This is a genomic window from Roseivivax lentus (assembly GCF_900156805.1).
Classification (GTDB): Bacteria; Pseudomonadota; Alphaproteobacteria; order Rhodobacterales; family Rhodobacteraceae; genus Roseivivax; species Roseivivax lentus.
In genome coordinates this window covers 283,150-338,807 of the sequence record NZ_FTOQ01000001.1, presented here as the reverse complement: position 1 = coordinate 338,807, position 55,658 = coordinate 283,150, and the positions used below count along the sequence as shown (strand labels likewise).

The window sequence follows — 55,658 nt, the reverse complement described above, 5'->3', positions numbered from 1 at the left end:
GGTATAAAGCTTCGACGGGTCCGGATTGGCCCGCAGCTTGGCGCAGAAAGCGGGATCGCGCAGCGTGCGGCTGACCAGCGCCAGCGCCTTCAGATGCTCCACCCCCGCCTCTTCCGGGGCGAACAGGCCGAAGACCACATCCACCGGCTGACGGTCCACCGAATCGAAGTCCATCGGTTTTTCCAGCAGCAGGAAGACACCCTTCACCTCGTCGATGCCCGACAGGCGCGCATGCGGCAGCGCCACGCCGTGGCCGACGCCGGTACAGCCGAGGCTTTCCCGCTCCATCAAGGCCTCGACGACGCGGGGCGCATCGATGCCGTAGACGCTGTCGACGATCTCGGCGAGGTCGTGCATCAGGCGTTTCTTGCTGGAAACGCTGGACATGACCTTCACCGCGTTCGGCTCAAGGAGGGAGACAAATTTCATCTGGAAATGCTTTTCTGCTCTGGCGTCAGCGCATGTTGATCACGAAGAGAGATATCGTGGTTTACGGGTCGATCCAGCCGATATTTCCATCGTCTCGCCGGTAAACAACGTTGACGCCGTCCTTCTTTTCGTTGCGGAAGACCAGAACCGGTGCCCCCGCAAGCTCCATCTGCATCACAGCCTCACCAACGGACAGGGATGGGATCTTGGTCTCCATCTCGGCCACGATAATGGGCTGCAGGGTGTCGGGCTCCGTCGCCTCGTCCCCCTCTTGTCCGGCGAGGATATACGAGGACGCGCCGATGAGTTCAACCGGCGAGGTGCGTTCCTTGTGGTGATCTTTCAACCGTCGCTTGTAGCGGCGCAACTGCTTGTCCATCTTCTCGCTGCAGGCGTCGAAGGCAGCGTAGATCTCGGGCGCGCGGCCCTTCGCCGTCGCGGTCAGGCCGGTCGACAGGTGGACCGTCGCCTCGCAGACAAACTCATGGCCGGACTTGGAAAAGACGATCGTCGCATCGGTCGGGCGTCCGGAATACTTTTCCAGCACGACGTTCAACTCCGTCTCGACATGGGTCTGAAGTGCCGCGCCGATATCGATCTGCTTTCCCGTGATCTGGTAACGCATGAATGGTGTCCTTCTTCTTATTGTGGGCCGAAGCGCATCCGTCGCGACGGGACCAGAAATCCCTGTCGCACGTATCCGTGGCCGAAAGATGACGTCCGCCGTTTCGCGCGCCGTGGCTTGTAGAAGGCCGCCCCCGAACGAAGGCAATGTCGGATGCGGACTGCAAAATCGCGCGGCGTCATATCATCATTTGAGGACATGCCGCGCCCGTCTGTCAAACAAAACCGGACGGGACGATGAAAGCGGCGGATCAGCCGATCCGGAAGCTGTCGCCCAGATAGACGCGGCGCACGTTTTCGTTGCGGACCACCTCGTCCGGGGAGCCGGACATCAGCACCTGCCCGTCATGCAGGATATAGGCGCGGTCGACGATCTCGAGCGTCGCGCGCACGTTATGGTCCGTGATGAGCACGCCGATTCCCCGGGTCTTCAGATCGGCGACGAGGCTGCGGATATCGCCCACGCTGATCGGATCGACCCCGGCGAAGGGCTCGTCCAGCAGGAGGTACTTGGGATCGGCGGCAAGGCAGCGGGCGATCTCCACCCGCCGGCGTTCACCGCCCGAGAGCGCCAGCGCCGGGGCGCGGCGCAGGTGTTCGATGGAAAACTCGCCCAGCAGCTCCTCAAGCCGCTCGCGGCGCCGGGACCGGTCGCTGAGCGAGATCTCGAGGATGGCCGAGATGTTGTCCTCGACCGTGAGCCCACGGAAGATCGACATCTCCTGCGGAAGATACCCGATCCCCAACTGCGCGCGGCGGTACATCGGCAGATAGGTCGCGTCCTGCCCGTCGATCAGCACCTGTCCGCCCTCGGGATTCACCAGCCCGGCGATGGCGTAGAAGGTCGTCGTCTTGCCGGACCCGTTGGGCCCGAGCAGCGCCACCACCTCGCCGCGATTGAGCGTCATCGACACGTCGCGGATCACCACGCGCTTCTTGTAGCTCTTGCGCAGATGCTTGACGTTCAGACCGGCCGCGCCGTCGGTCACGCTCAACGAAGGGCGTGCCATCTTTATTGACCCGTGCCGGAGGCGCTGCCGTCCCCGTCCTCTTGCGGCTGGAAGACCGACCGCACGCGCCCGTCCATCTGCGCCGTGCCGTCCTCGAGATTGACCACCATGCGGTCGGCGGTCAGCGCGTTGGCGCCCTGGGTCAGCAGCACGTTGCCGGTCATGACCACGGTGCCGGCGGCGACGTTGTAATCCGCGCGCTCCGCCTCGGCGGCCTCTTCCCCCGATACCAGCGTGACGCCGCCGGTCGCCTCCAGACGTTCGATCTGGCCCGCGCCCTCGATATAGACCACGCGCACCTGCGCGGCCGCGAGACGCATGTCGCCTTGGCCCACGACCACGTCACCGGAATAGATCGCCGTGCCCGAGGATTGATCGACCGACAGTTGATCCGCGCTCACCTCCACCGGAAGCGAGCTGTCCTGCTGCATGGTACCGAAGGTCACCTCGGCCCCCTGCGCCAGAAGGGCCGCGGGAACGAGGCCCGCCAGAAGGGCCAGGATTCGGGCTTTCACCATGGACACGCACTCACTGTTGTTGGCGCTCGTATATCATCCGAACGCCGTCGGTGAAAAGCAGTTGCACATCGCCCTCCTCGGCATCGGGGCTGTCATCGGCGATGATGCGTAACTTGCCCGCATCGAGCGTGCCCGAAGGCCCGGTCGCCGACACCGCCCCGTCGCTTTCGATCTCGACCCGCGTCATCGCGGAGGTCAGCGCCTCGGTCCGGATGCTGTAGCCGGTGGAGCTGTCGATCTCGACCCCGCCGGTCAGCCGGGCGGTGGCGCCGGCATTGTCCATCTCCGCGGACGGCGCCGAGATCTGCACGCGGCTGCCATCCTCGAAATCGATGGTCGCATCGAAGGTCTCGGCAATCAGGCGATCCACCGCTTCGGGATCGGGGCGGGCCATCTGCGCGCGCATCGTGACCTGGGCGCCGGTATCGGTCATGCCCGAATAGGTGGCGCCCGTGGCCGTTTCGGAAGAGCGCCCTTTCAGGCTTTCGACCGTGGCGAGCGGCAGGTTCCGCGTCGGATCGGTATCGCGGGAGAACAGGAACAGCGTCGACAGCAGGCCCAGCGCGATCACCGGCAGCAGGACCTTCAGCCCTGCCACGACCTGTGAATAGATGCCCGTGCCGCGTGCCATCCGGGATCAGGAATGCGCAAAGATGTCGATTTCGGGCCAGCCCGCAAGGTCGAGCCGCGCGCGCATCGGCAGGAAGGCGAAACAGGCCTCGGCCATCTCGGTGCGGCCCTCGCGGGCCAGCATCTCGTCCATCTTCTCCCGCAGGCGGTGCAAGTGCAGCACGTCGGACGCCGCGTAATCCTGCTGCGCCACGCTGAGCGCGTCGGCGCCCCAATCGGAGCTTTGCTGCTGTTTCGAGATGTCGACGCCCAGATGCTCCTGCAGCAGGTTCTTCAGCCCGTGCCGGTCCGTGTAGGTCCGCACGAGGCGGCTGGCGATCTTGGTGCAATAGACCGGCGCGGCGAGCGCACCGAAGGTGTGATACATCACCGCGATGTCGAAGCGCCCGAAATGGAAGAGCTTCAGGACCTGCGGATCGGTCAGCAACCGTTCGAGATTGGGCGCGCTGGTCTGGCCCTTGGCGATCTGCACCAGATGCGCGTCGCCATCGCCCGAAGACAGCTGCACGACGCAAAGCCGGTCGCGATGCGGATTGAGGCCCATCGTTTCGCAATCGATCGCGACCACCGGCCCGAGATCGAGCGTGTCGGGAAGATCGCCTTGATAGAGATGGTTCGTCATGAAGCCTCCGTCGCGCCGCGGGATATCCGGGCGACATAGAGGTCCGGCGCGCGCTCTGCAACGGGCGCGGCGTCGCTGCGCCGGGCAATCCGGGCCGCGAATCAGTGCAAGTGTGACGGAAATATGGCGGCAATCGGACCAAATTGGACGGCACCTTGGCGCAACGGGGGCACGGACGACCCGGGTTGTAACATTTCGTGAGCACCCTGCGGGAGAAAAAGATCAGCCGCGCGTCGCGGCGTGGCCTCGGGTCGCCGCCGATGGCGAAATCGGCGCCAGAACGGGCTTTGCGCGCGACGAGCCCGGGTCAGGATTGTCCACCGGCCCTGGCGCGGCAGACCGCCGTCTGAGGCGAAATCCCAACACAATCTGCAACTTCCCGCAGATTGTCGCAGAAAGCGAAACAATCGCCGCCCCGGGAGCGGGACATTGTCGATGACGGCCGATCAATCCAGAGCCTGATCCGCCCGCCCTGCGCGACGATACGCCGAGCGGATCGGTCGCGAATCAAACAACCCAAGGTATATTCAACGGGGTCAACTGATCTCGTAAAAAGTGAGTTATTTTGCCACATCCACGCCGTCCTCCTCACGAAGCGCAGCGTCACAATTGACTTAAATTTGCCGTAATAGCATATGCTGAGCGTCGGAAGGCGAACACATTTACGCCGTGTTTGCGGGACGTGCACCTGGGGGCTGGTGTTTCAAAGTTGTTAAGGCGGCCGTAGCCGCAGTTTCGCCGGGTACAGTGTTGTATCCGAACGGTGGACTGTTGCCTCACGTGCCGTGGTGTTCGGGGGTTACCAGTGACCATACATGTCGGTGATGAGTTAATTCGGTCTGATGTCAGCCTAGTCGGCGATCTGCACGCCACCAGCGCGGATCTTCCTGCGGCCTACCGGCTCTACGTGAAGCGCGCCCTCGACGTCGCGCTCGTGCTGATCGCCGCGCTGCCGGCCCTCCTGATGATCCTGCCCATCGCGCTAGTGATCGCCGCAGAGGGCGCCGCGCCCTTCTACGGGCAAAAGCGCGTGGGGCGGAATGGACGCGTCTTCCGGATGTGGAAGCTGCGCTCAATGGTGCCCAATGCCGACGAGATGCTGCATGCCCATCTGGAGCAGAACCCGCAGGCCGCCGCAGAGTGGCGCATGCACCAGAAGCTGCGTGACGATCCGCGGATCACGCCGTTGGGGCGGATCATCCGCAAGACCTCCCTCGACGAGCTGCCGCAGCTATGGAACGTGCTGAAGGGCGACATGTCGCTCGTCGGACCGCGCCCGATGATGCTCGAGCAGCGTGCGATCTACCCGGGCGCGGCCTATTACGCCATGCGTCCCGGCATCACCGGCTTCTGGCAGACCTCCGAGCGCAATGAATCGAGCTTCGTCGAGCGCGCCGCCTATGACGCCGACTACCTGCGCAAGCTGTCGTTCGCGACCGATATCAAGGTGCTTCTGCGCACGGTCCGCGTCGTGATGGTCGGCACCGGCTGCTGAGCCGGACCGACCCCGGCGCGGGGCTTAGCCGCGCCGCGCCTCGGCGGCGGCGCGCAGGCCTTCCATCAATTCCGTCAGCAGCTTGATCGCGAATTCGTCCGTCAGGCGGTCGTTGTCGTCCCAGTGCTTCGAGGTGTTGCCGATGAACACCTCGGGCCCGGGCAGCAGGTGCGGACGGAACGGGTTGAGGCAGAGCCGCGCCATGTTCTGCGACCGCTCACCGCCCGCACGGCCCGCCGCGGCGGACATCAGCGCCACGGGCTTGTCGCGCCAGGGATTGCCCTCGGTCCGGCTGACCCAGTCGAGCGCGTTCTTGAGCGCGCCGGAGATCCCCTTGTTGTATTCGGGGGTGGAGATCACCACCGCATCCGCTGCGGCGATCTGGTCGGAGAGGCGCTGGACCTCCGCCGGGATGCCCTGCCCTTCCTCGATATCGCCGTCATAGACCGGGAAGGCGATGTCGGCGACGGTCTTCTCCGCCGGGCCGAAACGATGCGCGGCTTCGGCGGCGAGCTTTCGGTTGGTGGAGGCCTTGCGCAGGGAGCCGGAGATGGTGAGAAGCTTCAGATCGGACATGGACACACTTTCGTTCGGGCAATTGCGGTTTCCTTTGACCTACAACGCAAACGCGCCGCGGCAAGCCACCGCGGCGCGTTCTGGTCTTGAAGAGGCGCGACCGATCAGGCGGTCGGCAGGATCACGATCTCGACCCGGCGGTTCTGCGCCTTGCCCTCGGGCGTGAGGTTCGACGCCACCGGCTGATCCTCGCCGCGGCCGATGGACTGGACGCGGAAGCTCGGCACGCCGTTGGAGGTCAGGATCGACGCCACCGCCTGCGCGCGGCGCTGCGACAGGTCGAGGTTGTAACCGGCATCGCCGTCGGAATCGGTGTGGCCGATGACCTGCACGGTGGTGTCGGGATATTGCTGCAGGTTCCGGGCCACGGCGATCAGGTCGCCCTGGATGCCCGGGCTGACGGCGGTCGAATCCACCGCGAACAGGATATCCTGCGGCAGCGTCACGATCAGCCGGTCACCGGTGTTCTGGATGTCGATGTTCTGGTTGCCCACCTGCTGGCGCAGCGCGGCTTCCTGCCGGTCGAGCTGGTTGCCGATCACGGCACCGCCCGCAGCACCCAGCGCCGCACCGGTCAGAACCGCCTGCCGCTTCTCGACGGGATCGTCGCCCGCGGTCAGCGCGCCGGCCAGCGCACCGACGCCTGCGCCGACCAATGCGCCGGTCTGCGCCTGGCGGTTGGGGTTGTTCGGGTCGCTCAGCGGCGCGCAGGCGGTCAGCGCGACCAGGCCGGCGGCCGACAGAACGGAAAGGGATTTTGCTCGGATCATTCTTACCTCATCGGTGTTGTCGCGTCCGTAAAGACATGGCGCGTCTTACCCTCTGACACCACTGTTATCCAAAAACATGGGCATTTTTGTCGGCGATCCTCCGCTCATGCCTCGGCGCGGGCGGCCTCCCAGGCCAGGATCGCGCGCTTGACCGGCAGTCCCCAGTGATAGCCGCCGAGCCCGCCGGACTTGCGCAGCGCCCGGTGGCACGGGATCAGGAGCGAGACCGGATTGCGCCCCACGGCGGTGCCCACGGCGCGCACCGCCTTCGGGTGCCCGATGGCGCCGGCGATCTCGGAATAGGTGGTCACATGGCCCGAGGGGACCTGCATCAGCGCCTCCCAGACCTTGATCTGGAACGGCCCGCCGATCAGGTGCAGCGTCACCTCGCCGCCCGTGCCGAAAGCGGCCTCGGCCCAGCGCCGCAGCTTCTCCGGAGCCTCGACGTAACGGGCCCCTGGCCAGCGCGCGGTCATGTCGGCCATGGCGGCATCCTCGCCCGCCTCCGCGGTGAAGGCGATGCCGCAGATGCCCTTGTCGGTGCCCATGACCAGCGCCGGGCCGAACGGGCTGTCGAACAGGCCCCAATGGATGGTCAGGCCCGCGCCGCCCTTGGCGTAGTCGCCCGGGCTCATCGCCTCCCAGCGCAGGAAGAGATCGTGCAGCCGCCCCGAGCCCGACAGCCCCGCGGCCTGCGCCGTCTCGAGCGTCGTGAACCGCTCGCGCAGCAGCGCCTTGGCATGGCCGAGCGTCAGGTATTGCTGGTACCGCTTCGGGCTGACCCCGGCCCAGTCCGAGAAGATGCGCTGGAAATGCGCGGGGCTCATGTTCATCTCGCGCGCCAGATCGTCCAGCCGCGCCTGCGGGCCGAGCGCATCCACCGTCTCGATGGCGCGGCGCATGACCTCGTAATGATAGGCGCTGCGGCCGGGCGGGGGGGACGGTTCGCTCATGGCGGGGCTCCTGTTCTGGCCCGGCCTTGATAGCCGCGCGGCGGGGCCCGGCGCGACCCGATTGTTGCGCATATGGCGCTTGGTGCGATCATGGCCTTCGTGCCATCCTGCGGCATGACATTGCACGAAACACTGGATGAACCGGAATTCTTCGGCACCCCCGAACAGCAGGCCATGGCGCAACGGGCCTGGTCGCTCTGGGCCTTGCTGAAGGACGATCCGCGCTATTCGTCCTATGGCCGGGGCGTGGCGCTCGCCGCAGCCGCGGCCGACAACATCCCTGCCCAGATCGCCTTGGCGCGGATCACCGGCGCGGGTGCATGCGAGCATATCCCGGGCCGCGACCTGCCCGGGCGCCGCGCGGCGCTCGAGGCCGCGGGACTTGCCACCGATGGCTATGTGAGCTGGACCAACACCCCGGCGACCTTCGACCGGGCCCGGCAGCGCCTGACCGCCCGCCCGTTGCCAGCCGACCTGTCGCTCGTTGTCGTGGATGCCGATACGCCGGCGGCGGTCCTGGCCCAGATCGACGCCGTCACCCAGGCCTGCGAGGTGTTCCTGCCCAACGGGGCCTATATGCGCGGCCGGATGGGCCCGGCTATATGCGTGGCGGCCCTCGACGGCGCGGGCCGGGCGGTCGGGGCGGCGGCCTCGGCGGACCCGTTCCACCCGGCATCGGACCATTCCGGCACCTGCTGGTGGGGCATGCTCTCGACCCATCCCGAGCGGCGCGGGGAAGGCATTGCCAGCTATCTCGGCGCCATGGCCCTGATCGAGATGCAGGACCGTTTCGGAATGCGCCGGTTCTTCACCGGGATCCGCCAGGACAATGCCGCTTCGGAGGCGCTGTGCACCGGGTTCGGCTTTGCCGCGCAGGACGAGCATATCCTCGTCGCCATCGATCCGCGGCATTTCGCAGGTGGCCGCGTCTCCAAATAGGTGACTTTCGCGTTGAGCCTGCATCGACCGCTCGCCATAACAGGCCAATGGCCAAGCAGCTCGACTACCACACGATCCGAGAGATCTTCACGCGCTTCCGCGACGCCGAGGCGGAGCCCTTGGGCGAGCTCAACCACGTCAACGCCTATACGCTCGTCGTGGCGGTCGCGCTGTCGGCGCAGGCCACCGATGCGGGCGTGAACAAGGCGACCGCGTCGCTCTTCGAGGTGGCCGACACGCCGCAGAAGATGCTCGATCTCGGCGAGGACGCGTTGATCGAGCATATCAGGACGATCGGGCTTTACCGCAACAAGGCCAAGAACGTCATGAAACTGAGCCGCATCCTCGTCGAGGAATATGGCGGCACCGTGCCCTGTTCCCGCGCCGCGCTGGAAAGCCTGCCCGGGGTGGGCCGCAAGACCGCGAATGTCGTGCTCAACATGTGGTGGCGGCATCCCGCGCAGGCGGTCGACACGCATATCTTCCGGCTGGGCAACCGGTCCGGTATCGCGCCGGGCAAGGATGTCGTCGCCGTGGAACGCGCCATCGAGGACCACATCCCCGTCGACTTCCAACTGCACGCGCATCACTGGATGATCCTGCACGGGCGCTACGTCTGCGTGGCGCGCAAGCCAAAATGCGGCAATTGCCTGATCCGCGATCTCTGCCAATACGAGGACAAGACCGAATGAAGAAGTATCAGGTTGTCGGGATCGGCAACGCCATCGTCGACGTGCTGACCCGCGCGGAAGATGCCTTTCTCGACAATATGGGGATCGAGAAGGGGATCATGCAGCTCGTGGAACGCGAACGGGCCGAAACGCTTTACGGCGCGATGGAAGGCCGCGTTCAGGCCCCCGGGGGCTCGGTCGCGAACACGCTGGCGGGCTTGGGCAATCTGGGTCTGCGCACGGCCTTCATCGGGCGCGTGAAGGATGACGGGCTCGGCCGCTTCTACGCGGGCGAGATGGAGAAGATCGGCACCGATTTCGTGAACGCGCCGGCACCCGACGGCGAATTGCCGACCTCGCGCTCGATGATCTTCGTCTCGCCCGACGGCGAGCGGTCGATGAACACCTATCTTGGCATCTCGGCGGAGCTTGGCCCCGACGACGTGGACGAGGCCGTCGCGGCGGAGGCCGAGGTGGTCTTCCTCGAGGGCTATCTCTTCGACAAGGACAAGGGCAAGGACGCGTTCATCAAGACCGCGCGGGCCTGCCGCGCCGCAGGCGGCCGGGCGGGCATCGCCATTTCCGACCCGTTCTGCGTCGAGCGGCACCGCGACGACTTCCTGTCGCTGATCGAGAACGAGCTGGATTACGTCATCGGCAACGAGGCCGAGATCCGCGCGCTTTACCAGAACGACGATCTGGAGGAGGACCTGAAGGCGGTCTCGGCGATCTGCCCGCTCGTGGTCTGCACCCGCTCGGGTCATGGCTGCTCGATCATGCGCGAGGGTGTGCGCACCGACGTGCCGGTGGAGCATATCACGCCGGTCGATGCCACCGGCGCGGGCGACCAGTTCGCGGCGGGCTTTCTTTACGGCCTGGTGACCGGCACCGACATGCATGTCGCGGGCCGGATGGGCCATACCAGCGCGCGCGAGGTGATCAGCCATATGGGACCGCGCCCGGAAAGGTCGCTGCGGGAATTGTTCAAGGAACACGGCCTGATCTGAACGGGAATTTCGACGCGAAATTCCGCGAAAAATCCTGACGAGGATTTTTCGGCAGGCGCGGCGCATCGGGGCCCGCGCCTGCCGAAACTTCGCAAGTTTCGGCCCTGAAATCCGCGTCGGATTTCAGGGGTCGGTCAATGCGCCTCGGCCCAGTTCGCGCCCTGCCCCGCATCGACCACGAGCGGCACGTCGAGCGTCAGAACCGGATGGGGCGCGGCCTCCATGACCTCGCGGGCCGTGGCGATCAGCTCGTCCACCGCGTCCTCGGCCACCTCGAAGATCAATTCGTCATGCACCTGCAACAGCATCTGCGCGGGCAGGTCCGCGATGGCCGCCGGCATCCGCACCATGGCGCGGCGGATGATGTCGGCGGCGGTGCCCTGGATCGGCGCGTTGATCGCGGCGCGGCGGGCGAAGCCTGCGCGCGGGCCCGAGGCGGAGATCTCGGGCGTGTGGATCACCCGGCCGAACAGCGTCTCCACGCGCTTGTGCTCCTTGGCGAAAGCGGTGGTGTCGTTCATGTAATCCCTGATGCCGGGGAAGCGTTCGAAATAGCGGTCGATGAAGCCCTGCGCCTCGGCCCGCGGGATGCGCAGATTGCGCGCGAGACCAAAGCCGGAGATACCATAGATCACCCCGAAATTGATCGCCTTGGCCTGGCGGCGCACCTCGGGCGTCATCTCGTCGAGCGGCACGTTGAACATCTCGGACGCGGTCGCGGCGTGAATGTCCTGACCGTCGCGGAACGCCTCCTTCAGCGCGTCGATCCCGGCGATATGGGCGAGGATGCGCAGCTCGATCTGTGAATAATCGAGCGACACCAGCACCTTGCCCTCTTCCGCGACGAAAGCCTCGCGGATGCGGCGGCCTTCTTCCGACCGCACGGGGATGTTCTGGAGGTTCGGATCGGTCGAGGCGAGCCGTCCGGTATTGGCCCCCGCGATAGAATAGGAGGTGTGCACGCGGCCCGTCTCGGGGTTGATGTGCTCCTGCAGCGCGTCCGTATAGGTCGATTTCAGCTTCGAGAGCTGCCGCCAGTCGAGCACCCGCGCGGGCAGGTCATGCTCGGTCGCCAGATCCTCGAGCACATCCGCGCCGGTGGCATAGGCCCCGGTCTTGCCCTTCTTGCCGCCTTCGAGCCCCATCTTGTCGAACAGGATCTCGCCGAGCTGCTTGGGCGAGCCCACGTTGAACTTCTCGCCCGCGAGCTCGTGAATCTCTTCCTCCAGCGCGGCCATCTTCTGCGCGAAGGCCCCCGACATCCGCGACAGCGTGTTGCGGTCGACCTTGATGCCTGCGCGTTCCATGTCCGCGAGCACCGGCACCAGCGGGCGCTCGAGCCGTTCATAGACGCGCGTGACGTGATGGCGGTGCAGCTGCGGCTTCAGGAGTTTCCACAGGCGCAGGGTAATGTCCGCATCCTCGGCGGCATATCGCACGGCCTTGTCGATCTCGACCCGGTCGAAGGTGATCTGGCTCTTGCCGGAGCCGATCAGCTCCTTGATCGGGATGGGTTTGTGTCCGAGATAGCGCTCGGACAGCATGTCCATGCCGTGCCCGTGCAGGCCCCCGTGCAGCGCGTAGGACAGCAGCATCGTGTCGTCGATCGGCGCGATGTCGATGCCGTTCCGCGCGAGGATCTTGGCGTCGTATTTCATGTTCTGGCCGATCTTCATCACGGAAGGGTCTTCCAGAAGCGGCTTGAGCAGGGCGAGCGCTTCGCCCGCGTCCATCTGCCCCTCGGTCAGCTCGTCGGAATTGAACAGATCGCCATCCGCGGCACCCCGATGCGCGAGCGGCAGGTAGGCGGCCTCCCCAGCCTCGATGCAGAGCGACACGCCGACGAGATCCGCCGTCATCTCGTTGAGCCCGGTCGTCTCGGTGTCGATGGCCAGATAGCCGCGCTCCCGGGCGCGGTCGATCCAGACCTGCAGCGTGTCGGCGTCGCGGATCGCGGTATAGGTGGCGTCGGCGAAATCGGGCTGATCCTCGGCCTCGGCCTCGCCATCGGCGGCTTGCGGCGCGGTCTCGGGAATGACCGGGGCCTCCTCGCCCAGCGCCTCGGCGATGCGCTTGGACAGCGACCGGAACTCCATCTCGGCGAGAAAGCCCAGAAGGGTGTCGGGATCGGGATCCCGCGCCTCCAGATCCTCGAGCGTGAAGGGCAGGTCCATGTCGCAATCGAGCTGCACGAGCTTCTTCGACAGCTCGATCTGGTCGCGCTTTTCGATCAGCGTCTCGCGGCGCTTGGGCTGCTTGACCTCCTCGGCGCGGTCCAGAAGCTCCTCGAGCGAGCCGAACTCGTTGATCAGAAGGGCGGCGGTCTTGATGCCGATGCCGGGCGCGCCCGGCACGTTGTCGACCGAATCGCCCGCCAGCGCCTGCACGTCCACGACGCGCTCGGGCCCCACGCCGAATTTCTCGACCACGCCCTCGGCGTCGATCACGCGGTTCTTCATGGCGTCGAACATCTCGACCCCGCCGCCCACGAGCTGCATCAGGTCCTTGTCCGAACTGACGATGGTCACCCGCCCGCCCGCGTCGCGCGCCTGCACGGCGAGGGTCGCGATGATGTCATCCGCCTCGAAGCCCTCGATCTCCTTGCAGGCGATGTTGAAGGCCTCGGTGGCGCGGCGCGTGAGCGGGATCTGCGGGCGCAGGTCCTCGGGCATCTCGTCGCGATTGGCCTTGTATTGATCGTACAGCTCGTTGCGGAAAGTGTGGCTGCCCTTGTCGAATATCACCGCGATATGCGTCGGGAAATCGCGCCCGTGATCCTTGGCGATGTAGCGCCGCAGCATGTCGCAGAAGCCCTGCACCGCACCCACCGGCAGGCCGTCCGACTTGCGCGTCAGGGGCGGCAGCGCGTGGAAGGCGCGAAAGATGAAGGCCGATCCGTCGATCAGGTGCAGGTGAGAGCCCTTGCCGAAACTCATGTCACGCATCTCCTTGGCTGGCGCGCGCCCGAAGGGGCCGCGGGGCCTGAGGCGCGTCTTGGCCCGTATCTAGGGCTCAGGTCTTGTCGGTCTCGGCAAAATCGCGATGGATGAACCGGGCGTCGCAATAGCCGCATTCGACCCAGCCGCGATCCTCGGGGATCTGGTACCAGACCCGCGGATGTCCGAGCGCGCCTTCGCCGCCGTCGCAGGCCACGCGGTAGCTGTCCACGATCTTGGTTTCAGGCGCGTCTTGGGGCATCGGGTGATTTCCCATCCGGTTGTCTTTGCACTAGGTGCCTTATGTCGGATGTGAGGATAAGGAGCAAGACGCGCATGGCCGAGGACGCGATCCGAATCGAAGGCTTGAAGAAGACCTATGGCGGTCAGGGCAAGGCGCCCGCGAAAGAGGCGCTGAAGGGCATCGATCTCGACGTGCCGCAGGGCTCGGTCTTCGGGCTTCTGGGGCCGAACGGCGCGGGCAAGTCGACGCTGATCAACATCCTTGCCGGGCTCGTGGTGAAGACCGAGGGCCGCGTCAGCATCTGGGGCTTCGACCAGGACAAGAACCCGCGCCAGTCCCGCGCCTCCATCGGGGTCATGCCGCAGGAGCTGAACCTCGATCCGTTCTTCACCCCGCGCGGCGCGCTCGAGGTTCAGGCGGGGCTTTACGGCGTACCCAAGGGCCAGCGCCGCTCGGATGAAATCCTTGAGATGATCGGGCTTTCGGACAAGGCCGAGGCCTATGCGCGGACATTGTCGGGCGGCATGCGCCGGCGGCTTCTGCTGGGCAAGGCGCTGGTGCATCGCCCGCATATCCTCGTGCTCGACGAGCCTACCGCGGGCGTCGATATCGAGCTGCGCCAGATGCTTTGGGAGAACGTGCGCCGCCTCAACCGCGAAGAGGGCATGACGATCATCCTGACCACCCATTACCTCGAAGAGGCCGAGGAAATGTGCGACGAGATCGCCATCATCAACCAGGGCGAACTGGTCGCGCGGGACACGACGCGGAACCTGCTGGGCGAGCTTGACGCGCGGACCATGGTGATCGAACCCGAGGAGACCCCGGAGCGGCTGCCGGACATGGCCGGGATCGAGGTCGAGACGCGCGAGGGCGGCGTGCTGGCCCTGACCTATCACGCCCGCGAGACGCGCGCCGAAGAGGTGCTGGACGCGGTGCGGCAGGCGGGCATCCGCATCTCGGACGTGCGGACCGAGCAGCCCGATCTGGAGGACGTGTTCCTCGCGCTGACGAAAGGCGCGCATGGATGAGTTGGCCGTGGCGCCGAACGGCGCAGCGCTTGCCCGCGTGATGGTGCAGCGCCCGTCGAACGTGGGCGTTTTATGCATGCCACACGCTTCTACGGATCGAAGGGCAGCGCACACGGCGCCAAAGCGCCAGCCCGTGCGGGCCGCCAGGCGCTGGAGCGCGGCGGCTACCATAGGCCGCTATGACCCTGCGCTCCGAAGCGTCGCTCGAAGGCCGTAAAAACACGCGGCGTATCGGAAAAACGCCGCCGCCCGGCTTTATCCCTTCGCCAGCATCCGCCCCAGCGGTCGGCCCGCGATGATATGCACGTGCAGATGCGGCACTTCCTGCACCCCGTCGCGCCCGGCATTGGAGATCAGGCGGAAGCCGTCTTCCGACACGCCTTCGAGTTCGCAGACCTTGCCCACGGCGCGGATGTAATCGACGATCTCCATCTCCGAGGCCTCTTGCGCGAAGTGATCGAAGGACACGTACTTGCCCTTCGGGATCACCAGGACATGGCAGGGTGCCTGCGGCTGGATATCCCGAAAGGCCAGCGAATGCGCCGTCTCCAGCACGGTGTCGTTGGGGATCTCGCCGCGCAGGATCTTGGCGAAGATGTTTGCGTCGTCATAGGTGAATGCCATGGGGGCTCCTCAATCGGCAAAGAGATGGTCGGTCCGCGCGATCTCCTGCGCCTTGTGCTCGCCGACGCTGAGAAATTGCGCGATGGCCTGCGCGTTCACCTCCGGGCTGTCGATCTCGCGGATGCGCAGGTGGTTGTCGAACTCGGCATCGCGGATGCGGTCGCTTTCATGCAGCATGTCGTTGCGGATCGTCGGCAGCAGCCGGGCCAGCGTGTCGGACGGCGTGCGATCACCCGCGAGGCCGACGCGCATGGCATGGCCGGTGAGATAGGCGTCGGAGAACTGGCACTCGATCTCGAGGATGCGGGTCACCGCGCGGTCCCGGCAGAAGTCTTCCAGAAGGTCGAGGTTGACCGGATCGAGACAGACCAGAAGCCGCTCCGTCTCGAAATAGTCGAAGAGCATCCGCATCAGCGCCCGCCGATGCCGGTGGCGTTTCGACATGGTGGCCTGGATGCCACCCAGATCGGGCAGCGCGGTCGCTTCCTCGTTGAAGAGATACTCGATGCAGGGCACGTTCGTCTGCTGCCGGATCCGTTCGAGCAGACGCTTGGCGACGTGCCATTTCTTGCACACGACGATCAGCAATTCCCGTTCGCGGCCAAGCGAGCTTTCGGTCTCCCAGAAGCGCGGGGCGAAGCGGCGCCCGATCCGGCCCTTGCCCGACAGAAACTTGAACAGCTCCCGCCCCTCGTTCGAGACTTGGAATTTCACCCGCTCCGCGGAATAGAGCACGCCCAGCCGCCGCTTGAGGTCATGCGCCTCGGGGCTGATCTTGCGGGCGAAGAGATAGTCCTGGCTGAGCAGCACGTCGTAGTGATCGTTGTAGAAGACGACCGGCATGCCGTAATCGGTGAACAGCAGGAAGGTCAGCGTGCGGCTGTCGATTTCACGCTCGGGCACGAGGTGGCGCACCAGCGTCTGGAAGAAGGTCTCGTCGGGGATCCAGGTGGTGCGGAAGAACCGCACCACGTCCGGGCGCTTGCGCACGAAATCGAGCACCCATTCGACCGTGCGCCGGCGCAGGCACCACCATTGGCTGCCGATCATCATGTCGATATCCGCGGGCACCTTGCGCGTCAAGCCGAGCCGCTTCTGCGCCTCGAACATGGCGTAGAACAGCTTCTTGTTGGTGCGCTCGTTGACCCAGTGGCGATAGATCAGCCGCTCTTCCTTCCAGCCGGTCTTGATCCAGTCGGATTTGAAGTAATCGAAGCTCTCGATGTAATCGACTTCGCGTCGGTCCAGAAAATCATGCGCGTATTCGGCCGACTTGATCGCCATGCAATCGCCCGACAGCATGTAGAAATGCGTCGCGCGCGGAAAATCCTCGACCGCCGCCGTCAGCGCCTCGAGCGTGGCCGCGACGAGGCTCCATTCCCCCCAGCCGCATTTGACCCGCCGCCGGGCGAAGGTGACGTTTGGATTGTCCGCAAGGGCCGTGCGGATCTTGGCATAGGCCGCCGCCGGGGCGGATTTGTCGAAATGAATGGACATGTAATCGCCGACCGCCGTCAGGGATTGCGCCTGGCGGATGATCGCTTCCGGGTCCTTGTGACACAGAAGAATGAAGGCGATTTTTGCCATTTCTTGAAACGAGATGCCTTTTCTTCGCCCAATTGATTAGCGTGATACCTTAAACGGGCGTTGAATGAACACGGTTTCTTTGCTTTTTTGTCGCAAACGCCGTGACAGAAGCAAGCGCGTATTGAAGAGGCAGCAGTCAAGATGGGGTTTCCCGGAACCTGGATGACCGAGAGCGAGAGCGTCGTCTATCGCGTGGTCCCGAAATGCGCCTGCTCGACCATCGGGCAGATCATGTATTATTCCGACCACGGCACATTCTTCGAGGGTGACATCCACGACGCCACCCAGGGCCTGCACAAATGGGCCCGCGAGGAAAGCCAGGCGGCGATCAAGGCCAATGTGAAGACGCATTCGTCCTATGCCTTCACCTGCGTGCGCAATCCGTACACCCGCATCCTGTCGTCGTTCTTCGACAAGATCTGCGGCATCCAGCGCAACGGCAAACGCTATCGCGGCAATCTCGTGCCGCTGCTGATCCAGAAATACGGGATCGAGGTCGGCGGCGAGGACGGCACCGAGGAGTTCGACCAGGTCAAGAGCTTCCGCCGCTTCCTGCTTTTCGCCCGCGACACCATCCGCTGGCGGCGTCCGATGGATCCCGACATCCATTGGTCGGCCATGTCGGGCCATGTCTCCACCTTCATCGTGAATGGCGGGCGCTACGACCGCATCTTCTGGACCGAACAGTTCAACGAGGGCATGCAGCAGGTTCTCGACGCGATCGAGACGCCGAAGGACGTGGTGCTGAAAGAGGTGCCCCGCTTCAACGAAAGCGAGGGCCACGGACCCAAGCGCCTGCACCCGGTCGAGGATTACTTCGACGACCTGTCGATGCATCTGGTCTACGAGATCTACAAACGCGATTTCGAGCTGTTCAAGTACGATTTCGAGAACCCGGGCAACAAGATGCCCATCGGCGAGATCGACCTCGACGAAGTGCATGCCAAGCTCGGCGACTAGAGCTCAGGCCTGCGCGTGCGCCCCGCGCAGCCGGGCCCGCAACCGTCCGAGCCAGTCGTAGCCCGCACCCGCATCGTGGTACTCGGCGCTGATCCAGCCATCGTAGCCGCTGTCGCCCAGCGCGTCGAAAAAGGCGGCCTCGTCGGGTGCGTCCGGTTCCGGCGCGCCGCGCGCGGCGAAGCCGCCGATCTGCACGTGCCGGGTGATCGCCGCGTGCCGCTTCCAGGTGGCGGTCACATCGCCATGGATGCGCCTGGCGTGCCAGGCGTCGAATTGCAGCCCCAGATTGGGCAGGCCCACGCGCTCGATGATCCCGGCGGCCATGTCGAAATCGTTGAGGAAATAGCCCGGCACGTCGAAGGGGTTGAGCGGCTCGATCAGGATGGTGAGGTCCGGCGCGGCAAGGCAGGCCGCGCGCAGATTGGCCTTGAAGCGCGCCATGGCCTCGGCGCCCTGCGCCTTGCCCGCCATCGCGTGGATACGGCCCGTGCCGGTGGCCCGCGCGAAGTCGATCGCGCTCTGCATGTCCTGGGCAAAGCGCGCCATCTCGCCCGGAACCGCGGCGCGGCCCCGCGCGCCATCCTCCCAGTCGGCGACCGGCGTGTTGATCAGCACGAGCGGCAGGCCGTTCAGCGCGGACCGCATCTCCTGCGCCGAGATCATGTAGGGAAACAGGCACTCCACCCCGTCGAAGCCCACAGCCCGCGCCGCATCGGGCCGCGCCACGAGGGGCACCCCGAAAGACAGAAGCGTGATGTTGGCGGCGATCTTCATGGGACAAGCCTAGCATGTCCGGCAAAGACCGGGAGAAAATTCAGCCAAGCTCGGCGGCGGGAATGATCGGAAAGAACGCCCCGCCCGAGACGATGCCGAACCAGCGCGCGCCGTCATGCTCCGCTTCGGTGCCGATCTCGACGAGCCGGTAGAAGCTCTTGCGGTCGATCAGCGCCTCGAGGTTGCGGCGGATCAGGATGTAGGGCGACGGCTCGCCGGTCTCGGCGTCGCGCTCGACGCGGATCGGATGGTCGGGCCCGGCCACCGCCTGGTCGCCCACATGGGTCGTGAAGGTCAGCGTCTGGTCCGGCCCCGCATCCGCGACGTCGAAATCGACGGCGACGAAAGGCGCGTCCTCGACGGTGATTCCCACCTTTTCGACCGGAGTGACCAGAAAATAGGCATCGCCTTCCTTCTTCAGGATCGAGGAAAAGAGTTTCACCAACCCCTTTCGCCCGATGGGCGAGCCCAGGTAGTACCAGGTGCCGTCCCGGGCGATGCGCATGTCCAGATCCCCGCAAAAGGGCGGGTTCCACTGCTCCACCGGGGGCAGCCCACGGCCTTTCTTGGCCGCCTTGGCCGAGGCGGCAATGCCGTCCGCCGAAGGAGCCACGCGATTTTGTGACGTCATTGCTTTTGCCATTTCCGTATCGAGGGATACTCTCCTCACAACAGATAGCCGCAAATAGGATGATTGCCATGGCCCAAGCAGAAGACCTGGTCGCCGAAATCGAGGCGCTCGAGGGCAAGCTGGCGGAGGCGAAGACCGCGATCACGCGGCGCTTCATCGGCCAGGAACGGGTCGTGGACCTGACCCTGTCCGCGCTTCTCTGCGGCGGTCATGCGCTGCTGATCGGCCTGCCGGGCCTCGGCAAGACGCGGCTCGTCGAGACGCTGTCGACGGTGATGGGCCTCGATGGCAACCGGGTGCAGTTCACGCCCGACCTGATGCCCGCCGACATCCTGGGCTCCGAAGTGCTGGAAACCGGCGCCGATGGCAGCCGGGCCTTCAAGTTCATCCCCGGCCCGATCTTCTGCCAGCTTCTCATGGCCGACGAGATCAACCGCGCCAGCCCGCGGACGCAATCGGCCCTTCTGCAGGCGATGCAGGAAAAGGTGGTGACCGTGGCAGGCGAGACCCGGCCGCTCGAGGCACCGTTCCATGTGCTCGCGACGCAGAACCCGATCGAGCAGGAGGGCACCTATCCGCTGCCCGAGGCGCAGCTCGACCGGTTCCTCGTGCAGATCGACGTGGCCTATCCCGACCGCGACACCGAGCGCGACATCCTGCTGGCCACGACCGGCGCCGAGGAAGCCGAATCCTACCAGGTCTTCGATGGCCCCTCGCTGATCGCCGCGCAGAAACTGCTGCGCCGGATGCCCGTGGGCGACACCGTGGTCGAGACGATCCTCGATCTGGTGCGCGCCTTCCGGCCCGGCGATCCCTCCGCGCCCGAGCGGGTGCGCGACGTGGTGGCCTGGGGCCCCGGCCCGCGCGCCGCGCAGGCGCTGATGCTGACCGTGCGCGCCCGCGCGCTGCTGCAGGGGCGCCTCGCGCCCTCGATGGAAGACGTGATCGCCATGGCGCGGCCCGTCCTCGTGCACCGGATGGCGCTCAGCTTCTCGGCCCGCGCGCGGGGCGAGGATCTCGGCACGCTGATCGAGGATGTCGCAGGCGCCGCGCTGCGGAGCGAGGCGGCCGCTTGACACCCGAACTGGCCCTGCAGGCGCGCGCCCGCGCAGAGGAAGAGGCCGGCCGCCTGCCCGCGCTTCTGGCGCGGGCCGAGCAACTCGCCGGAACCGTGCTTCTGGGCGAGCATGGCCGCAGGCGCGCGGGGCTCGGCGACGATTTCTGGCAATACCGGCCGATGATGCCGGGCGACACCTACCGCGCCATCGACTGGCGCCGCTCGGGCCGGGGCGATGCGCAATTCGTGCGCGACCGGGAATGGCAGATCGCGCAAAGCGTGATGCTCTGGGTCGACCGGGCCGCCTCGATGCGCTTTGCCTCGACGCCCGATCTGCCCGAGAAGGCGGACCGCGCGCGGCTTCTGGGCCTTGCGGTCGCGATCCTGCTCAACCGTGGTGGCGAACGCGTCGGCCTGACCGGCTTCGACCTGCCGCCGCGCCGGGGCAATGCGCAGATCATGCGGTTGGCGCAGGCCTTCGCCGACGCCGATACCGCCGATTACGCCGCCCCCGAGGCGCGCGGCATGATCCCGCATTCCCGCGCGGTCTTCATCTCCGATTTCCTCGGCGATTTCGACGCGGTTTCGGCAGCGCTGACCAAGGCCGCCGATCGCGGCGTGCGGGGTGTTCTGGTTCAGGTGCTCGACCCCTCGGAGGAAACCTTCCCCTTCCGCGGACGCACCATCTTCGAATCGGTGGGCAGGCAGGTCGCGCACGAAACGCTGAAGGCCAACGATCTGCGCGCGCGCTACCTCGAACGGCTGGCCGCGCGGAAGGACGAATTGACCGCCATCGCCCGGGCGACCGGTTGGCTCTACACCTGCCACCACACGTCGGAGCCCGCGCAATCCGCGCTCCTGTGGCTCTGGCGCGCGCTTGACGGGAGCCACGGATGACGCTCTTCGGAACCATCGGCTTCGCAACGCCGTGGCTGCTTCTGGCGCTTCTGGCGCTGCCGATCCTGTGGCTCATCCTGCGCGCGGTCCCGCCCGCCCCGATCCGGCGGCTGTTTCCCGGCGTCGTGCTGCTGCTGGGGCTGAAGGAAGACGAACAGGTCAGCGACCGCACGCCCTGGTGGCTGTTGCTGATGCGGATGCTGGCGGTCGCGGCGATCATCATCGGGCTCGCCGGGCCGGTGCTGAACCCCGAAGAGGACCGCGCCGGTGCGGGCAACGCGCCGCTTCTGGTGGTTATGGACGGCAGCTGGGCGTCCGCCGGGAGCTGGCGCGCCAAGATGCAGACTCTGGACGGTATCCTCGCGCAGGCGGGCCGGGACGACCGGGCCGTCGCCACGCTCATGCTGACACGACCGGAGCCTGCCGTCTTCCAGGCCGCGGGCACGGTGCAGAACCGGGTCACGGGGCTGATCCCGGCGCCCTGGGCGCCCGATGCCGTCCGCACCGAGACCGCGCTGACCGCCCTGCCCGAGGGCGATTTCGAGACCCTGTGGTTCTCGGACGGACTGGCGCGCGACAGCCGCGCGACGATGCTCGAGGCGCTCGAGGCGCGCGGCCCGGTGACCGTCTATGAAAGCCCGGCGCCGCTTTACGCGCTGGAGCCTGCGACCTTCGCGGACGGCGCGGTGCAGATCGCCGCGTCGCGCCTGCGTCCGGCGGGCACGCGCGACATCCGCATCCTCGCGCAGGGCCGCGACCCGGCGGGCAACCCCGCGCTTCTGGCCGAGACGACGCTGTCCTTCGAGGCGGACGCCACGCGCGCCGAGGGCGCCCTGTCGCTGCCTGCGGAGCTGCGCGCACGGATCGACCGGTTCGAGGTCGCCGCCTCCACCTCGGCAGGGGCCGTGACGTTGCCCGATGACAGCCTGCGCCGCCGCGAAGTGGCGCTGATCGCGGGCTCGGAGAACCGCGAAGGGCTCGAACTGCTCTCGCCCTTGCATTACCTCACGCGGGCGCTGGCCCCAACCGCCGACCTGATCGACGGCGCGCTTCTGGATATCCTGCCCGCCAATCCCGACGTGATCGTGCTGGCCGACGTCGCGACCGTCAGCCCCGCCGAAGCCGAGGCGCTGCTGGACTGGATCGAAAAGGGCGGCATGCTGCTGCGCTTCGCCGGTCAACGCCTCGCCGCCAGCGAGGTCAGCCGCGCCGAGGAAGACCCGCTGATGCCGGTGCGCCTGCGCGCGGGCGGACGCACCGTCGGCGGCGCGATGAGCTGGGGCGAGCCCAAGACGCTGGCCGCCTTCGACGACGAAAGCCCGTTCTTCGGCCTCGCCATTCCGGACGACGTGACGGTCACGGCGCAGGTCATGGCGCAGCCCGACCCGACGCTCGCGTCTCGCGTGATCGCGCAGCTGACCGATGGCACGCCGCTCGTCACCCGCAAGCGCGAGGGGCAGGGCCAGATCGTGCTGTTCCATGTCACCGCGAACGCCGAATGGTCGAGCCTGCCGCTCTCGGGGCTCTTCGTGCAGATGCTTGAACGGCTCGCGGTCTCGTCGATGGCCGCCCAGCCCGACGCCGCCGACCTGGAGGGCACGACCTGGACGCCGCTCCGGGTGCTCGACGCCTTCGGCGGGCTCGGCGTGGCCGAGAACCTGCCCGGCGTCGCGGGCGAGGCGCTGGTGAGCGCGGCGCTGGGCCCGGAACTGCGCCCCGGCCTCTACCAGGCCGAGGATCGCAGCCTGGCGCGGAACGTCATCGGCGCCGAGACCACGCTGACCCCGGCAACCTGGCCCGACCGCATCCCGGTCGAAGGCCTCGAACGGGCCGAGGAGACGCCGCTCTCGGGCTACCTCCTGGCGTTTGCCACGCTTCTCCTCGTGGCCGACGTGATCGCGGCGCTGGCGCTGTCGGGCCGCCTGTTCGGGGTCCGCGCGGGCGCCGCCGCGATCCTCGCCGCGCTGCTGATCGCACCGCCCGACGGGGCGCGTGCCCAGAGCGAAGGCGGCGAGACGAATTTCGCCACCGGGGCCACCGCCGAGGTGACGCTGGCCCATGTCCTGACCGGGGACCGGGAGATTGACCAGATCGCCCAGGCCGGTCTGCGGGGCCTGTCGGACACGCTGTATTTCCGCACCTCGGTGGAGCCCGGCGCGCCGGTGGGCGTCAACCTCGAAGAGGACGAGCTGGCCTTCTTTCCCTTCCTCTACTGGCCGGTCACCCCGGATCAGGCGACGCCCTCGCCCGCGGCCTATGCCAAGCTGAACGAGTATCTGCGCGCGGGCGGGATGATCCTGTTCGACACGCGCGATTCCGATATCGCCCGGTTCGGCGCGGGCGCGCCCAACGGGCGCAAGCTGCAGGCGCTGGCCGCCCCCCTCGATATTCCACCGCTGGAGCCGGTGCCCGACGATCACGTCCTGACCCGCACCTTCTACCTGCTGCAGGACTTCCCCGGGCGCTACGCCAGCCGCGACGTCTGGGTCGAAGCGGCCCCACCCGATGCCGAGCAGATCGAGGGCATGCCGTTCCGCAATCTCAACGACAACGTCACGCCCGTGGTGATCGGCGGCAACGACTGGGCCTCCGCCTGGGCCACCGATGAGCGCGGCCAGCCGCTGCGGCCCGTGGGCTCCGGCTTCACCGGCGAGCGGCAGCGCGAGGTGGCCTTCCGCTTCGGCGTCAATCTCGTGATGCATGTGCTGACCGGAAACTACAAATCCGACCAGGTGCATGTCCCCGCCCTTCTCGACAGGCTTGGCCAATGACCGGAAGCATCGTCTTCGACCCGCTCCTGCCCTGGATATTCATCGGCGCACTGGCCGCGATCGCGGCGGCGGGCATCCTCGTCGCCCTGCTGCGCGGTTTGCGCGGCTGGGGCCTGCGCGGGCTGGCCGCACTGGTGCTGATCGCGGCCCTCGCCCAGCCCTCCCTGCAGGACGAGGATCGCGCGCCGCTCTCCGATATCGTGCTGCTTCTGGAGGATCGGAGCGCCTCGCAGCAACTGGCGGACCGCGCCGACGTCACATCGGACGCGATTGACGCGCTGGCCGCGGAGCTGGCCGCGCGGCCCAATACCGAGATCCGGCGCATCCGCGTGGGCGACGGCGCGGGCGACCAGGGCACGCAGCTCATGACCGCGCTCAACGAGGCGCTGGCGGAAGAGCCGTCGGGCCGGGTCGCCGGGATCATCGCCGCCTCGGACGGGCGGCTCCATGACATCGAGCGCGCGCCCGACCTGCCCGCGCCGCTGCACCTTCTGATGACCGGACGCGAGGAAGACTGGGACCGCCGCCTGATCGTGCGCAACGCGCCGGCCTTCGCGATTCTCGACGAAAGCTTCACCCTGACGCTGCGGATCGAGGATACGGGTGCGGCGCCCGGCACGCGGAACGTGCCGCTCGACATCTCGGTGGACGGCCAGCCGCCGCAGACCTTCACCCTGCCCGTGGGCGAGGATATCGACCTGCCGATCACCCTGCCCCATGGCGGGCTGAACGTCATCCAGTTCACCACCCCCGAAGCCGAGGGCGAGCTGACCGACCGGAACAATTCGGCGCTGGTGCAGGTCAACGGCGTGCGCGACCGCCTGCGCGTCCTGCTGGTGTCGGGCGAGCCGCATGCGGGCGGGCGCACCTGGCGCAACCTGCTGAAATCGGACAGTTCGGTGGATCTCGTGCATTTCACCATCCTGCGCCCGCCCGAGAAACAGGACGGCGTGCCGGTGAACGAGCTGTCGCTCATCGCCTTCCCGACCCGCGAGCTGTTTCTCGAGAAGATCGAGGATTTCGATCTCATCATCTTCGACCGCTACAAGCGCCGGGGCATCCTGCCCGCGATCTATCTCGACAACGTGCGCAACTATGTCGAGGAGGGCGGCGCGGTGCTGATCTCGGCCGGGCCGGATTTCGCCTCGGCCGACAGTCTCTACCGTTCGCCCCTGGGCGAGATCGTGCCCGGCGCCCCCACCGCGCGGGTACTGGAAGAGCCCTATCGCCCGGTGGTCACCGATCTGGGTGACCGTCACCCGGTCACCGCCGGGCTAACCGGCGAGGAGACATGGGGCCGCTGGCTGCGCCAGATCGAGGTGGAGGCCGAGGCCTCGGGTAAGGTGCTGATGGAAGGTGTGGGCGACCGCCCGCTGCTCGTGCTCGACCGGGTCGGCGAGGGCCGCGTCGCGCTGATGGCCTCCGATCAGGCCTGGCTCTGGTCGCGCGGCTACGAGGGCGGCGGGCCGCAGCTGGAGCTGCTGCGCCGGCTGGCGCATTGGATGATGAAGGAGCCGGAGCTCGAGGAAGAGACGCTTTTCGCGGAAGCCTCCGGCCAGACCATGCGGATCATCCGCCGCACGCTGGAGGACGGCGTCGGGCCGGTCACCGTCACGCGGCCCGATGGCACGACCGAGGACATCGCCCTCGAGGAGATCGCGCCGGGTCGTTTCGAGGCACTGTACGACGGGCCGGAGATCGGGCTCTACCGGCTGGCCGAGGGCGAACAGGAGGCGGTGATCGGGCTCGGCCCCGCGGCCCCGCGCGAATTCGAGGAGACGATCGCCACGGCCGCGCTGATGGCGCCGGTCATCGACGCGATGCGCGGCGGCGCGCTGCGTCTGGCCGACGGTCTGCCGCGCATCCGCGAGGTCGGGTCGGGCCGTCCCGCGGCGGGGCGCGGCTGGATCGGCATCACCCCGCGCGATGCCTACGAGACGCTGAGCGTGCGCAACGTGCCGTTGCTGCCCGCCTGGCTAACGCTGCTTCTGGCCTCGGGGCTGATCCTGGGTGCATGGCTCCGCGAGGGGCGGCGCTAGATTATGCCTGCGGCGCGGGGGGCGCGTCCGCAAAGCGGCCGCGTTGGAGGCTCTGCCTCCAAACCTCCGGAGGTATTTCCGGTCCGGCCGTGACAGGGCGCGGCGCCTTTTCCCGGGCGTGGGCCACGTGAATGGCGCGTAGCGCGGGACAGGTCAGAGGCCGGGGCGGACCTTCACGGCCGTGCGGGCCGCGTCCCAGCCATCGACCGAGCAGCGCGCGCGGATATAGACCGTCCAGACCCCGTCGGGCACCATCACCGAGGACAGCGAGCGCGTGAAGGGCTGTTCCTGCACATGCGGATGATGCAGCACCCGCATCCCGATGACCGCGCCGTCCTCGGCCTCGATCCGCCAGCCATCGGCGTAATGATCCCAGCCGGTATCGGGATGGGCGAGCGTCACCGAGACGCGCCAGTCCATCCCGGTCTTCTCGATCGTCACGTCGCGGATATCGGACGGATCGGCGGCGGCGGGCGCGGCGAGCAGCGCAAGCGCGGCGAGAGGCGGGGTCAGGCGTCTGGTCATCGTCAACAGGTAGCACCCGGGCTCTGAAACCGGGGTCATTTTTCCGTGTCCACGGGGCGCGCGCTCAGCAGCACGTTGCGGCTGACCGCGAAGAATTCGCGCCGCAGGATCACCGCGAGCGTCAGGAGCGTGGCGAGGCACAGCGCCACCGGACCGATCAGCCAGGCGGCGCTGGCGATGCCGAAATACACCGATCGCAGGCCGCGATTGTAGCTGCGCGCGGCGGCGGAATTGATCTCGCCGGCCTGCCGGGCGCGGACCAGCGCCACCGGGTCCTCCGGGTCGTTGGGCACCGCCGCCATCAGCACCGCGCAATATCCGAAGAGCCGGTGCGACCAGACGAATTTCAGGAAGGCGTTGACCGCGAAGACCAGCATCAGCGCGATCTTCATCTCCCAGACGATGGTGGGATCGGCGGGCAGCGTCAGGTCCTGCGCGACGCCGCGCAGCTGGTCGGCATTGCCGATCAGCGCGAGCCCGCCGCCGATGGAAATCATCGAGGCCGAGGCGAAGAAGGTGGCGCCCTGCCGCAGGATGCCGACGATCTGGCTGTCGAAGATGCGCGGATCGCGGTGCAGGAAATGCAGCATCCAGGCGCCGCGATATTCCGACATCAGCGCCGAGGTGGAGGGCCGCGCGGCGGGCGGATGCTCGATCGCCTGGGTGACGCCGAGCCAGCACAGCACCAGGAGGCCGAGCGCGGCCCAGTCGGAGGGCGCCATGAATTGCAGCACCTCGGGCAGCATCATGCGGGCTGGGCCACGACGACCCAGAGGACGGCAATGACGCCGAGGACGCTGACCTCGTTGAAGATGCGCAGGAAGCGATCGCTTTCGGTGAAGACCCCGCGGCGGGCGCGCAGCACCATCCGGCCGGTCCAGCCGTAATGCACCGCCAGCGCCGCCACCAGCGCCACCTTCCACCAGACCCAGCCCGGCATCGCCAGCATGCCCGCGAGCCAGAAGCCGGTGATGATGGCGATCACGCCGAGGCCCAGCGAAAAGCGGTAGAGCCGGATCGTCAGATCGCCGAGCGGCCCGAAGGCATCGAGGGTGGCATGTTCGCGTTTCCAGTAGATCAGCGCGCGCGGCACCGCGAAGATGGACGTCACCCAGCCCATCACGCAGAGAATGTGAATGACCTTGACCCAAATCATGCCGCTGTTCCTTGTACGTTCCGCCCCCGGACAATCGGCCCTGCGCCCCGTCCGGGTCGCCTGCGTCGATGCACCGCCGGTTTCTTGGCTATGGCTTTGCGTCGGGGAATGCTAGATATAGCCTCGAAGTTGCAAGGGAGTTTTCGCGATGCAAATGCCAACCCCCGACGCCCGTGTCCTCAGCCGCAAGGCCGAAATCGTGGACAGGCTGCGCGGCGTCCTGCCCGCCGATGCGGTGATCGACGACGTGGCCGAGACGCGGGCCTATGAATGCGACGCGCTGACCGCTTACAAGTGCCCGCCGCTGGCCGCCGTGCTGCCCGCCAGCACCGAAGAGGTCGCGGCGGTCTTGAAGATCTGCCACGAGATGGACGTGCCGGTGGTGCCGCGCGGGTCGGGCACCTCGCTTGCCGGTGGCGCGCTGCCCACCGCCGATTGCGTGATCCTCGGGGTCTCGAAGCTGAACGAGGTGCTCGAGACCGATTACGACAACCGTTTCATCCGCGTGCAGACGGGCCGGACCAACCTCTCGGTGACCGGTGCCGTCGAGGAGCAGGATTTCTTCTACGCGCCCGATCCCTCGTCGCAGCTGGCCTGCGCCATCTCGGGCAATATCGCGATGAATTCCGGGGGCGCCCATTGCCTGAAATACGGCGTGACCACGAACAACCTTCTGGGCGTCACCATGGTGATGATGGATGGCACGGTGGTGGAGCTGGGCGGCGCCCATCTCGATGCGGCGGGGCTCGACCTTCTGGGTGTGATCTGCGGCTCCGAAGGGCAGCTCGGCGTCGTGACCGAGGCCACCTTGCGCATCCTCAGAAAGCCCGAAGGCGCGCGGCCCGTGCTGATGGGCTTCGACGCCAATGAAGTGGCCGGCGCCTGCGTGTCGGACATCATCAAGGCGGGCGTCCTGCCCGTGGCGATCGAGTTCATGGACCGCCCCTGCATCCGTGCCTGCGAGGCCTTCGCCAAAGCGGGCTATCCCGACTGCGAGGCGCTGCTGATCGTCGAGGTCGAAGGCTCGGACGAAGAGATCGACCATCAGCTCAAGCTGATCATGGACATCGCCCGCCGCCACAACCCGGTGGAGCTGCGCGAGGCCAAGGATGCCGACGAGGCGGGCCGCATCTGGCTGGGCCGGAAATCGGCCTTCGGCGCGATGGGCCAGATCAACGACTACATGTGCCTCGACGGCACGATCCCGGTCTCGGAGCTGCCCCGCGTGCTGACCCGCATCGGCGAGATGTCGAAGGAATACGGGCTCGACGTCGCCAACGTGTTCCATGCGGGCGACGGCAACATGCACCCGCTCATCCTGTTCGACGCCAACAAGCCCGGCGATCTGGAGAAGTGCGAAGAACTGGGCGCGGATATCCTCAAGCTCTGCGTCGAGGTAGGCGGCTGCCTGACCGGCGAACATGGCGTCGGCATCGAGAAGCGCGACCTGATGCATGTGCAATATGCGCCCGCCGACCTCGAGGCGCAGATGGCGGTGAAGGACGTGTTCGATCCGAACTGGCTCCTGAACTCCGCGAAGGTCTTCCCGCTCGACGCCTCCGATGCGCGCCGCGCGCTGGACGTCGCCGCGGAATAAGCCGCCCCATCGCCCCCGGCCCGCGCGCCGGGGCCTTCCGACCGCTGCGAGATGAGACCATGACACCGAAGACCGAAGACGAGCTGAGCGAGATCATCAAGGCGGCCCGGGACCCGCTGCAGATCCGCGGCGGCGGCACGCGCGGCGGGGCGGGCACTGGCGCGCTCCTGGAGACGGGCGGGCTCTCGGGCATATCGCTTTACGAGCCGGGCGCGCTGACGCTGGTTGCCGGGGCTGGCACGCCGCTCGCCGAGATCGATACCGCGCTGGCCCGCGAAAACCAGCGCCTCGCCTTCGAACCGCTCGATCACCGCACGCTACTGGGCTCAAGCGGCGAACCGACGCTGGGCGGGGTCGCTGCGACCAACGCCTCGGGGCCGCGCCGCATCCAGGTGGGTGCTGCCCGCGATTTCATGCTCGGTGTGCGCTTCGTCGACGGGGCGGGCAACATCGTCAAGAATGGCGGCCGGGTTATGAAGAACGTCACGGGCTACGACCTGGTCAAACTGATGGCGGGCAGTTGGGGCCAGCTTGGCGTGATGACGGAGGTGTCGCTGAAGGTGCTGCCGGTGCCCGAGATGATCGCGACGCTGCTCATCAACGGGCTCAACGAGACCCGCGCGGTCGCCGCGATGAGCCGCGCGCTTGGCTCCCCGTTCGAGATCACGGGGGCCGCCCATGCGCCGCGGGGCGTCGACGGCCATCCGGTCACGATGCTGCGGATCGAAGGGTTCGAGACCCAGATCACCTATCGCGCGGGTGAGCTGAAAAAACTGCTCGCCGAGTTCGGCGACATCGCGGTCGAGACCGATCAGGACCGCGTGGCGGCCGGTTGGGCCTGGGTGCGGGACGTGGCGCTGATGAAGGATAAGCCCGGCGATGTCTGGCGTTTCTCGGTCAAGCCCTCGGACGGGCCGAAGCTCGCCGCGGCGCTGGGGGCCGAGGATATCCTTCTGGATTGGGGCGGCGGGCTGGTCTGGGCGCGGATGCCGGAAGGCACCGACGCACGGACGAAGATGGGCGATATCGCCGGGCACGGCACGCTGGTGCGGATGAGCGATGGCAGCCGCGGGCGCATTCCGCGGCTGCATCCCGAACCTGCGCCGGTGGCGAAACTCACCGACGGTCTGCGCGCGCGCTTCGATCCTCGCGGTCTGTTCAACCTGGCGCCCGTGCCGGCATGACCCCACAACTCGCGATCGCCTTCGTGCTGTCCTTCGCGGTCGGCCCGGTTCTGTTCCTGCTGCTCATCCAGCCCGATCCGACGAAGCCGCTTCTGGCCGCGCTGGCCATCGGCGCGCTGGGGGCCGCGATTGTCGGCCTGCGGCTGTCGGACACCGCGCCGCTGACGGGTCTGGCGGCGATCTGGCTCGGCTGGATCGGCGCGGTCGCCTTCATCGCCCATACCGCCCGGCGCCTGACAAACCGTCCGAAAACCGACCGCGCCACGCGGGTCGCGGGGTGCCTTGCCACAACGATCCCGTGGTTCGGCCTCGCCACCGCGCAGATGCTCTCTATCTGAGGATTTCTCCCAATGCAGACGACCTTCACACCCGAACAGCTCAAGGATGCCGATGTCGCGCGCTCGAACGAGATCCTGCGCAATTGCGTGCATTGCGGCTTCTGCACGGCGACCTGTCCGACCTACCAGGTGCTGGGGGACGAATTGGACAGCCCGCGCGGGCGCATCTACCTCATCAAGGACATGCTCGAGAACGAGCGTGTGCCGGACGAGAAGACCGTCAGGCATATCGACCGCTGCCTGAGCTGCCTTGCCTGCATGACGACCTGTCCCTCGGGCGTGCATTACATGCATCTCGTCGACCATGCCCGCGCCTATATCGAGGAAAAGTACGAACGGCCCTGGCAGGATCGCGCGCTGCGCTGGGTGCTGGCGCGCATCCTGCCCTATCCCGGCCGCTTCCGGCTGGCGCTGCTGGGCGCCAAGATCGGGCGGCCCTTCGCCAGGCTGATGCCCGACGTGCGGCTTCAGGCAATGCTCGAAATGGCGCCGAAGACCATCCCGCCAGTGTCGCGCAACGACGATCCGCAGACCTTCCCCGCCGAGGGCGAGACGAAGATGCGCGTCGCGCTGATGACCGGCTGCGCGCAGCGCGCGCTCAACACCGACATCAACGACGCCACGATCCGGCTGCTGACCCGGCTCGGCGCCGAGGTGGTGATCGCCGAGGGCATCGGCTGCTGCGGTGCGCTGACCCATCACATGGGCAAGATCGACGAAAGCCACGGCACGGCGGCCAAGAACATCCGCGCCTGGGCGCGCGAGATGGACGGCAAGGGCCTCGATGCGGTGGTCATCAACACCAGCGGCTGCGGCACCACCGTGAAGGATTACGGCCACATGTTCCGCACCACCGACATGGCCGAGGATGCCGCGCGCGTCTCGGCCATCACCCGCGACGTGTCGGAGGTGCTGAACACGCTGATGGCCAGCGCCGATGTCGACACGGCGCAGGAAGCGCGCGAGGGCATCGCCGGCACCGATGCGGCACCCGGCCACGGCATCTTTTCGCCGCCCAAGGGCGCGGCGGGCGGCGCGATGCGGGTGGCCTATCACGCGGCCTGCTCGCTGCAGCACGGCCAGCAGATCAAGACCTACCCGAAGGCGCTTCTGAAAAAGGCCGGCTTCGAGGTGGTGGAACCCGCCGACAGCCATCTGTGCTGCGGCTCCGCGGGCACCTACAACCTGATGCAGCCGGTGATCTCGAAGCAGCTGAAGGAGCGCAAGGTCCGCACCCTGGAGGCCAAGGCGCCCGAAGTGATCGCGGCGGGCAATATCGGCTGCATGATGCAGATCGGCGGCGGCACCGACATTCCCGTCGTGCACACGGTGGAATTGCTGGATTGGGCCACCGGCGGGCCGAAGCCGCCGAAGCTGATGGAAACGGATTGATGCCGTATTCCCAACAAAACCGAGGCTGACAGACACAGTTCTGCCACGCATTTATTGAAAAATGTAGGCGTTCAACCGAAGGAAAGTTTGTGTCCTTTCGCCAGTGTCTCTGGGCCGTTTGTGTTTGTCTGCCCATGCTATCCGGCCCTGCCTCCGCGCAGGGCTTTTTCCAGTTGTTCGGCGCCGACGCCGACGATTGGGGCGCGGTCGGGCGGCTCGAATTCGACGGCAAGGCCTTCTGCACCGGCGCCTTGATCGCCGAGGATCTGGTGCTGACGGCGGCACATTGCCTTTACGATCGCGAAAACGGTGAAACCGTCCCGGTCGAGGAGATGGAATTCCTCGCCGGATGGCGCGAGGGACGGGCCGAGTCCTATCGCCGGGTCCGCCGCGCCGTCGCGCATCCCGATTTCGTCTTCGACGCGGCCTCGGACGCCCGGCGCGTGCGCTTCGACATCGCACTCCTGGAATTGCAGCACCCGATCCGCAACACCACGATCACGCCCTTCGAGACCGGTCGCGACCCGGATCCCGGCGACCGGGTGGGCGTCGTCTCCTATGCGCGCGACGGGCGAGACGCCCCGGGCCTGCAGGACAGCTGCACCGTGCTGTCGCGGCAGGAGGGGATCTTCGTGCTGTCATGCGAGGTCGATTTCGGCGCTTCGGGCGCGCCGGTCTTTTCGCTCGACACGGGGACGCCGCGAATCGTTTCGGTCGTCTCGGCCAAGGCCCAGGCGGGCGGTGACGCGGTTTCGCTCGGCGTGGTGCTGGACGGGACGGTCGACACGGTGCGCGATCTTCTCGAGGCGGAAATCGGTGGCGCGCGTCCGCCCGGCGTGCGGACCATCCGCGGCCCCGAGGATATGGACGAAGGCGCGAAATTCATCCGTCCGGCGCCCAGCGAGCCCGAGCCGGAAGACTAGACGGCTGGGCTTTCCCGCCTCTATCCCGTAAAAACGCGCATTCTCAGCGGCTTGCACCGATCACGTCCGCATGTCGAAGGGTCTTGAAACGGGCAATTCCGCTTCCCAGATATCTCTCACCGGGTCGCCAGACAGGGGCCCGGCATCACGGAGCCGCCTGTCCCCATCGGGAAGGCGCAACACAGATATGGTATCGCTCAAAGGAGGATAACCCATGCGTAGCTTTGATTTCGCACCACTTTATCGTGCAACCGTCGGCTTCGACCAGATCGCCGACATGATGGACCGGGTCCTGACATCCGAAGGCGCCCAGCCCACCTATCCGCCCTACAACATCGAGAAGACGGCCGACGACGCCTATCGCATCTCGATCGCCGTGGCGGGCTTTTCCGAAAATGACCTCTCGGTCGAGGTGAAGGACCACGCGCTGGTCGTCTCCGCGCGCAAGGCCGACGAAGAGGAAGGCCGCACCTACCTGCATCGCGGCATCGCCACCCGCGCCTTCGAGCGCCGGTTCCAGCTCGCGGACCATGTGCGCGTGATCGGCGCGTCGCATACCGACGGCATGCTGCATATCGACCTCGAGCGCGAGATCCCCGAGGCGCTGAAGCCGCGCCGCATCGCGATTCAGAAGGTCGATACGGTCGAGACCCGCAAGGACGTGCTCGAGGCCGACAAGGTCAACTGATCGGGCCCGAGCCCATTGAACACCCGTTGAAGCACGAACGCCCCGGCCATGGCCGGGGCGTTTTGCGTTGATGCGTGAGATACGTTTTGGCGGTTCAGGCAGTGCCCGGCGCGAAGGCGCCGTCATGCCCGGACCGCCCTGTCGCCTGCAGCATGCGAGGGCGCGGGGACGGGCGCGTGGCCCGCCCCCGCCAAGCATCCTCAGACGGTCAGGCAGACGTATTTCATCTCCATGTATTCCTCGATCCCGTGGTGGCTGCCTTCGCGGCCCAAGCCCGATTGCTTGACGCCGCCGAAGGGGGCGACCTCGGTCGAGATGAGGCCCGTATTGACGCCGACGATGCCGTATTCCAGCTCTTCGGCGACCTTCCAGACGCGGGACAGGTCCTTGGCGTAGAAATACGAGGCGAGGCCGAAGATCGTGTCGTTCGCCATGGCGATCACGTCATCCACGTCGTCGAACTTGAAGAGCGGCGCGAGCGGGCCGAAGGTTTCTTCCTTGGCGAAGGCCATCTCCTGCGTGGCGCCGGTGACGATGGCGGGATGGAAGAAGTTTCCGTCCGCGTCGTCCTTGTCGGAGCCGAGGATCAGCGTCGCACCCTTCGAGGTGGCGTCGCGGATATGCTCCTGCACCTTGTCGATGGCATCGCGGGTGATCAGCGGGCCGAGATCGACGCCGTCCTCGGACAGGCCGTCGCCGACCTTCAGCTTCTCGACCGCCGCCTTCAGCTTCTGCGCGAATTCGTCATAGACGCCCGATTGCACGTAAAGCCGGTTCGCGCAGACGCAGGTCTGGCCGTTGTTGCGGAATTTGCAGGCGATGGCGCCCTCGACCGCGGCGTCGATATCGGCGTCGTCGAAGACGATGAAGGGCGCATTGCCGCCAAGCTCCATGGAGCATTTCATCACCTGGTCGGCGGCCTGGCGCAGCAGGATGCGGCCCACCTCGGTGGAGCCCGTGAAGGTCAGCTTGCGCACCTTCTCGTTCTCGCAGAATTCCTTGCCGACCTCGGAGGACGAGGACGAGGGCACCACGTTGAACACGCCCGCGGGAATGCCCGCGCGTTCGGCCAGAACGCCCAGTGCAATTGCCGAGAGCGGCGTCTCTGCGGCGGGGCGGGCGACGAAGGAACAGCCCGCGGCGAGGGCCGGGGCGGCCTTGCGGGTGATCATCGCGTTGGGGAAGTTCCACGGCGTGATCGAGGCGGCCACACCAATGGGCTGCTTCATCACCAGGATGCGCTTGTCCCGGCCATGGCCGGGGATCTGCTCACCCAGAACGCGCTTGGCCTCTTCGGCGAAGAACTCCACGAAAGAGGCGCCGTAGGCGATCTCGCCCTTGGCCTCGGCCAGCGGCTTGCCCTGCTCGGCGGTCATGATCTTGCCGAGGTCCTCCTGGTTTTCCATCATCAGGTCGAACCATTTGCGCAGCACGTTCGCGCGCTCCTTCCCGGTCCAGCGGGCCCAGTCCTTCTGCGCGGCATAGGCGGCGTCGATGGCCTTGCCGACCTGCGCGCGCGAGAGATCGGCGACATTGGCGATGACATCGCCGCGGGCGGGATTGGTCACCTCGAAGGTGCCATCGTCACCGTCGATCCACTGGCCGCCCACATAGGCACGGCTTTCCAGAAGGCTCGGATCCTTGAGCAGTCCCGGCAGGTTTGTGGTTTGGTCGAGCATGACGCTCTCCTTTCGGTTTAATGCGGGGATGGACCCCAAAATTCAGCGCGGTATGGTCGCAGCACGGCGACCGGAGGCAGGTATGGAACTCGACGACGCTTACGCAAATGCACCCTATATTCCCGAGGCCGACTCCTACCCGCCGCGTTGGGCCGAAAAGGCCCGTGCGATGCGCGGCAAGCTCGGTGCGGCAAACCGCGCCCGGCTTGGCCTCATGTACGGTCACGGAACGCGGAATGCCAGTGACCTGTTCCTTCCGCTGCGCCGTCCCGAGGGCCTGCTGATCTTCGTTCATGGCGGGTATTGGCTGCGCTTCGACCGCGAGGACTGGTCGCACCTCGCAGAGGGCGCGCTGCAGAACCGCTGGGCGGTGGCGATGCCCTCCTACGATCTCTGCCCGCGCGTGCGGATCGCCGATATCACCCGCCAGATCGCCGACGCCGTCACCGTCGCCGCGCGGGAAGTGCCGGACGTGCCGATCCGGCTGGCCGGTCATTCGGCGGGCGGGCATCTGGTGGCCCGGATGCTGGCGCCGGACATGCTGCCCGAGGATGTCGCGGCGCGGATCGCGCGGGTCATGCCGATCTCGCCGCTGTCGGATCTGGAGCCGCTGCTGCGCACCTCGATGAATGCCGATCTCGGCCTCGATGCGGAGACCGCGCGCAGCGAAAGCCCCCGGCACCAGCCCAAACCCGGGGTGCCGGTGACCATCTGGGTCGGCGCGGAAGAGCGGCCGGTCTTCCTCGATCAGGCGCGGTGGCTGGCCGAGGCCTGGGACGCGGAGCTGGTGGAGGAGGACGGCAAGCACCATTTCGACGTGGTCGAGGGGCTTGAGACGCCGGACAGCCGGATGTTGCAGGCTTTGCTCGACCTCTGAGCGGTTATTCTACGGAGCTTTGCGGGCGCGGGGGCGGTTCCGCCGTCGATGCCCATGGGCCATCGGCACGCGAAAAAGGCGAGGGGCCAGCCGCTGCCGTCGATGCCCTTGGACCATCGGCGCACTCCGAGAAGCGAGGGGCCAGCCCCTCGCGCTCCCCGGAGGTATTTCCGGTCCGGCCGTGACAGGGGCGGCGCGCCGATTGCCCGGCGAGGGACGCGCGGGCGGTGACGGGAGCGGGACATGAGCGGGCACCCGATGCCTGCGGGCGCAGAAAGCGCGCGGCACCCCCTTGGACAGCGGCCGGGAAAGCGCCAAGTTAGGCAGGTGGCGCGCCGCGCTCGCCTGCCCCATCGAAGGACCCTCGTCATGGCTTACGTGAAATGGACGCTGATCGCGCTTTGGTGGATCGTGGTGCTGAGCTTTCTGCATTACACCCTGCCGCAGAACGATATCGCGCGCATCACCGACACCTATGAAAAGCGCGAGGATATCGGCGCCAACGCCCTGTTCTGGACCCGCGGCGATGCGGGCGCCGCGCAGGCCGACAGCCGCGACGTCTTCTTCATCCAGACCCGGCGCGCGGGCGACGACATCATGGTCTACCGCAACGAAGATACCGGCTGGGGCTGGCCGCCCTTCTTCAAGTTCGACAGCTCCAACCTGCAGGCGGAGGCGGCGGATCTGCGCTCCACCGCCGAGGCGCCGCGCTGGGTGGCGATCCGGCATTACGGCTGGCGGCTGGAATTCCTGTCGGTCTTCCCGAACGCGCTGTCGATCAAGCCCGTGGCCGGGCCCGACGTGACCATCATCCCGTGGCGCGCGATCTTCACGCTGATCTTGATGGTCGCGGTCTTCTGGGCGATCTGGGTGCGCTGGCGGCGTTTCCGGCAGGCGCGGATCGATCCGGTGCTCGACCAGGTCGAGGACAGTTTCGACGACGCGACCGATGGGCTGCGCAGCCGCCGCAAGCGCCTCACCGACTGGTTCCGCGGCCGGTGAGGCACGGAGCCCTGCCGCGATTGTTTCCAATCTCGCCATAATCCCGCCGGGATCGCGGCGTAGCCTGCCCGCCGATCCCCCATATGCGGGGCCATTGGAACGAGGCAGGCGCGATGTTGGAGGCATTGACGGCGATCGGCGTGACGCTTCTGGGCGGAACGCTGGGCGGGCTGGCCGCGACGGCGGAGACGGAGGCGGCCGGGGGCGACGCGGAGGCCGACGCGCTTGCCGAGACCGAGGCCCGCACCGCGCTGCCCCTGCCCCTACCCGAGGCGGGTCCGGGCGTGGCCGGTGGCGGCGTGACCCTGCCAGACATGGTGGCGCAGGAAGCCCGGTTCGATCGCTTCGATCCCGAAATCGACCAGGTCGTGGTGGTCTATCCCGATGCGATGGGAGCGGCCGGGATCGCGGATCTGTCCTTCGATTACGACGAGGCGCGCGACGAGACCCGCGTGACGCTGCACACGCCCGACGGCCCGAAACCGGTCTGCTGCCTGAGCGAGGTGGCGCCGGGCGAGATGGATGCGGGCAATTTCGGCTTCATGTCCGCCGCGGAGGCGGCGGCCACGCTCGGCCCCCTGTCGCAACCCGCAACGGACGGGATAGCATAGACCGACCGGCGGTCCGCGCGCCCCGCGCCGCCGCCTGACGAAACCTCGAGGGCCGAAGGAAACCATGCCCAACGCGTTCGCCTTGTTGATCCTCGCGGCCTGGCCGGTCGTGACGGTGATCCTGTTCCGGGAGATGTCCCAGAGGCGGGCGCTGCTGGCGACGCTGATCGCGGGTTTCCTGCTGCTGCCCGGACCCGCGGCGGCGTTCGACCTGCCGCTGATCCCGCCGCTCAACAAGACCAACCTGCCGGCGCTGATCAGCCTCGTCTGCCTGCTCTACCTCAATCCCGAGGACAACCGCCGCCTGCTGCCCGATGGCCGCATCGCGAAGGCGCTGGTGCTGGTCTACATCTTCGTGCCCTTCGCCACCGCCGCGACCAACAACGCGCCGGTCTTCTGGGGGCGGCTCGAGCTGCCGCCGGTCAGCTACAAGGACGCGCTGGGCCTGTCGATGCAGCAGTTCTTCTCGATCCTGCCGTTCCTTCTGGCGCGGCTGCATCTCGCCTCGGGCGGGGCGATGCGCGAGCTGATGGTGGCGCTGGTGATCGCGGCGATGGCCTATGTGCCGCTGATGCTGGTCGAGGTGCCGTTCGGACCGGTCCTGCATTCGGCGATCTACGGCTTCCAGCAATCGCTGCCCTTCCAGGCCATCCGGGGCGACACGTTCCGCCCGGTCGTGTTCCTCGAACACGGGCTGTGGGTGGCCTTCTTCCTGCTGACCGCCACCTGCCTCGCTTGGAGCCTGTGGCGCGCCACCGGGACGGGCCGGACCCGGTACCTCTTCGCCGCGGCGGTTCTCAGCGTCATGATGGTTCTGATCAAGTCCTTCGGGGCGCTTCTGATGCTGGTGCTCCTGCTGCCGGTCCTGCTGATCCGCGGACGGCGGCTGCAGGTCTATGCGGCGCTGCTGATCGGGCTCTTCTGCATCCTCTACCCGGCGCTGAAAAGCGCGGGCTACATCCCCCAGGACCGGATCCTCGGCCAGATCGCCAAGCTGAGCGAGGAGCGGGCCTTCTCGCTCGAATTCCGGCTCGACAACGAATCCATGCTGCTGGAACGCGCGCTGGAAAAGCCGGTTTTCGGCTGGGGCAGCTGGGCGCGCAACCACATCATCGACCCGGTCAGCGGCAACCTTCTGACGGTGACCGACGGTCGCTGGGTGATCGCGCTCGGGGTGTTCGGACTGGTCGGCTTCCTTGCGGAATTCGGGCTCCTGATGCTGCCCATCGTGCTCTTGATCCGCGCGGGCATTACCCGCAGGCCGGATGCCTTCGATCCCATGGCGGTCACGCTGGCGCTCTTGCTTGCGGTGAACATCTTCGATCTGATCCCGAACGCCACGCTGACGCCGGTCACCTGGATGATCGCGGGCGCGCTTCTGGGCTATGCCGAGGGCGTCCAGACCCGCGATGTCGATTGGCGCAACCGGCCCCTGCGCTGGAAGCCCGTCCTGTGACCGCGGCCGCGCCTCGCAGGCCCCGCATCCTCGCCATCGCCGAGGCTGCCAATCCCGACTGGGTCTCGGTCCCGCTGGTGGGCTGGTCGCTGGCCCATTCCCTGCGCGCGGTGGCCGAGGTGCATCTGGTTACGCAGGTACGCAACCGCGCGGCCATCCTGGCGGCAGGTTATGTCGAGGGGCGCGATTTCACCGCCATCGATTCCGAGGCCCTCGCCCGCCCGGCCTACAGGCTCGCCGACAGGCTGCGCGGTGATGCGGGCAAGGGCTGGACCATCCTGCAGGCGGCCAATGCGCTGAGTTATCCCTATTTCGAACATCTGGTCTGGCGGCGGTTCGGGGATGCCCTCAGGGCGGGCGAATACGACATCGTGCACCGGATCACGCCGCTCTCGCCGACGGTGCAATCGCCCCTCGCGCCGCGTCTGGCGAAGATCGGCGTACCCTTCGTGCTCGGTCCGCTCAATGGCGGGGTGCCCTGGCCCGAAGGCTACGAGGCGGCCCGCCGCGCGGAGCGGGAATGGCTGGCGCCCCTGCGCGCCGCCTACAAGCTTCTGCCCGGACGGCGCGCCACCCTCACCCATGCCAGCGCGATCCTTGCGGGTTCGCGCCACACCGCCTCGGAAATGCCCGCGCGCTGCGCGGACAAGGTCCTCTGGCTGCCCGAAAACGGCATCGCGCCGGAGCGGTTTTCCCGCCGCGCGCAACCCGGTCAGGGCCGGCCGCTGCGGGTCGCCTTCGTCGGTCGGCTGGTGCCCTACAAGGGCTGCGACATGCTGATCGACGCCGCGCGCCCCCTGATCGAGGCCGGGCAGGTGGCGCTCGATATCGTCGGGGACGGACCGGAGATGGACCGGCTGCGCGGGATGGCCGGGGAGCTTGGTTCCGGCGTGCTGTTCCATGGCTGGCAACCCCATGCGCGGGTGCAGGACATTCTTGCGGGCGCCGACCTTCTGGGTTTCCCGTCGATCCGCGAATTCGGCGGCGGCGTGGTGCTTGAGGCGATGGCCCTCGGCCTGCCGCCGCTTGTCGTGGATTACGCGGGCCCGGGCGAGCTGGTGGATGACGCCGTCGGGTTCACCATCCCCTGCCTGCCGCCCGACGCGCTGGTGCCTGCGCTGCGCGCCGCGCTTGGCGAGATCGTGGCGCAGCCCTTCAGCCTGCGCGCCAAGGGGGCCGCCGCGGCGGCACGGGTCGAGGCGCATTTCACATGGCAGGCCAAGGCCGCGCAGGTCGCGCGGGTCTATGAATGGGTGCTGCAGGGCGCCCCCCGCCCCGCGCCCGACCTCTTCGCCGACGACCCGGTTGCCGGAGCACGCCCCGCATGAGCCATCCCGCATTCCGCGAAGACTGGGACGTCGTGATCGTCGGCACGGGCATCGGCGGCGGCACGGCGGGCCGTGCCCTCGCCGAAGGCGGCCTCAGGGTGCTCTTTCTCGAACAGGGCGCGGCGGGGTTCCGTCGCGAGGAGACCCATCTCGACATGACCACGCCGCACCGCGCCGCCCGGCTGGCGCGCGGCGCCTATCCCGACCCGATGCGCCTGACCCTCGACGGGCGGCGGGAACAGCGCTTTCCCTATGCGGGCGCGGGGATCGGCGGCTCGTCGCTATACTATGCCGCGGCGCTTGAACGGCCCGCGCCGCATGATCTCGATGACAGCGCGGCGCGGCCCCATCCGACCGGCGGCTGGCCCGTGCCTTACGCGGAGTTCGAGCCGTATTTCGCCCGCGCCGCCACACTCTACCGGCTGAGCGGCACGGCGGATCCGCTGTCGGAGACCGCGCCGCTTCCGCTGCGTTCACCCCCGGAAATGAGCCGCGGCGAGGCGTCGCTGCTGGCCGATCTGGAGCGCGCGGGGCTGCATCCCTACCGGCTCAATACCGCGATCGAGGGCGGGCCCGATTGCCGCTTCTGCATCGGCCACAAATGCCCGCGCCCCTGCAAGATGGACGGCCGCTCCGCCGGGGTGGAGCCCGCGCTGGCCACCGGCCGCGCGGTCTGCATCACCGGGGCCGAGGTCACCCGGCTCGACACCGACGGCGCGCGGATCACCGGCCTCACCCTGCGCCACGCGGGCGCGACGCATCGCCTGACGCCCCGGCGCGTGATCCTGGCGGGCGGCGCGTTCGGATCGCCGCGCCTGCTGCTGGCGTCCCGCGCCGAAGCCGCCCCCGAGGGGATCGGCAATGCGGAAGGTCAGGTCGGACGCCACCTGATGTTTCATCTCAACGAGCTTGTGGCGCTCTGGCCGCGGGCGCAGCGCGACGGGGACGGGCCCGCCCGGTCGTTAGCCTTCCGCGACCTCTACCACGATCCGGCGGATCGCTTCGGCCTCGTGCAATCCATGGGCCTGCGCGCAGGTTTCGGCCAGATCGCGCAGTTTCTCGATCAGGCCCTGACGCGGCAGGGGCTTGGCCGGCTGCGCCGCCTGACCCGGCCCGTCGCGGCGCTGGGTACCAAGGCGCTGGGACGCGGCTACATCTTCGTCGGGCTTCTGGAGGATCCGGGCCTGCCGGAGAACCGCGTGCGCTTCGATCCCGAAGACCCCGGCGCGCTGGTCGTCGACTACACGATCCCCGAGGCGCTGCATGCCCGGCGCCGGGCCTTCCGGCGCGCTTTGCGCAGGCGGCTCAAGGGCACGCGGCACCTGCTGCTGACCCATTGGCCGGAGCTGAATTTCGGCCATGCCTGCGGCACGATGCGCTTCGGCACCGACCCGCGCAGCTCGGCTTTGACCCCGGAATGCCGGGTCCACGGCATCGCCAATCTGTGGGTCGCGGACGCGTCCTTCATGCCCTCGGCCATGGGGGTCAATCCCAGCCTGACCATCGCGGCCAACGCGCTCAGGGTCGCGGAACATGTGATGGAGGACCGCGGATGAGCCGCATCACCCCCGACGAGGGCCGCATCGTCGTGACCGGCGGCGGCTCGGGCCTCGGTCGCGCGCTGGCCCGGCGCTTTGCGGAACAGGGCTTCGCCGTGACCGTGATCGGGCGCCGCCTCGATGCGCTGGAAGACAGCGCGGCGGGGCATCCCGGGATCGCGCCCCTGCCCCTCGATATCGCCGACGCGGAGGCGGTGGCCGAGGCCTTCGCCGCGCTGGCCGCCGAGGGTCCCATCGCCGCATTGGTGAACAACGCCGCGATCTATCCCGTCGCGGATTTCCTGACCGGGTCTCCCCGCACGCTGATGGGCGCGGTCGCGGTCAATCTGGGAGGCACAGTCGCCTGCAGCCACGCTGCGCTGCAGGACATGGCGCTGCGCGGGCGCGGCCGGATCGTGAACGTCGCGACCTTCGCCGACCGCGCACCGCTGCCGGGATCGGCGGCCTATTCGGTGTCGAAGGGCGCGCAGCGCATCTTCACCCGCGCGCTGATCGTCGAGACCGGAGACCGCTTGCCGGGTATCGTCATCTCGGACTGGATCCCGGGCGCGCTGCGTACCGACATGGGTCTGCCCGATGGCATACCGCCCGAAACCGCGGCCCGATGGGGGGCTGCCCTGACGCTTTCGGCGGATCGAAGCCTGATGGGCGTAACCTTCGAGCGGGACCGCGAGGTGCCGGAGCCCGTCAGCCTGAAACGGCGGTTGTGGAACGTCGTCACGCGGCGCACGCCCCGCACCCGGAGGATCACCGATGACGGCGTTGTCTGAGCGCGGAGAAGACCTCACGCGGGAGGATCGCGGCGCAGTCGGTGTATCGCAAAGCCAGCCGGCGCGGGTCGCTCAGCATCCGCCACACCCATTCCAATGCGAACCGCCGCATCCAGGCCGGGGCGCGCCGCTGCGTGCCCGAGAAGAAATCCAGCCCCGCGCCGATGGAGGCGAACCCCATCTCCGGCTGCAGGCGCCGCCCGAGCGCCGCGAAGCGTTCCTGCTTGGGCGCACCCAGGGCGAGAAACAGCAACCCCGCCCCCGCCGCCGCCGCACGGTCGAGGATGTCCGCGGCGTCCGGCCCATCGGGATCGAATCCCATCGGCGGCGCCTCGGCAAAGGCGATCTCGAGGTTCGGCACCTCGCCCCTGAGATAGGCGCGGGCCGCCTGCAACACCGCATCGGTGCTGCCCACGAAACCGACCTTCACCCCCAGCTGCGCCGCCGTTCGGCACATCGGCACGATGGCGTCCGACCCGGTCACCAGCGACAGGTCGTGCCCGGCGAGGCGGCCCAGCCAGACGATCGGGTTGCCGTCCGCGGTCACCAGATCATGCGCCGCATAGGCCGCGCGGAAGGCCGGATCCCGGCGCAGTTTCACCAGATGATCGAGGTTGATCGTCGCCAGCGCGTAGCCTTCGCCGCGCCGCATCCGTTCGCGCAACTGCGCATCGAGCGCGGCGCGGTCCCGGACCGTCACCGCGATCCGGGTCTCGCCTGTCTCGAAAGTCATCGCGCGTCGCGTGTTCATGGACCCGCTCCTAGCAGGCCGGATCGGCGTCGGGGAGACCTGCCTGCGCGCGGCACGCAAAGTGCGACCCAGTTGCGTCAGCCGGGCACCGATCCGGCCCCGGCGCTTGCCAAACCGGGCCTGTCCCGGCCCATCTGGCAGGACCCGCGCGCGTTCCTGGGGCGCGGCGCGGCAACAAGAGGGCGGACATGAAACGCGTGGCCTATCTGACCGGGAATTACCCGCGCGCCTCCCATACGTTCATCGAGCGGGAGGTCGCAGCCTTGCGCGCCTTGGGGCACACGGTCGAGACCTGCTCGATCCGCCGCACGCCGGCCTCGGACCTTTCGGGCCCCGACCAGAAGGTCGAGCAGGACCGCACCTGGCACGTGGTCGAGGCCGCCTCGTCGCCCGCCCGGCTGATGGGCGCGCACTGGCATTATCTGCGCAGGCATCCCCGGCGCTGGGCCCGCGCGCTGCGCCTGGCGGTGTCGACCTCGGCCGACGGGCCCCGCGCGATGCTGTGGCAGATCTTCTACTTCCTCGAGGCCGCCGTGCTGGCGCGCCATCTGGAACAATCGGGCATAGAGCACCTGCACAACCACCTCGCCTCGCAATCGTGCAACGTGGCGCTGCTGACTTCGGCGCTCTCGGGCATTCCCTATTCCTTCACCATCCACGGCCCCGACACCTTCTTCGAGGCGCCGCGCTGGCATCTGGGGACCAAGGTCCGCCACGCGGCCTTCGTCGCTTGCATCTCGCATTTCGCGCGGTCGCAGCTGATGTGTTTCGCGGCGCCCGAGGATTGGGACAAGCTGCACATCGTGCATTGCGGCATCACGCCCGAGGCCTATCGCGGCGGCGAATTTCGCGGAACGCGGCTTTTGTTCGTGGGGCGGCTCGTGGGGGTGAAGGGGCCGCGCCTGCTGCTCGAGGCCCTCGCGCGGCTGTCCGCCGATCATCCCGAGGCGACGCTGACCTATCTGGGTGACGGTCCCGACCGCGCGGAGCTCGAGGCCAAGGCGCGGGCCGACGGGCTTGCGGACCGCGTGCGGTTCCTGGGATTCCAGCCGCCCGCCGCCGTGGCCGATGCGCTGGCCGAGGCGGATGTTTTCTGCCTGCCGAGCTTCGCCGAGGGCGTGCCGGTCGTCCTGATGGAGGCGATGGCCGCCGAGCGCGCGGTCGTGACCAGCCGGATCGCGGGCATTCCCGAGCTGATCGAGGACGGCGTGACGGGCCGGCTCGTGCCGCCGGGCGACCTCGCGGCATTGACCGACGCGCTGTCGCGCTGTCTCGGCGATCAGGACGGCGCCCGGGCCATGGGCGCGGCGGCTCGTCGGAAGGTGGCCGCGGAGTTCAACGTGGCAACCGAGGCCGCGAAACTCTCCCGCCTGATCGAAGCGGCGCGATGACTTCGCACCCCTCCCCCGCCAGCGCCGAGGCCACGGCCATGGACATCGTCCTGATCGGCCGCAACGAGGCCGCGCGCCTGCCCGCGGTCCTGTCCGCCTTGGCCGGAACCGGTGCCCGCACAGTCTATGTCGATTCGGGCTCCACCGATGACAGCCGCGAGATCGTGGCGACAGCAGGCGTCCCCGTGGTCCCGCTCGACCTTGCCGTGCCTTTCACCGCGGCCCGGGCGCGCAATGCGGGCGCTGCGGAATTCGACGACCCCGCCCCTTACCTGCATTTCTTTGATGGCGATTGCGTGGCGGCGCCGGGCTGGCTGGCCGAGGCGCGCGCCTTCCTCGACGCCCATCCGGATCACGCGATGGTCACCGGCTGGGCCGCGGAAGAGCATCCCGGCCGCTCCGTCTACAACCGGCTGATCGACTGGGAATGGAAAGCGCCCGCGGGTCCGGTCAATTCGGCCACCGGAAACATGCTGCTGCGCCGCGCCGCCTTCGACGCCGTGGGCGGCTTCGACCCCGCCTTCATCGCGTCTGAGGAGGAAGACCTGTGCCTGCGCCTGATCGCGGCGGGCTGGCGTCTGGAGCGGTTGCCGCGCCTCATGGTGCACCACGACGCGGCGATGACCACGCTTAGCGCTTGGTGGCGACGGACCGAACGGGCGGGTCACGGCCTCGCGCAACTCGCGGCGAAACACGGCCATGCGCGCCTTCGCGAACGCCGCCGCGCCTGGCTGTTGGGCGGCGCCTTGCCGCTGGCCTTTCTGCTGATGCTGCCTTGGGTGCCGGGCCTCGCCCTGGCCCTGCTGCTGCTCTATCCGCTGAGCGGCGCGCGCGGCTACCGGGCGCTGCGGAAAGACCAAGTCCCGCCCCGCGACGCGCTGGCTTTCGCCGCGCTTTTCACGCTTGCGAAACTGCCGACGCTGCAGGGCATGCTGCGCTATCATCTGCGCCGCGCAACCGGCCGCGACCTCGCCCTGATCGAGTATCGCCGCCCGTCCTGAGCACCGACGATTGCCGCGCGATGCGTCAACAATACCCTCGATTTGACCTAATTTTGAACAGATTTGCCTGTTTCAAAGGGCATTAAGCATTCATGCATCCACTTAGGGCAGAAAGCTCAGACATGATCGTTCGGGAATTCATTTGTCGAGCACCGCAGATCGCCCGGATACGGGAGGGGTCCCGATGACTGCTGAACGGGTCTTTCGGCGCAAGAACCGCCCCCATGCGCGGTCCGAACCCGAGGCGCAGGCGCAGCCTGCGGCTTCGCGTGACGATTCGGCGGACGCACACGATAGCCCGTCGCCGAAGGTCTTTCGGCGGCAGAAACGCAGTGTCGCACCAGGCGAGACCCAAGCGGAGCCGACACCGGAGCCGCAACAGCCCGCGCCCAAACCGCAACTGGTCCATAACGAGCGGCCCCGCCGGTCGGCGGAGCAGGCTTTCCCGCCGCTCGCGTCGGACGAGCCGGCCCCGCATCCCGAGACCTCACGTGAGGCGTTGCTGGCCTTCGCCGAGGATCTCGCGTTTCCGGACCTGACCGTCGAGGACGACGCGCCGCCCGCGCGGTCTGAGAAGCCCACGCCCGAGGCGGCACCTGCGGCTTGGGACGACACGAAGATGGAAGGGCATGCGGAGGCGGATGAAGAGAAGCCGAGCGTGCCTCCGACCGCTTCGGAACCGGACGCGCCGAATTCCAGCGGCCCGGGCGCCGACACACGCAGCGACGCAGCGACCGCACCCGACGCGCCGCTCGTCCTGCAGGACACCCAGCGCGCGGACGCCCCCGAACCCGCGCCGAAGGAGGCGGACCCGGTGACCCCGCCCGTCGCACAAAAGCCCGACCAGACACCCGAGACACATCCGCTGCCGCCGCAGGCCATAGCGCCGACGCGCGAACCGGAGAAACCGCTGCCGACAGCGATGCCGCCTGCGGATACGACGCGCGATGCGCAGGAGCTGGACGAAGCCGACGAAATCGCGGCCATCGAAGCGACCCCGTCGATCTCCGCCCGCGCGCCCGAAGACGCGGGCGACAGGGCGCGCACCGAACCCGATCCGCTCATGGCACAACACCCGGAGCCGGAGACCAGCCCCGAGGCCGAACGGATCGCGGTGGAAGCCGAACCGTCGCCCCATGTCGGCGGGGAGGAGTCGTCCGATATCGAGAACCTCTTCGCGGATGAGCCCACAACCGAATCGGTGGAGCCCGATCACCATCTGGGCGACCGCATCGAGGACGGCCCTGTTGCTCCACGCACCGATCCGGTCGACGCTGGCGCCAGAGAAGGCGGTGCGGAGATGATGAACGGTGGCGGGGCAAAGGCTTCAGAGACGGCGGACGAGCCGGATTCCGTCGAGACCGATGTCGACCGGGACGAGCCGGAGGCCGGGAACCAGGTATCCGAGGCCGAGGACACAGAGCCGAAGGCGGGACAGGCGCAGGTGACGGACCCCGGTGCGCCGGACCCCGACCCCGCCATCGCGAAACCGCCCACGGACGCCGCCAGCCCGGAGACCGACGGCGCGCTTTGGGCGCGCCTCGCCCCGGTCATCGTCGATGAGCGCGTGCTCGACCGGCACCGCGTCATCACCGCCACGCGCTACGATCCCGCCCATGCGGCCTTCGACGTACTGCGCACGCGGCTCCTGCAGGCCGTGGCCGAGCGGGGCTGGTCGCGGATCGCGATCACCTCGCCCACCAAGGGCTGCGGCAAGACCTTCACCGCAGCCAACCTCGCCATCAGCCTCGCGCGGCAGGAAAACTGCCCGACGATCCTGTTCGACACCGATCTGCGCGACCCGATGCTGGCGCGCACCTTCGGCGCCACCGCGACGGGCGCCATCGGCGACATGCTGCGCGGCAAGACCGCGCCCGAGGATCACCTGCAACGGCTGGGCCCCAACAGCATCCATGCCGGGCCCAACCTCGCCTTCGCCTTCAACGATGCGCGCGAGGCCTATGCGTCGGAGTTGCTGCAGGACCCCCGCACCGCCGACACGCTGCGCCGGATCGAGGAACGGTTCGCCCCGAAACTCATGCTGTTCGACACGCCGCCCGCGCTTTACGGCGACGACGTTCTGGCGATGCGCCCGCTCATCGACGCGGTGATCCTCGTCGTCGGGGGCGGCCTGACCACCGCAAACGAAATCCGCGAGGTCGAGAACCGCCTCGGCACCGAGACGCCGCTTCTGGGTGTGGTGCTGAACCGCGCCGAGGGATCGAAGACGCGGCAATACGGGTACTGAACCCGGGCGACCCGCCAATCCCGATGATCCGGGGCGGCAGTGCGCCCCCGCGCGGCGCGCGTCAGGACCCCGCGCGCCGGGGCAGGAACCGCGACCAGAGGTTCGGATCGACGAACCGCCCGAGACCCGCCGCCAGCAGTGCGAGACCGCCGAGGATCAGCGCCAGAAGCCCGCCACGGCGACCCCAGCGGTCGAAGGGCGTCCGGCGCGGCTGCACCACCGGCACGGAGATCACCGGCTTGATGCCCAATTGCCGTTCCAGCTGGGCGGCGCTGCGGATGGCCGGGTTGAACAGCTCCAGCAGGTAGCCGGCGCCGAGTGCCACGATCACGCTGAAAAGCGCGCCCAGCATCGCGATGGATTTGCGGCTGCGCGAGAAGGAATATTCCGGCGGCACCGCCTGTTCGAGGATCTCGAGCCGTTCGGACTGGTCCTGCACCTCCATCACCTGCTCGAACTCGGCATCGCCGCGCTGTTGCACGACGATGCTGTATTGCTCCTGCAAAGCGGCGAGCTGGCGTTCGAGAACGCCGAGATCGCGCGCGACCTCGGGCGCGCGGGCGATGGCGGCCTCGATCTCGGTCTCGCGCGCCACGATGAGGCGTTTCTGGTCCTCCAGAAGCTCGGTGCGGCGGGCGAGGTCGGCCTCGCGCAGACGATCCGAATTGACCTGCAGCTCGGCCAGCTGGCGGTCGATCTCGAACTCCGACACCTCGAGCGCGGCGAGCTGCGACCGCAGGGCGGCGATGGAGCCCGGCAGCGCCTCGTCATTGGCGCGGCGGAACTCGGCGATCTCGGCCTCGACGGCGATGATGCGCGAGTCGATCTCGGCGGCTTCCTCGTCGAAGAAGGTCAGCGCGTCCTGCGCCCGCTGCAGGTTGCGCGCGCGCGATTCCGCGATGGCCGCGGTCATGATCCCGTTGGCCAGCGCCGCGGCGGCCTCGGGCTCTTCCCAGACCACTTCGATGATGATCGCGAAGGGGGCGACGGTGGGCGAGAAGGCGAAATTGCCGCTTTCCGCCCGCACGGAGACCGCGTTGCGCAGCACGATCAGCCGCTCGTCGCGGCTGGGCATGCGGCCGCCCGGTTCGCGCGGCTGGAACAGGCCGATCTCCTCGGAGACCTGCAACAGCGACATGGTCGAGGTCATGCGCTGGCGGATCAGCTCGATCCGGCGCACCGATTCCTCGCTCATGCGCCGCCCGCTATCGGCGTCGGGGATGCGCGGGCTTTCGATCTGGACCGCTGCCGTGGCGCGGTAGAGCTTGGTCTTGTTCATCGCGACATAGACCGCGGCGATGCAGCCGATCAGAACGATCAGGAGCATGATCGGCAAGCGCCGCCGGATCGCGGCGAACAGCTCTTCGCGGCTTTGAAATTGAACCATGGCTTATCTCCCGGCCCTGGGCAGCAGGGCGTGGTGCCCAGGCGGGAAGATCCCGGCCTGAGCGGGTGGGCGCCCGCGGAACTGTATCGTAGAGCGGCGCGCGGCGCGAACGGCGTGGCCCGTATCGGCGGAAACGGTCTGTTGCGCGGACGTGGACGATCGCCGGGGCCGGATCATGACGTGCCCCCCGGTCCCGTGTGGAGCACCGAGAGCGACAGGCACAGCCCGTCGCCGGTCCATTGGCTGACCGGGATCGGATCGCCCTTGGCGAAGGGCGGCACCGGCCGGGCGAACCGCAGCGTGCGCCGGACCTGATCGTAGCGCAGCCCCTCGAAGCCGAAGAGTGTGCGTGTCAGCGGGTATTGCGCCTTGTAGGCCGCTTCCTTGGCGGAAAAGAGCTGCCGGGCCGCAAGGCGGCGGTCCGGGCCGATACCCGCGATCTCGTCCTCCCGGCCGATCTCGTGCACGATGTCCTCGGGCAGGGGATCGAAGGGCTCGATATCGACGCCGAGGCTGGCGATGCGGCTCGCATCCGCCACCACGGCGATGCAGACCGCCGGGCAATGCGACAGCGACCCGACGATGCCCTGGGGCCAGACGGGCGCGCGATCCTCGGCCATGGGGATGGCGATCGGCGGATAGCCCAGCATCGCCAGCGCCTGCCGCGCGGCCTGCCGGCCCGCGGTGAATTCCGCCCGCCGCCCGGCCACCGCCCGGCGCACCGCCGCCTCCTCGATGGGGAAAAGCGGTTCCGTCGCCTCTTCGGGATCGACCACGGCGACGGCCACGCCGTCGGGCCAGGCATCGCCCAGGCCGCGGATCATTCTCTGAAGCTGGCTGGAGGACATGCGGTCAGACCTGTGCGCGGGCGCGCATCTCGCGCCGTTTGGCCATGGCGGCGCGGCGGGCATCGGCCCGCGGGTTGCGGATCGGCGCGGCCTCGGCCATCGGCGCCGGGGGGGCGTCGGGCGGCGGGGATGCGGCGGGTTTCGCACGGACTTGCGCGGCGCGCACGGGCGCATCGCCCCGCAACTCCGCCACGCGCTGCGCCATCGCGCCAAGCGTCGGGAAGCGGAAGACATCGGTGATCGAGAAGCCTTTCGCGCGTATACCGTCGCGGATCGCGCGGTGCAGTTCCACCGCCAGCAGGGAATGGCCGCCGAGGGCGAAGAAATTATCCGCCGCCGCGACCTGCCCCACCCCCAGCGTTACCGCCCAGAGGTCCGCCAGTTCGGCCTGCAGCGCGGGCGACGCGCCGGGCTGGCCTTGCCGGGTCACCTCGGGGGCCGGCGCTGCGCTGACCGCCGGTGCGGCGGGCACCGCGCTCTGCGGGGCCGGGGCCGCCGGGTCGGGCAAGGCGGTGCGGTCGACCTTCTTGTTGGGCGTCAGCGGCAGCGTATCGAGCGTCACGATCCGCGCGGGCACCATGTGGGCAGGCAGACGCGCCGCAAGCGCCGCCTTCATCGCGGCCTCGTCGCCGGGCGTGCCGGTGACATAGGCCAGAAGCCGGTCCGCGCGCACCAATGCCGCCGCCTGGGTCACACCGTCGAGCGCCTCGATCCGGGCCTCCACCTCGCCCAGCTCGATCCGCATGCCGCGCAACTTGACCTGCCCGTCCGTGCGCCCGAGGAACTCGAGCCTCCCATCCGCGCGCCGCATCACGCTGTCGCCGGTGCAATACATGCGCGCGGGGCCGGCGCCCGAGCCCGAACCGGCGAAGGGATCGGGGCGGAACCGGTCCGCGGTCAGCGCGTCGCGCTGCCAGTAGCCGCGCGCGACGCCCTTCCCGCCGATCCAGAGCGCGCCCGGTTGCCCGATGGCGCAGGGCGCCCCCGCCTCGTCCAGAACGTAGAGCGCCGTATTGGCGATGGGCGCGCCGATGGGCACGATCCCCGGCACGGATTGCGCGGGGCCCACCGCCGACCAGATCGTCGTCTCGGTCGGCCCGTACATGTTCTGCACCTTGGCCCGCGTGACCGCGCCCAGCGCATCGACCAGCGGTCCGGGCAGCGCCTCGCCACCGAGGAAGATGTGATCGAGCTGCCGCAACGCGGCGCGCGCGCCGTCATCGGCCAGCATCAGCCGCATCAGCGACGGCGTGCATTGCAGATGTGTGGCGCCGTGGCGCCGGATCTGCGCCGCGACCGAGAAGTCGCGCTCATCCGGCACGTCCTCGCCGGAGACCTGTGCCACGACCTCGGCCAGGGGCTTCAGCCCGTCCAGCACCACGTCCGGTGCGATGCCGTAATCGATGAGGCAGGCCACTTCCTTCACGCCGATGGCCTTCAGATCCGCGATGCGCGCCACGGCGTCCTCGATCGTTCCGAAAAGGCCCGAATCGTTGAAATACCGCTCGAAGGCGAAATCGAGGATCCCTTCCAGTTCCTCCGCCTCGAGACTGCCGAGGTCGATCTGGTGCGGGTTGTCGACGCCCTTGGGTTTCTTGAAGGCCGGGAAGGCCCAGGCATATTGCTTGATCAGCCCCGCTGCCGAGCGCAGGTAATCCTTCATCGGCTCCCGCGCGGTCTCGCGGGCGGCATCGCGGGTCTCGGCCAGGTAGGTGTGCAGCATCAGGCAGACCTCGCCCGCCTCGGGATCGAGCCCGGCCTCGGCCCTGGCCGCGCGGTAGATCGCGATCTTCTCGCCGACCTCCTCGATGCTCTGGCCCAGAAGATGGGTCAGCACGTTGGCGCCCAGCCGCCCCGCTTCGCGCCAGGTCTCGGGATTGCCCGCCGTGGTGACCCAGAGCGGCAGTTCCGGCGAGACCGGGCGCGGCTGCGTCACCACCTCGTGCAGGCTGCCATCGGCACGCGGGAATCCCACCGCCTCGCCGCGCCAGAGACGCCTTATCTGGTCGATGGCGGTCAGCATCGCGGCCTTGTTGTCGGGTGGCGCATTCTCGGGGCGCAGCACGAAATCGTCGGGCTGCCAACCGCTGGCGATGGCGAGGCCCGCGCGCCCCTCGGTCAGGTTGTCGATCACCGCCCATTCCTCGGCCACGCGGGCGGGATGGTGCAGGGGCGCCACGCAGGACCCCGCCCGCACGCCGATGCGGCTGGTCACACCCGCGACCGCGGCGCCGGTGACCGACGGGTTCGGATAGGGTCCGCCGAAGGCATGGAAATGCCGCTCGGGCGTCCAGACCGCGCAGAATCCATGCGCATCGGCGAATTTCGCGCCTTCCAGCAACGTGCGGTACTTGTCGCGCCCGGTGCCGTCATCGTTGCCCCAGTAATACAGCGACAGGTTCATCCCCGAGGTGCGGCGCGGCCCGGAGGAGACCGTCGAGGCCACGTTCTCGGACGCCATGACCACCTTGAAGCCGCGCGAGACCGCGTAGAAGAGCTCGAGCACCGAGATATCGAAATTGAGCGAGGTGACCGCGAGCCATGTGCCGCCCGGGTCCGGCACGACCGCGTCCATCGCGGTGAAGAAATTGGCGACCTGGGCGTGTTCGATCATCACGCCCTTGGGCTTGCCGGTCGAACCGGAGGTGTAGATCAGGTAGGCCAGATGCCCCGGGTCGGGTGCGATGCCGGGCCGCGCCGGCGAGGCCGAGAAGAGCCGCGTGTCGCTGTCGAGCCACAGCTCCGCCGCCTTGTGCCGCGGCAGCGTCCGGGCGATGGTGCTTTCGGTGACGATGATCGCGGCACCGCTATCGGCGAGGTAATGCGCCTGCCGATCCGCCGGATAGGCCGGATCGAGCGGCAGATAGGCGGCCCCCGCCTTCAGCACACCGAAGGCCGCCGCCATCAGCCGGGGTCCGCGGGCAAGATGGAGTGCGACGACGCTGTCCGGACCCGCGCCCATGTCGCACAGAAGATGCGCGATGCGGTTGGCGTAGTCGTCGAGGTCGCGAAAACTCATCGCATGGTCTTCGAAGACGAGCGCGGTCGCGTCCGGCGTCGCATCCACCTGCGCCTCGAAGCGGTCGATCATCGTGGTATCGGTCAGCGGCCTGTCGGTCGCGTTCCACGTCTCGAGCGTCAGGCGGCGCTCCGCCGCGTCCATGAGCGGCGCCTGCGCGGCGGGGCCGTCATGGGCGTCGAGCGCGCGCAGACGGTCGGCCAGAAGTGCCGCCATATCCGCTGGGATCGCGCCGGTGTCGTAGTGGAGCCGCGCCTCCGGACCGATCTCCAGCGTCAGGAGCGCCCCGGGCACCGGCCCCGCGCCATCGCTGATCGCCAGGGCGGGTGTCTCGAAACCCGCAAGCTCGGGCATCCGGGCAGGCAGGTCGCGGGCGAACGGCCCGGCTGCGCGGGCCGCGGCAAGGCGGTCATGGAATGCCGCGCGGGCCTCGGACGCGCGGCCCCCGGTTCCTGCCGCGACCGGCAGCCACGGCAGCGACAGGCCGGTCTTCGCGCGGGCCGTTACCTCGGGCGTGGCGCAGGCGATATGGGCCGCGCCGTCGGGGGCGAGCCGCCCAGCCAGAAGCGCCATTGCGCCAGCCGGATCGGCCAGATCGCTCAGGGGAAGTGCGTCCATGTCGCCCGAGGGCGGCCCGAAACCCGGCAGATTTGCCGGGGAATAGGCCTCCAGCCGATCCCGCCAGCCCCGTTCGGCGCGCGCCAGATCGGAGAGGTCGTCCGCGGGCGGTGGCGGCAGGATGTCCCCGGCCCGCGGCAGCACAGGCGCCGTTCCCGGAAGCGGCGTCAGCCCAGACAGGCGCAATGCGCCCTCCGCGCAGGCCAGGGTCAGGCTGTCGCCCTCGCCGGCAAGGACCGTGCCTGGCGCCCCCGTCCCGTCGGCAGGCTCCGCACGTCCGACCGCGAACAGCCCGGCCCCGGTCATGATCTTGGGCAGCGCCAGCGGGTTCCAGTAGCCGCCATGATCGAGCGCGCGCACCAAGCGCGCCAGCGTCGCCGCGGGCTGGCCAAAGTCCAGAACGCCGTGATGGGCCGGGCGCGCGACAAGGCCGAAATAGCTGCGCGCCTCGTCGGGCTGGGCGAAACGGTCGGGCGCGCCCGCCGAAAGCGCCTCGATCACCGCGTCGAAGGAATCGAGCGCCGCGGCGAAGCACTTCATGTTGAGCGTGAGCGCGGTATCCTCCGGCCCGATCTCGACCGACCGGGCGACGAGGATGTCGCCGCGATCCACCCCTTCCTCCATCATGTGCCAGGTGATGCCGTGCCGCGTCTCGCCCGCCATAAGCGCCCAGACCGGCGCGTTGAGCCCGGCATAGCGCGGCAGCGGACCGTCGTGGAAATTCACCCCGCCCCGCGCGCCCAGCGCCAGCACCTCGGACGGCAAGAGGTCGAGATTGGCCACGCTCAGCACCCAGTCCGCGGCATGACCCGCAAGCCGGTCGGCCAGTCCCGCGCCGGGCGCGATCACCGGCAGGCCCGCCGCCTCGGCCCAGCCACGGATATCGGCGTCGCGGCTGACGCAGGCGGTGATCCGGTGGCCCGCGCGCAACAGCTTGTCGCCCGCTTCACGCGTCAAGCGGTCATTGCCGATCAGGATCGCTGAAAACATCGCGTCTTACTCCGCAGGGGACGATCTGGGCCGGCTGACGCGCGTGTCGCGCCGCCGGGTGGTCTGGAAGAGGGCGCGCAGATCGTGCCGCAGGAGCCGGCGCAACGTACCCGGCGGATCGAGCCGGGGCGCGCCCATGAGACGCCGCAGCTTCCAGAGCGACAGCCCGGCCACCCGTGCCAGCGTCGCGCATGCCGCATAGGCGCGGCCATGGGACAGGGTGAAGTACCGCCAGCGGCTGTCGAACCAGTAATCCGGCACCTCTGTCCATTGCTTCATGCCGGTCGAGACCGACCCCAGATGCTCCACCCGGCTTTCGACGAGGTAGGTCGCGGTCCAGCCCTTGCGGCGGGCGCGGAAGAAATGCTCCGTCTCCTCGAAATAGAGGAAGAAGCCATCGTCCAGCAGCCCGACCTGATCCAGCATGTCCTGCCGCATGAGCATCGACGCCCCGGCAAGCCAGTCGACGGGCCGCGTCCGCGTGAGGTCCATGAAGGGCACCCGGTACCGGTGCAGTGCGCGGGT

At 68.1% G+C, this 55,658-nt stretch carries 50 protein-coding genes (2 of these 50 only partly in view); 26 read left to right on the top strand and 24 right to left on the bottom strand.

Annotated elements, in window-relative coordinates; genetic code table 11:
- From BW990_RS01560 to BW990_RS01535, 6 genes are all read right to left on the bottom strand, one after another.
- Positions 1-429, bottom strand: the 5' portion of a protein-coding gene (locus BW990_RS01560) for a PTS sugar transporter subunit IIA (RefSeq protein ID WP_076444306.1). The gene continues 36 nt to the left of window position 1, outside the view; 429 of the gene's 465 nt are visible here — the first part of the coding sequence; the start codon lies at positions 427-429; its stop codon lies beyond the left edge, outside the window.
- A gap of 61 nt (positions 430-490) precedes the next feature.
- Positions 491-1,054 (bottom strand): ribosome hibernation-promoting factor, HPF/YfiA family, encoded by a 564-nt coding sequence (gene hpf, locus BW990_RS01555; protein ID WP_076444304.1) that lies wholly within the window; start codon positions 1,052-1,054, stop codon positions 491-493.
- Positions 1,055-1,304: 250 nt separating this feature from the next.
- On the bottom strand, positions 1,305-2,063 hold the full coding sequence (gene lptB, locus BW990_RS01550) for an LPS export ABC transporter ATP-binding protein (protein WP_076444302.1): 759 nt from the start codon (positions 2,061-2,063) through the stop codon (positions 1,305-1,307).
- A gap of 2 nt (positions 2,064-2,065) precedes the next feature.
- Complete coding sequence (gene lptA / locus BW990_RS01545; protein WP_143526037.1) at positions 2,066-2,581, bottom strand: lipopolysaccharide transport periplasmic protein LptA; 516 nt, start codon at positions 2,579-2,581, stop codon at positions 2,066-2,068.
- A gap of 10 nt (positions 2,582-2,591) precedes the next feature.
- A complete protein-coding gene (gene lptC, locus BW990_RS01540) occupies positions 2,592-3,212 on the bottom strand; it encodes an LPS export ABC transporter periplasmic protein LptC (RefSeq protein WP_076444298.1) in 621 nt (206 codons plus the stop codon).
- A gap of 6 nt (positions 3,213-3,218) precedes the next feature.
- Positions 3,219-3,833 (bottom strand): ribonuclease D, encoded by a 615-nt coding sequence (locus BW990_RS01535; protein WP_076444296.1) that lies wholly within the window; start codon positions 3,831-3,833, stop codon positions 3,219-3,221.
- 805 nt (positions 3,834-4,638) lie between these two features.
- On the opposite strand from BW990_RS01535, the gene BW990_RS01530 reads away from it, so the two are divergent.
- Positions 4,639-5,328 (top strand): sugar transferase, encoded by a 690-nt coding sequence (locus BW990_RS01530; RefSeq protein WP_083950423.1) that lies wholly within the window; start codon positions 4,639-4,641, stop codon positions 5,326-5,328.
- 24 nt (positions 5,329-5,352) lie between these two features.
- Here the strand turns inward: BW990_RS01530 and BW990_RS01525 are convergent, their stop codons facing one another.
- The 3 genes from BW990_RS01525 to BW990_RS01515 form a co-directional block, all read right to left on the bottom strand.
- Positions 5,353-5,904, bottom strand: coding sequence for an NADPH-dependent FMN reductase (locus BW990_RS01525; RefSeq protein WP_076444294.1), 552 nt, complete (start codon positions 5,902-5,904; stop codon positions 5,353-5,355).
- 104 nt (positions 5,905-6,008) lie between these two features.
- Complete coding sequence (locus BW990_RS01520; protein WP_076444292.1) at positions 6,009-6,674, bottom strand: YiaD family glycine zipper/OmpA-like lipoprotein; 666 nt, start codon at positions 6,672-6,674, stop codon at positions 6,009-6,011.
- A 104-nt stretch (positions 6,675-6,778) separates the two neighbouring features.
- On the bottom strand, positions 6,779-7,627 hold the full coding sequence (locus tag BW990_RS01515) for a methylated-DNA--[protein]-cysteine S-methyltransferase (protein WP_076444290.1): 849 nt from the start codon (positions 7,625-7,627) through the stop codon (positions 6,779-6,781).
- A 114-nt stretch (positions 7,628-7,741) separates the two neighbouring features.
- On the opposite strand from BW990_RS01515, the gene BW990_RS01510 reads away from it, so the two are divergent.
- Genes BW990_RS01510 through BW990_RS01500 form a run of 3 tightly spaced genes read left to right on the top strand, consistent with a single transcriptional unit; the run spans position 7,742 to position 10,244 of the window.
- Positions 7,742-8,566 (top strand): GNAT family N-acetyltransferase, encoded by an 825-nt coding sequence (locus tag BW990_RS01510; RefSeq protein WP_159441596.1) that lies wholly within the window; start codon positions 7,742-7,744, stop codon positions 8,564-8,566.
- A gap of 47 nt (positions 8,567-8,613) precedes the next feature.
- On the top strand, positions 8,614-9,258 hold the full coding sequence (gene nth, locus BW990_RS01505) for an endonuclease III (RefSeq protein WP_076444286.1): 645 nt from the start codon (positions 8,614-8,616) through the stop codon (positions 9,256-9,258).
- Positions 9,255-10,244 (top strand): adenosine kinase, encoded by a 990-nt coding sequence (locus BW990_RS01500; protein WP_076444284.1) that lies wholly within the window; start codon positions 9,255-9,257, stop codon positions 10,242-10,244. Before nth ends, BW990_RS01500 begins: the two co-directional genes overlap by 4 nt.
- Positions 10,245-10,378: 134 nt before the next feature.
- Here BW990_RS01500 and polA read toward each other — a convergent pair whose 3' ends face one another.
- Positions 10,379-13,189, bottom strand: coding sequence for a DNA polymerase I (polA, locus tag BW990_RS01495; RefSeq protein WP_076444282.1), 2,811 nt, complete (start codon positions 13,187-13,189; stop codon positions 10,379-10,381).
- A 67-nt stretch (positions 13,190-13,256) separates the two neighbouring features.
- On the bottom strand, positions 13,257-13,442 hold the full coding sequence (locus BW990_RS01490) for a zinc-finger domain-containing protein (protein WP_076445093.1): 186 nt from the start codon (positions 13,440-13,442) through the stop codon (positions 13,257-13,259).
- Positions 13,443-13,516: 74 nt separating this feature from the next.
- On the opposite strand from BW990_RS01490, the gene BW990_RS01485 reads away from it, so the two are divergent.
- A complete protein-coding gene (locus BW990_RS01485) occupies positions 13,517-14,455 on the top strand; it encodes an ABC transporter ATP-binding protein (protein ID WP_076444280.1) in 939 nt (312 codons plus the stop codon).
- A 255-nt stretch (positions 14,456-14,710) separates the two neighbouring features.
- Here BW990_RS01485 and BW990_RS01480 read toward each other — a convergent pair whose 3' ends face one another.
- Both BW990_RS01480 and BW990_RS01475 read right to left on the bottom strand, forming a co-directional pair.
- Complete coding sequence (locus BW990_RS01480; protein WP_076444278.1) at positions 14,711-15,079, bottom strand: HIT domain-containing protein; 369 nt, start codon at positions 15,077-15,079, stop codon at positions 14,711-14,713.
- A 9-nt stretch (positions 15,080-15,088) separates the two neighbouring features.
- Positions 15,089-16,666: a DUF5928 domain-containing protein gene (locus BW990_RS01475; protein WP_076444276.1), complete on the bottom strand. Its 1,578-nt coding sequence runs from the start codon at positions 16,664-16,666 to the stop codon at positions 15,089-15,091.
- A 141-nt stretch (positions 16,667-16,807) separates the two neighbouring features.
- Between BW990_RS01475 and BW990_RS01470 the strand changes: the two genes are divergently transcribed.
- Entirely contained in the window at positions 16,808-17,626 is an 819-nt protein-coding gene (locus BW990_RS01470; RefSeq protein WP_076444274.1) for a sulfotransferase family protein, read from the top strand.
- 3 nt (positions 17,627-17,629) lie between these two features.
- Here the strand turns inward: BW990_RS01470 and BW990_RS01465 are convergent, their stop codons facing one another.
- Positions 17,630-18,400: a hydroxypyruvate isomerase family protein gene (locus BW990_RS01465; protein WP_076444272.1), complete on the bottom strand. Its 771-nt coding sequence runs from the start codon at positions 18,398-18,400 to the stop codon at positions 17,630-17,632.
- A 40-nt stretch (positions 18,401-18,440) separates the two neighbouring features.
- Positions 18,441-19,043, bottom strand: coding sequence for a DUF1285 domain-containing protein (locus BW990_RS01460; protein WP_076444270.1), 603 nt, complete (start codon positions 19,041-19,043; stop codon positions 18,441-18,443).
- 56 nt (positions 19,044-19,099) lie between these two features.
- Between BW990_RS01460 and BW990_RS01455 the strand changes: the two genes are divergently transcribed.
- The 4 genes from BW990_RS01455 to BW990_RS01440 are packed head-to-tail and all read left to right on the top strand — an operon-like array spanning position 19,100 to position 25,795.
- The gene (locus BW990_RS01455) at positions 19,100-20,107 is read left to right on the top strand and encodes an AAA family ATPase (RefSeq protein WP_076445091.1); all 1,008 of its coding nucleotides are present in this window, start codon (positions 19,100-19,102) and stop codon (positions 20,105-20,107) included.
- Positions 20,104-20,985 carry a DUF58 domain-containing protein gene (locus BW990_RS01450; RefSeq protein WP_076444268.1) on the top strand — a complete coding sequence of 294 codons (882 nt, stop codon included), beginning with the start codon at positions 20,104-20,106 and terminating at the stop codon, positions 20,983-20,985. The genes BW990_RS01455 and BW990_RS01450 overlap by 4 nt, the downstream gene beginning before the upstream one ends.
- Positions 20,982-23,756, top strand: coding sequence for a DUF4159 domain-containing protein (locus BW990_RS01445; protein ID WP_076444266.1), 2,775 nt, complete (start codon positions 20,982-20,984; stop codon positions 23,754-23,756). The genes BW990_RS01450 and BW990_RS01445 overlap by 4 nt, the downstream gene beginning before the upstream one ends.
- Positions 23,753-25,795 carry a glutamine amidotransferase gene (locus BW990_RS01440; protein ID WP_076444264.1) on the top strand — a complete coding sequence of 681 codons (2,043 nt, stop codon included), beginning with the start codon at positions 23,753-23,755 and terminating at the stop codon, positions 25,793-25,795. Before BW990_RS01445 ends, BW990_RS01440 begins: the two co-directional genes overlap by 4 nt.
- Before the next feature lie 153 nt (positions 25,796-25,948).
- On the opposite strand, the gene BW990_RS01435 is transcribed toward BW990_RS01440, so the two are convergent.
- The 3 genes from BW990_RS01435 to BW990_RS01425 are packed head-to-tail and all read right to left on the bottom strand — an operon-like array spanning position 25,949 to position 27,476.
- A complete protein-coding gene (locus BW990_RS01435; protein ID WP_076445089.1) occupies positions 25,949-26,320 on the bottom strand; it encodes a hypothetical protein in 372 nt (123 codons plus the stop codon).
- 35 nt (positions 26,321-26,355) lie between these two features.
- Positions 26,356-27,069 (bottom strand): DUF599 domain-containing protein, encoded by a 714-nt coding sequence (locus BW990_RS01430; RefSeq protein ID WP_076444262.1) that lies wholly within the window; start codon positions 27,067-27,069, stop codon positions 26,356-26,358.
- Positions 27,066-27,476, bottom strand: coding sequence for a CopD family protein (locus BW990_RS01425; RefSeq protein WP_076444260.1), 411 nt, complete (start codon positions 27,474-27,476; stop codon positions 27,066-27,068). The genes BW990_RS01430 and BW990_RS01425 overlap by 4 nt, the downstream gene beginning before the upstream one ends.
- A 148-nt stretch (positions 27,477-27,624) precedes the next feature.
- Here BW990_RS01425 and BW990_RS01420 point away from each other — a divergent pair, with 148 nt between their 5' ends.
- From BW990_RS01420 to BW990_RS01395, 6 genes are all read left to right on the top strand, one after another.
- Positions 27,625-29,073, top strand: a complete 1,449-nt coding sequence (locus tag BW990_RS01420) for an FAD-linked oxidase C-terminal domain-containing protein (RefSeq protein WP_076444258.1) — start codon at positions 27,625-27,627, stop codon at positions 29,071-29,073.
- A 59-nt stretch (positions 29,074-29,132) separates the two neighbouring features.
- Positions 29,133-30,257, top strand: a complete 1,125-nt coding sequence (locus BW990_RS01415; protein WP_076444256.1) for an FAD-binding protein — start codon at positions 29,133-29,135, stop codon at positions 30,255-30,257.
- The gene (locus tag BW990_RS01410; RefSeq protein WP_076444254.1) at positions 30,254-30,595 is read left to right on the top strand and encodes a hypothetical protein; all 342 of its coding nucleotides are present in this window, start codon (positions 30,254-30,256) and stop codon (positions 30,593-30,595) included. Before BW990_RS01415 ends, BW990_RS01410 begins: the two co-directional genes overlap by 4 nt.
- A 12-nt stretch (positions 30,596-30,607) precedes the next feature.
- Positions 30,608-31,987 (top strand): glycolate oxidase subunit GlcF, encoded by a 1,380-nt coding sequence (gene glcF, locus BW990_RS01405; RefSeq protein WP_076444252.1) that lies wholly within the window; start codon positions 30,608-30,610, stop codon positions 31,985-31,987.
- Positions 31,988-32,121: 134 nt separating this feature from the next.
- Positions 32,122-32,910, top strand: a complete 789-nt coding sequence (locus BW990_RS01400) for a trypsin-like serine peptidase (RefSeq protein ID WP_076444250.1) — start codon at positions 32,122-32,124, stop codon at positions 32,908-32,910.
- A gap of 214 nt (positions 32,911-33,124) precedes the next feature.
- Positions 33,125-33,598 carry an Hsp20 family protein gene (locus tag BW990_RS01395; protein WP_076444248.1) on the top strand — a complete coding sequence of 158 codons (474 nt, stop codon included), beginning with the start codon at positions 33,125-33,127 and terminating at the stop codon, positions 33,596-33,598.
- A gap of 200 nt (positions 33,599-33,798) precedes the next feature.
- Here BW990_RS01395 and BW990_RS01390 read toward each other — a convergent pair whose 3' ends face one another.
- Positions 33,799-35,277 carry an NAD-dependent succinate-semialdehyde dehydrogenase gene (locus BW990_RS01390; RefSeq protein ID WP_076444246.1) on the bottom strand — a complete coding sequence of 493 codons (1,479 nt, stop codon included), beginning with the start codon at positions 35,275-35,277 and terminating at the stop codon, positions 33,799-33,801.
- Positions 35,278-35,359: 82 nt separating this feature from the next.
- Between BW990_RS01390 and BW990_RS01385 the strand changes: the two genes are divergently transcribed.
- The 7 genes from BW990_RS01385 (at position 35,360) to BW990_RS01355 (ending at position 42,880) form a co-directional block, all read left to right on the top strand.
- On the top strand, positions 35,360-36,154 hold the full coding sequence (locus BW990_RS01385; protein WP_076444244.1) for an alpha/beta hydrolase: 795 nt from the start codon (positions 35,360-35,362) through the stop codon (positions 36,152-36,154).
- Between the two features lie 369 nt (positions 36,155-36,523).
- Positions 36,524-37,156, top strand: a complete 633-nt coding sequence (locus BW990_RS01380) for a DUF1523 family protein (protein WP_076444242.1) — start codon at positions 36,524-36,526, stop codon at positions 37,154-37,156.
- A gap of 113 nt (positions 37,157-37,269) precedes the next feature.
- A complete protein-coding gene (locus BW990_RS01375; RefSeq protein ID WP_143526035.1) occupies positions 37,270-37,767 on the top strand; it encodes a hypothetical protein in 498 nt (165 codons plus the stop codon).
- A 64-nt stretch (positions 37,768-37,831) separates the two neighbouring features.
- Entirely contained in the window at positions 37,832-39,223 is a 1,392-nt protein-coding gene (locus BW990_RS01370) for a hypothetical protein (protein WP_076444238.1), read from the top strand.
- Positions 39,220-40,551, top strand: a complete 1,332-nt coding sequence (locus BW990_RS01365; protein WP_076444236.1) for a glycosyltransferase family 4 protein — start codon at positions 39,220-39,222, stop codon at positions 40,549-40,551. The genes BW990_RS01370 and BW990_RS01365 overlap by 4 nt, the downstream gene beginning before the upstream one ends.
- Positions 40,548-42,107 (top strand): GMC oxidoreductase, encoded by a 1,560-nt coding sequence (locus BW990_RS01360; protein ID WP_076444234.1) that lies wholly within the window; start codon positions 40,548-40,550, stop codon positions 42,105-42,107. The genes BW990_RS01365 and BW990_RS01360 overlap by 4 nt, the downstream gene beginning before the upstream one ends.
- A complete protein-coding gene (locus BW990_RS01355; protein WP_076444232.1) occupies positions 42,104-42,880 on the top strand; it encodes an SDR family oxidoreductase in 777 nt (258 codons plus the stop codon). The genes BW990_RS01360 and BW990_RS01355 overlap by 4 nt, the downstream gene beginning before the upstream one ends.
- On the opposite strand, the gene BW990_RS01350 is transcribed toward BW990_RS01355, so the two are convergent.
- Complete coding sequence (locus BW990_RS01350) at positions 42,858-43,631, bottom strand: WecB/TagA/CpsF family glycosyltransferase (RefSeq protein WP_234990132.1); 774 nt, start codon at positions 43,629-43,631, stop codon at positions 42,858-42,860. The genes BW990_RS01355 and BW990_RS01350 overlap by 23 nt on opposite strands.
- A gap of 188 nt (positions 43,632-43,819) precedes the next feature.
- Between BW990_RS01350 and BW990_RS01345 the strand changes: the two genes are divergently transcribed.
- The 3 genes from BW990_RS01345 (at position 43,820) to BW990_RS22165 (ending at position 48,271) form a co-directional block, all read left to right on the top strand.
- The gene (locus BW990_RS01345; protein WP_076444230.1) at positions 43,820-45,022 is read left to right on the top strand and encodes a glycosyltransferase; all 1,203 of its coding nucleotides are present in this window, start codon (positions 43,820-43,822) and stop codon (positions 45,020-45,022) included.
- Positions 45,019-46,023 (top strand): glycosyltransferase family 2 protein, encoded by a 1,005-nt coding sequence (locus BW990_RS01340; RefSeq protein ID WP_076444228.1) that lies wholly within the window; start codon positions 45,019-45,021, stop codon positions 46,021-46,023. Before BW990_RS01345 ends, BW990_RS01340 begins: the two co-directional genes overlap by 4 nt.
- 184 nt (positions 46,024-46,207) lie before the next feature.
- Positions 46,208-48,271, top strand: coding sequence for a CpsD/CapB family tyrosine-protein kinase (locus tag BW990_RS22165; protein WP_234990131.1), 2,064 nt, complete (start codon positions 46,208-46,210; stop codon positions 48,269-48,271).
- A 61-nt stretch (positions 48,272-48,332) separates the two neighbouring features.
- Here the strand turns inward: BW990_RS22165 and BW990_RS01330 are convergent, their stop codons facing one another.
- From BW990_RS01330 to BW990_RS01315, 4 genes are all read right to left on the bottom strand, one after another.
- A complete protein-coding gene (locus BW990_RS01330) occupies positions 48,333-49,658 on the bottom strand; it encodes a GumC domain-containing protein (RefSeq protein WP_076444226.1) in 1,326 nt (441 codons plus the stop codon).
- A 173-nt stretch (positions 49,659-49,831) separates the two neighbouring features.
- On the bottom strand, positions 49,832-50,482 hold the full coding sequence (locus BW990_RS01325) for a 4'-phosphopantetheinyl transferase family protein (protein ID WP_083950422.1): 651 nt from the start codon (positions 50,480-50,482) through the stop codon (positions 49,832-49,834).
- 28 nt (positions 50,483-50,510) lie between these two features.
- A complete protein-coding gene (locus BW990_RS01320; RefSeq protein WP_076444222.1) occupies positions 50,511-55,133 on the bottom strand; it encodes a MupA/Atu3671 family FMN-dependent luciferase-like monooxygenase in 4,623 nt (1,540 codons plus the stop codon).
- A 6-nt stretch (positions 55,134-55,139) separates the two neighbouring features.
- Positions 55,140-55,658, bottom strand: the 3' portion of a protein-coding gene (locus BW990_RS01315; RefSeq protein ID WP_076444220.1) for a glycosyltransferase. The gene runs 489 nt beyond the window's last position; only the last 519 of its 1,008 coding nucleotides appear in the window; the start codon falls outside the window, past its right edge; the stop codon is at positions 55,140-55,142.

What these genes read in the sequence shown, in the direction of transcription:
- BW990_RS01385 (WP_076444244.1), top strand. Translation starts at nt 35,360, where the DNA reads ATGGAACTCGACGACGCTTACGCAAATGCACCCTATATTCCCGAGGCC.
- BW990_RS01480 (WP_076444278.1), bottom strand. Translation starts at nt 15,079, where the DNA reads ATGGCATTCACCTATGACGACGCAAACATCTTCGCCAAGATCCTGCGC.
- BW990_RS01355 (WP_076444232.1), top strand. Translation starts at nt 42,104, where the DNA reads ATGAGCCGCATCACCCCCGACGAGGGCCGCATCGTCGTGACCGGCGGC.
- BW990_RS01425 (WP_076444260.1), bottom strand. Translation starts at nt 27,476, where the DNA reads ATGATTTGGGTCAAGGTCATTCACATTCTCTGCGTGATGGGCTGGGTG.
- glcF (WP_076444252.1), top strand. Translation starts at nt 30,608, where the DNA reads ATGCAGACGACCTTCACACCCGAACAGCTCAAGGATGCCGATGTCGCG.
- BW990_RS01460 (WP_076444270.1), bottom strand. Translation starts at nt 19,043, where the DNA reads ATGGCAAAAGCAATGACGTCACAAAATCGCGTGGCTCCTTCGGCGGAC.
- BW990_RS01490 (WP_076445093.1), bottom strand. Translation starts at nt 13,442, where the DNA reads ATGCCCCAAGACGCGCCTGAAACCAAGATCGTGGACAGCTACCGCGTG.
- BW990_RS01390 (WP_076444246.1), bottom strand. Translation starts at nt 35,277, where the DNA reads ATGCTCGACCAAACCACAAACCTGCCGGGACTGCTCAAGGATCCGAGC.
- BW990_RS01435 (WP_076445089.1), bottom strand. Translation starts at nt 26,320, where the DNA reads ATGACCAGACGCCTGACCCCGCCTCTCGCCGCGCTTGCGCTGCTCGCC.
- BW990_RS01455 (WP_076445091.1), top strand. Translation starts at nt 19,100, where the DNA reads ATGGCCCAAGCAGAAGACCTGGTCGCCGAAATCGAGGCGCTCGAGGGC.
- BW990_RS01475 (WP_076444276.1), bottom strand. Translation starts at nt 16,666, where the DNA reads ATGGCAAAAATCGCCTTCATTCTTCTGTGTCACAAGGACCCGGAAGCG.
- BW990_RS22165 (WP_234990131.1), top strand. Translation starts at nt 46,208, where the DNA reads ATGACTGCTGAACGGGTCTTTCGGCGCAAGAACCGCCCCCATGCGCGG.
- lptA (WP_143526037.1), bottom strand. Translation starts at nt 2,581, where the DNA reads ATGGTGAAAGCCCGAATCCTGGCCCTTCTGGCGGGCCTCGTTCCCGCG.
- hpf (WP_076444304.1), bottom strand. Translation starts at nt 1,054, where the DNA reads ATGCGTTACCAGATCACGGGAAAGCAGATCGATATCGGCGCGGCACTT.
- BW990_RS01465 (WP_076444272.1), bottom strand. Translation starts at nt 18,400, where the DNA reads ATGAAGATCGCCGCCAACATCACGCTTCTGTCTTTCGGGGTGCCCCTC.
- BW990_RS01325 (WP_083950422.1), bottom strand. Translation starts at nt 50,482, where the DNA reads ATGATCCGCGGCCTGGGCGATGCCTGGCCCGACGGCGTGGCCGTCGCC.
- BW990_RS01520 (WP_076444292.1), bottom strand. Translation starts at nt 6,674, where the DNA reads ATGATCCGAGCAAAATCCCTTTCCGTTCTGTCGGCCGCCGGCCTGGTC.
- nth (WP_076444286.1), top strand. Translation starts at nt 8,614, where the DNA reads ATGGCCAAGCAGCTCGACTACCACACGATCCGAGAGATCTTCACGCGC.
- BW990_RS01485 (WP_076444280.1), top strand. Translation starts at nt 13,517, where the DNA reads ATGGCCGAGGACGCGATCCGAATCGAAGGCTTGAAGAAGACCTATGGC.
- BW990_RS01500 (WP_076444284.1), top strand. Translation starts at nt 9,255, where the DNA reads ATGAAGAAGTATCAGGTTGTCGGGATCGGCAACGCCATCGTCGACGTG.
- BW990_RS01395 (WP_076444248.1), top strand. Translation starts at nt 33,125, where the DNA reads ATGCGTAGCTTTGATTTCGCACCACTTTATCGTGCAACCGTCGGCTTC.
- BW990_RS01430 (WP_076444262.1), bottom strand. Translation starts at nt 27,069, where the DNA reads ATGATGCTGCCCGAGGTGCTGCAATTCATGGCGCCCTCCGACTGGGCC.
- BW990_RS01400 (WP_076444250.1), top strand. Translation starts at nt 32,122, where the DNA reads ATGCTATCCGGCCCTGCCTCCGCGCAGGGCTTTTTCCAGTTGTTCGGC.
- lptB (WP_076444302.1), bottom strand. Translation starts at nt 2,063, where the DNA reads ATGGCACGCCCTTCGTTGAGCGTGACCGACGGCGCGGCCGGTCTGAAC.
- BW990_RS01535 (WP_076444296.1), bottom strand. Translation starts at nt 3,833, where the DNA reads ATGACGAACCATCTCTATCAAGGCGATCTTCCCGACACGCTCGATCTC.
- BW990_RS01420 (WP_076444258.1), top strand. Translation starts at nt 27,625, where the DNA reads ATGCAAATGCCAACCCCCGACGCCCGTGTCCTCAGCCGCAAGGCCGAA.
- BW990_RS01440 (WP_076444264.1), top strand. Translation starts at nt 23,753, where the DNA reads ATGACCGGAAGCATCGTCTTCGACCCGCTCCTGCCCTGGATATTCATC.
- BW990_RS01375 (WP_143526035.1), top strand. Translation starts at nt 37,270, where the DNA reads ATGTTGGAGGCATTGACGGCGATCGGCGTGACGCTTCTGGGCGGAACG.
- BW990_RS01370 (WP_076444238.1), top strand. Translation starts at nt 37,832, where the DNA reads ATGCCCAACGCGTTCGCCTTGTTGATCCTCGCGGCCTGGCCGGTCGTG.
- BW990_RS01360 (WP_076444234.1), top strand. Translation starts at nt 40,548, where the DNA reads ATGAGCCATCCCGCATTCCGCGAAGACTGGGACGTCGTGATCGTCGGC.
- BW990_RS01410 (WP_076444254.1), top strand. Translation starts at nt 30,254, where the DNA reads ATGACCCCACAACTCGCGATCGCCTTCGTGCTGTCCTTCGCGGTCGGC.
- BW990_RS01445 (WP_076444266.1), top strand. Translation starts at nt 20,982, where the DNA reads ATGACGCTCTTCGGAACCATCGGCTTCGCAACGCCGTGGCTGCTTCTG.
- BW990_RS01320 (WP_076444222.1), bottom strand. Translation starts at nt 55,133, where the DNA reads ATGTTTTCAGCGATCCTGATCGGCAATGACCGCTTGACGCGTGAAGCG.
- BW990_RS01330 (WP_076444226.1), bottom strand. Translation starts at nt 49,658, where the DNA reads ATGGTTCAATTTCAAAGCCGCGAAGAGCTGTTCGCCGCGATCCGGCGG.
- BW990_RS01345 (WP_076444230.1), top strand. Translation starts at nt 43,820, where the DNA reads ATGAAACGCGTGGCCTATCTGACCGGGAATTACCCGCGCGCCTCCCAT.
- BW990_RS01515 (WP_076444290.1), bottom strand. Translation starts at nt 7,627, where the DNA reads ATGAGCGAACCGTCCCCCCCGCCCGGCCGCAGCGCCTATCATTACGAG.
- BW990_RS01470 (WP_076444274.1), top strand. Translation starts at nt 16,808, where the DNA reads ATGGGGTTTCCCGGAACCTGGATGACCGAGAGCGAGAGCGTCGTCTAT.
- BW990_RS01510 (WP_159441596.1), top strand. Translation starts at nt 7,742, where the DNA reads ATGACATTGCACGAAACACTGGATGAACCGGAATTCTTCGGCACCCCC.
- BW990_RS01350 (WP_234990132.1), bottom strand. Translation starts at nt 43,631, where the DNA reads ATGAACACGCGACGCGCGATGACTTTCGAGACAGGCGAGACCCGGATC.
- BW990_RS01380 (WP_076444242.1), top strand. Translation starts at nt 36,524, where the DNA reads ATGGCTTACGTGAAATGGACGCTGATCGCGCTTTGGTGGATCGTGGTG.
- BW990_RS01525 (WP_076444294.1), bottom strand. Translation starts at nt 5,904, where the DNA reads ATGTCCGATCTGAAGCTTCTCACCATCTCCGGCTCCCTGCGCAAGGCC.
- polA (WP_076444282.1), bottom strand. Translation starts at nt 13,189, where the DNA reads ATGCGTGACATGAGTTTCGGCAAGGGCTCTCACCTGCACCTGATCGAC.
- BW990_RS01340 (WP_076444228.1), top strand. Translation starts at nt 45,019, where the DNA reads ATGACTTCGCACCCCTCCCCCGCCAGCGCCGAGGCCACGGCCATGGAC.
- lptC (WP_076444298.1), bottom strand. Translation starts at nt 3,212, where the DNA reads ATGGCACGCGGCACGGGCATCTATTCACAGGTCGTGGCAGGGCTGAAG.
- BW990_RS01415 (WP_076444256.1), top strand. Translation starts at nt 29,133, where the DNA reads ATGACACCGAAGACCGAAGACGAGCTGAGCGAGATCATCAAGGCGGCC.